Raw genomic sequence first — 57,671 nt, 5'->3', positions numbered from 1 at the left:
CAGGCACCGAGCAACATGTTTTCCCGTGCCGCCAGGTTGGTGCCGTCCTGGCAGGCCTGGAACAGGTTGGCCGACAGCAGCCGCAGCGCCTCACGCGCCAGGCAATCGGAAATCGGGTTCTTCAGGTGTCTGGTGGTATAGGCCTCGATGGCGTGCACCATGGCATCGATCCCGGTCGCCGCGGTGACATGAGCCGGCAGGCCCAGGGTCAGCTCGGCATCCAGCACGGCCACGTCGGGCAGCAGCAGTGGCGAGATGACCACATTCTTCTCACCGGAACCCGTGGTCACGACCGAGACCGCCGTCACTTCCGAGCCGGTCCCCGCCGTCGTCGATACCAGAATCAGCGGCAAGCGCGGGCCCTTGGCCTGATGGGTGCCGTAGACCTCCGCCAGGGACTCGCCACTGCGCGCCAACAGCGCCGCAAGCTTGGCGGCATCCAGGGAACTACCGCCGCCCAGCCCCACCACGCAATCGGCGCCACAGGCTTTGGCGACATAGGCCGCGGCCATGATCACGGACTCTGGCGGGTCAGCCTGTACCTGGGAAAACACAGTAACGGCTATCCCGGCTTCCTCAAGTCCGGTGAGTACCGCATCCAGTAGCCGAGCGGCAATAACTCCGGGATCGGTCACCAGCAAAACCGATGCACAGCCCATGGCTTTGACGTGGACGGCCAGCCGGGTTGAAGCGCCAGGTTCGATGACCATCGATGGGGTGGTCTGAAATACCATTTTCAGCATGAAAGCCTCACGAATAGTTGTGTTGCGCTGACTTTTCTTGGCAATTGCACAGCACAGGCGCCAACCGCAAACCGCTCGGAAAATGGCGTTGGCCGGCAGTGCTCTCCCCTCTGAAATCGAGCGAGGGAGCCCGAGTATATGTCCGCAAAACCACCGCAATGGTCTCAAATCGGGGCTCCGGCCGCGGATCCGGAAAGTCCGCCAAACCGCCCTCGTCCAACTGATATTTTTCGTTATTTTTCAGCTATTTAGCGATCACGACGCTTCACTCCAATCCGGAAGATATTCCGAGATCGCATCCCCATACTCGAAAAACACCTGTCCCCGGCCCTCGCCGGTTTCCACTAGTCGAGTAGCGAGCCAGAAAATGCCCACTGCACAACTGTCGATAGAACAAAAAACCCAGCAGCTGCTGAACAACCCGGCAGAATTGGCCAATTATTCCCAACAGGCCTGGGACCTGCTGCCCCGCGCCGAAATCGACGCGCTACAGCTATGCGCCCTGAAGCAGCGTTTCGCAGAACTTCGCGAGCGGATACCGGTGCTCAAAAAGCTCGCCGACGGCGAAGGCGTGGCGTGCGTCGAGCACGTTGAAGACGTGGTGCCTCTGCTGTTCGAACACACCGTGTACAAGTCCTACCCACCCTCGTTGCTGGAAAAGCGCAGCTTCGGCCAGATCAACAAATGGCTGGGCAAACTGGTGACGCCGGAGGTTGCCGAAGCCATCGCGGCAGCCAACGTCAGCGATTGCCAAGGCCTGGACGACTGGTTCGAGACCATGGACGAGGCCGTACCACAGCTACGCATCAGTCACACCTCGGGCACTTCCGGAACCCTGTCATTCCTGCCCCAGGCCGTACGTGAATGGGAAAAATTCGCTCAACTGCGCAAGATGATGGTATGGAACATGGAGGGGCCGGACACCCCACAGCCCGACTTGCACACGATTTACCCGTACTACCGCAAGGGCTACCTGAGCCATGTGCGCGTCCACGCCGCCATGATTCCAGCGCTGTTGCCGGACGAATCGCATTTCCATGCGGCCTACCCGACCACGCTCAGCACCGACGTGCTCCATCTGGGCGCCAAGCTGCGCGCGGCACAGTCCAAGGGCACCCTCGATCGCCTGGAGATCAGCCCGGAACTGCTGGCCAAGAAGAAGGCTTTCGACCAGTTGCAGGCCGACATGCCGCAGCACCTGGCGGCTTTCTTCGATCATATGTCCACCGAGCTCAAGGGCAAGCGCGTGTACATCGGCGCGACCTGGAACCTCCTGCACAGCATGGCCAAGGCTGGCCTGGAGCGCGGTCTGGAAGGTGTTTTCCACCCTGACTCGTACATCCACACCGCCGGTGGCGGCAAGGGTGTCGTACAGCCCGAGGGCTGGCGCGACGACGTGCTGCGCTTCACCGGTGCCCGGACCCTTCACGAGTCCTACGCCATGTCCGAAATCGTCGGCGGCGCCCATGCGCGCTGCGAACAGGGCCATTTCCACTTCGCCCCCACCGTCATCCCCTACCTGCTCGATCCAGAAACCAGCAAGCCGCTACCGCGCGAAGGCCGTGTGACCGGCCGCGCAGCCTTCTTCGACCTGGGTGCGGAAATCCGTTGGGGCGGCTTTATCACCGGCGATGAAATCACCGTCGAGTGGGACAAGCCTTGCGCCTGCGGCCGTCCCAGCCGCTACGTGGTCGGGCCGATCCAGCGTTACAGCGAACTGAATGGCGGCGACGACAAGATCACCTGTGCGGCAACAGAAGACTCCCATCGCCAGGCGATGGATTTCCTGAACACATTAGAGGGCTAACCCCATGAGCAAACCTATTGCGCCAATGATCATTCGCGGCAACGTCATCACCGACAACCTGATCGACGTAGGCGGCCGTGGCGGCGATCTGGTCTTCCAGACCCCGGATGCGCACAAATACATCGACCAGCTGCCGCTGGGTAACCCGGCCAGGCTGGCCGACCTGTATACGCTCACCTTCAATGACATCCTCGACTACGCCGAAGCCCTCGGTGAACGCCTGGAATTCAACAGCAACCCCTACCTGCAGGAAGCCTGCGAGCTGTCCTACCTGACTGCGCCGGTCACCCCGACCATGGTCAAGGGCAGCTACATGGGATTGCGCCAGATGCTCACCCGTGAGTCCGTCACCGAACAGGTGGAGAATTCAGTGGGCGTCAAGTACCTGGAAGGCTGGGTCAGGCAACGCTTGATCGACGGCACCGAACTGGATGTGCGCTGCTTCGGCGCGCGCACCCTGCATATCGTCGCCGGCAACGCGACCGGTCTGTCCCTGCTGACCATCCTGCGCAACATGGTGCTGCGCAGCGATGCAATCATCAAGGCGCCGTCCAACGACCCGTTCACGGCCCTGGCCATCGCCCGCACCATGGTCGACATGGCACCGGACCACCCGCTCACCAAGCACCTCAGCGTCGCCTACTGGAAAGGCGGCGACCAGGCCTTCGAAGAACGCCTGTACCAGCCGCAGAACCTTGAGAAGATCGTGGCATGGGGCGGATTCGCTTCGATGAAGCATGTCACCCGCTACATCCAGCCGGGTCTGGAGCTGATCTCCCTGGACCCGAAACGCAGCGCCAGCATCATCGGCAAGGGCACCTTCGCCAGTGAAGCGACCATGCGCGAGGCCGCTGTGCGCCTGGCCAGCGACATCGGCGCGCTGAACCAGAAGGCCTGCGTCTGCGCCCGGGTGGTCTACGTGCAGAGCGGCACCGACGAAGCCGGCCTGGCGCAGTTGAACACCCTGGGCCGTTATGTCTACGACGCCATGCAGACCCTGCCCAACACCCTCAGTACCGTGCCCAAACGCTACGACCAGACCCTGAAGGCCGAAGTCGACGCGCTGCGCCTGGATGATGAATGGTACAAGGTGATTGGCGGCAAGGACGGCGAAGGCGCAGTCATCTGCTCGCAGATTCCGGAGTCGGTGTCCTTTGCCACCCGGCTCGACGACCGCACCGCCAACCTGGTGCCGGTCGATGACCTGACCGAGATGATGGATGCGGTGGATGCCTACACCCAGACCGTCGGCGTCTACCCGGAAAGCGTGAAGGACGAACTCAAGGACATCCTGCCCCTTTATGGCGCCCAGCGAATCGTCTCGCTGGGCTATGCGGCAGGGCTTAAATGGGCGGGTCCGCAGGACTCCATCGAGCCGCTGCGTCGCATGGGCAAGTGGATCGTCAACCAGATCGCCTCGCCGGAAACGACCCCGGCGCCCTGGCTGCGTCCGTCGATCTAACCCTCTGCACCCGGTACCCCGGAACCTGTCGGGGTACTTGTAGTCCATCATCAGGATTTTATACCCATGACCACTTGCCTGGGATTTGCCGCACACGAGGCCCACGCCGCCCTCACCCCGATTCGTTTCGAACGCCGGGCCTTGCGCGCCGACGACGTCGCCATCGATATCGCCTATTGCGGTGTCTGCCATTCGGACGCCCATCAGGTAAACAACGACTGGAACAACACTGTCTACCCCATCGTGCCCGGCCACGAGATCGTCGGGCATGTCACTGCCGTCGGCAGTGATGTCACCCGTTTCAAGGTTGGCGACCGGGTCGCCGTCGGTTGCCAGGTCGATAGCTGCCTGCAGTGCGCACCCTGCTCGGAGCATCAGGAGCAGTTGTGCATCCATGGCCCGACGACCACCTACAACGGCAAGGATCGTCAGACCGGCGAGATCACCTATGGCGGATATTCCGAGCATATTGTGGTCCGCGAACAGTTCGTTCTGCGCATGCCCGTAAACCTCGACCCGCGTTACGCCGCACCTTTGCTCTGCGCCGGCATCACCGTATGGAACCCGATGCGCCGTTACGGCGTGGGCAAGGGATCGAAAGTCGCGGTGGTCGGCCTGGGCGGACTCGGCCATATGGCCGTAAAACTCGCCACCGCCCTTGGCGCCGAAGTCACGGTCATAACCACCTCACCGGGCAAGGCTGACGACGCCCGCACCCTTGGCGCCAACCACGTGCTGCTGTCCAACGATTCGGCGGCAATGCAGGCGGCGGCCAACGCGTTCGAATTCATCATCGATACCATTCCCAGCCGGCACAACGTCAACCCTTACCTGATGCTGCTGGGACGCGAGGGCGTGCTGGTGCTGGTCGGTGCCATCGAACCGCTGGAGCCCATCCATGGTGGCTTGCTGATACGCAATAACCGCACCCTGGCCGGCTCGCTCGTGGGTGGCATTCAGGCGATCCAGGAGCTGCTGGATTTCTGCGCCGAACACCAGGTACTGCCCAGTTGCGAAATGATTGATATCAAGGACATCAACACCGCCTTTGAGCGCCTGCAGCGTAATGACGTGAAGTACCGCTTCGTCATCGACATGACCACCTTGCGTGACGTAGCGCTGTTGTAGGAGCGAGCTTGCTCGCGATGGCACTTTCCAAAACGCAATCGCGAGCAGCCGTGATCAACAATCAATTCAAAGCGAGCTGCACAAATGCCCCGCATCCACGACGATCTCACTGCCCGTCATGCCGCGACTGGCATCGGAGGCGAGCAGAAGCAACGCACCGTCGAGATCGGCAGGTGTGCAGAAACGTCGGGTGGGAATTCGGGCGCGCAACTTTTCGCCCGCCTCACTGGCCAGGAAGTCGCTATTGAGCTCAGTCATCACATAGCCGGGCGCAATGGCGTTGACCCTGATCTGGTGACGCGCCAATTCCAGGGCCAGGGAGCGGGTCAACTGGCTCAGACCTGCCTTGGCCGCCACATAGGGCGTCAGGGTGCCTGCAACGCGACTGGCCAGAATGGATGTCACATTGATCAAGCTACCGCCACGCTGCGCCTCGACCATCCGCCGGGCGACTTCTTGCGCAACGATCCAGGCACCCTTGAGATTGGTATCGAGGACTCGATCCCAATCATCATCGGCGTACTCCAGCACGTTGCGACTGTCGCTGACGCCCGCGTTGTTCACCAGGATATCCAGGGGGCCAAACGCCTCGGCCATCCGCGCCAGGCAGTTGTTGACCGATGCCCGGTCGGTCACGTCCAGGGCAAAGGCATGGGCGCGCCCGCCCTCGCCTTGGATTTCTTCGACCAGGGTCTGCAGCTGTTCGACACGTCGCGCCGCAACCGCCACCTCGGCGCCCGCCGCCGCCAGCGTGCGGGCGAAATGGCGGCCAAGCCCACTGGAGGCACCGGTGACCAGGGCACGACGGCCACCAAGATCGAAAAGCTGAGTGATAGCAGGTTTCATCGGGAAATTTCCTTGTGTCCGTCGAGGATCTTTTTCGCCAGGCTCATGCGATGCACCTCGCTTGGGCCGTCGTAAATGCGGAATGGGCGGATGTCGCGGAAGATGCGCTCGACCACGGTTTCCCCTGTCACACCGCGTCCACCCAGGATCTGTACGCAGCGATCGACCACGTGCCACAAGGCTTCGGCACTCAGTACCTTGGTCATGCTCGACTCGACATTGCCCCGACCGCCTTCGTCCAGTACCCAAGCGCAATGCCAGATGGCCAGACGGGTGCTGTGCAGCGCCATCTGGTTGTCCGCCAGCATGAAGCCAACGCCCTGGTGGTCACCCAGTCGTTTGCCAAACGAATCACGGGTTCGCGCATAGTCGCAGGCGATATCGTGGGCACGGCGGGCAGCGCCCAGCCAACGCATGCAGTGGGTCAGTCTCGCGGGCGCCAGGCGTACTTGCGCGTAGCGCATGCCCTTGCCGATCTCGCCCAGTACATCGGTGGCCGGAATCCGCAGGTTTTCGAAACGCAGTATTGAATGGCCGCCGGCAAAGCAGCTGTCCAGGGTGTCGAGTTGCCGCTCGTGGATAATCCCGGGCGTGTTCATGTCCGCCAGGAACATGGTCGCCGAGCCGTCTTCCATGCGCGCCATAATGATCGCGAACCCGGCACCGTCGGCCCCGGTGATCAGCCATTTACGGCCATTGATGACATAGTGGTCGCCGTCACGCACGGCGACGGTCTTCAGCATCGACGGGTCGGAGCCCGCACCCGGCGCAGGCTCGGTCATGGCAAAGCAGGAGCGGATCTGGCCATTGACCAGAGGACGCAGCCAGCGATCTTTCTGGGCATCGCTGGCCACTTCGTCCATCAAGTGAATATTGCCCTCGTCCGGGGCATGGATGTTCAGCGCAATCGGGCCCAGCGGTGAATAGCCGGCCTCCTCGAAGACGATGGCCTTGGCGAAGTGGCTGAGGCCCGCGCCCCCCATTTCGCAACTGGCGTGCGGGCACAACAGACCGGCCCGCCGGGCTTTGTCCTGCAACGCTTGACGCAAGCCTTCGCTGGGGCCGTGCGACGTGAGCCCTCCAGCGGTTTCCATGGGGATCACCTGCTCGGCGATAAACGCGCGAGTCTTGTCGCGCAGGTCCAGCAATGGTTGGGGAATCGTGAAGTTCATGGCGTTCCTTGATTCTGTTCGACTAGGTTCGTTGCTCGCAAACAGGCGCGAGCTGTGCGTGTATGCGTTCCATCACGGTCTGTCGCTGGCCGACCTTGGCGAGGTCATAAGGCGTCAGGTTCACGGCCCGGACGAAGCGCCGCAGGATGCGTCCCGCCTGCATGTCGACATCGATGATGTTCAGGCAGGCGTTGTCCTGCTCCAGGTTGGCGGCGCAACCCCGCGCGCCTCCCAGGGCCCAGCCCAGCAACAGGCGATTGACCGCGTCATGACTGACCAACAGCAGGCTCTGCCAGTCGGGCTCGGCAAGGAGCGCCTCGAAGCGCGCCATGATCCGGCTGTCGAAATCGCTCCAGCGCTCCCCGCCCATGAAGCTGCCGGCGTGATGGCCGAAGCTGTCATAGGCGTAGCAGACCCGCTGTTCCAGTTCGTCGGGCGGAATCTCACGCAGACGCCCGGCGCGGACTTCGCGCAACTGCGCACTGGTTTCCAGCTCGACACTGTGATCACCCAGCAACAACTCGGCGGTCTGCCGGGCTCGCGGATAATCGGAGCACAGCGCACGATCGAAACCGACTGACGCCAGTACCTCGGCCAACTGCCGAACCTGATCTTCGCCCTGGACGGAAAGCGGCACAGTGCGCGGATCCAGGGGCTGGCCAGTGGCCGAGAAATAATCCACATGACCATGTCGTACCAGGTAGCAACGACGACGATAGACTGGCGGCAACACCGCTTGCCTGGTCATTGGGCCAGCACCTTCGGGTTGCTGATGGACAGCCACGCCCGGGTAATGGTCGAGAGTGCCGAGAACAGACGCTCCTGGTCGCTCCCGGCACTATCGAAGCAGCCTTGGCGAATAGCGCTGCAAAGGGCCTGACGGGCGTCAGTCAGTGCTGGCCCGGCCTCTCCTCGCAACGACTCGAGTACAAGCGCTTCGATTGCATCCGCACGCTCGCCGTCACGGCACTCACGACCGGCAATGGCCATGGCATTGGCGACCATCAGCGCCTGGTAGCGCAGGCTGTCGGGTAGCTGCGGCAGCAATTCGTCGAGCAGGGTCTGACGAGCGATCTCCAGCAATTCACTTGCATCGGGACGGATATTCATCGACGCAATCCTCCGGTCAAACGCAGTATGTCCAGCTCCAGTTCAGGGATCAGCCTTCCCGTCAGTGCCAGTTCCAGCGAAGGCTCCTCTCCGGACAAGTGACGCTGGGCTTGCTGCAGGGCAATGACCGCCCAACGCAAGGTGGCCATGACCTGCCAGAAGGTCAGTTCGTCGCGCTCGATACTGAGCGGTGAAACCGCTGTGTAGCCGCCCATGAAGTGTTCCAGCGTACCGATACCGCCGGCCTCCAGGTCAGGCCGGGCGAAGCGCCAGCAACGGGCGGTGAACCAGCCGATGTCTTCACGCGGATCGCCCCAGCCGGTGAACTCCCAATCCAGTACCGCCTGCAGCCTGCCGGACTCGGCCAGGTAATTGCCGGTGCGGAAGTCACCATGGAGCAAACTCGGCGCTGCACGCTTCGGCGCGTTTGACTCACACCAGCGCAACCCCCACTCCAACACTGGCTGATGCACCCCGAGACGGTCGATCACGGCGCGGTGGGCGTCGATCGAGGCTTGTACCGATGCCTGTTGCGGGTCGCCAAGGAAATCCAGCCGGGCCTGGGCAGGCAGGATGCGGTGAATTCGCGCCAGGTTGGCGCCCAGGTCGGCCACCAACTGCGGATCGCCTTCAGCCCCCAGCTGGCTGGTGAGCCTGTGACCCGCGGTGATACCCGCCACCCACTCCATGATGAAAAACGCTCGCCCGTGAACCGAGGTGTCTTCGCACAACCAGAGTGGCCGCGGCACCCTGACGCCGGCCTGGTGAACCCTGGTCAGTACTGCGAACTCCTGTGCGCGGCTCAGGCTCTCCTGGACTGCCGATTGCGCGTCGCTGCGCAGGACCCAGCGCTGGCGGCCAGCATGCGGGCCGCCTTCCACGCACACGTCCAGCAACCAGTTTTCCTGGATGGCACCGCCAGACAGCAGCTTCTGATGTTCGACGGTGACCCGCTGCGCGCCAGCCTGGACGCAAAGAAAATCTTCGAGCCTGGTATTTTTCAACTGCCTTTCGGCCGGCGGCACGGTCACCGCGGCCATGTTCGAACCACTCATTATTCAATGCACCTCTCACTTTCCCGGATCAATTTCTTGTTGATCTTTCCGACACTGGTTTTAGGGATCTCGGCGACGAACCTGAACTGCTTGGGGATGGCCCATTTGTTGATCCGGCCAAGCTCCACAAACTGTTGCAGGTGGGCTTCCAGCATCTGTGTATCGACGTGTTTGCCCGGCTCGCACACCACCAGGGCCATGGGCCGTTCACCCCATTGCTCATCCGCAATGCCGACCACCGCGACGGACGTGACCAATGAGTGCTCGCTGATCAGGTTCTCCAGATCCAGCGAGCTGATCCACTCCCCGCCCGTCTTGATCACATCCTTGATCCGATCCTTGATTTCCACCCTGCCCTGGGGGTCGATGGAAGCCAGGTCTCCGGTGTGCAGCCAACCGCTGTGCCAGAGCTCAGCGCCCTTTTCAGGCTCCTTCAAATAACCTTGGGTCAACCAGGGGGCCCGCACGACGATCTCGCCCAGTGACTCACCATCGTGAGCAACGCTATTGCCGCTGGCATCCATGATTTTCAGATCGACCATCGGCACGGGCATGCCGGTCTTGATTCGATTGACCAACTGCGCTTGTGTGGTCTGTTCGAGCTCCTCCCCACGCAGGTAAGACGAGCAAAGCATCGGGCAGGATTCGGACATGCCGTACCCGCTGTGCACGCGAATGCCTCTGGCGCTCGCCTGGCTGGCGAAACCCAGGGTCAGGGCGCTGCCCCCCAGGAGCATTTTCCAGCCATCGAAGCGGGTCTGCGCGGCTTCGTCGCAGCCCAGGATCATTTGCAGAATGGTGGGCACGCAATGGGAAAACGTGACCTTCTCTTCACGAAAAAGCCTGACCAGGCGATTGGGCTCGTAACGACCGGGGTACACCTGCTTGATGCCCATCAGGGTCGCGACATAGGGCACGCCCCAGGCATGCACGTGGAACATCGGGGTGATCGGCATGTACACGTCGTCGGAACGTAACAGCGGCAAGCTTTGATAGACGCCCATGGCACCCACGGCGTTCAAGGTATGCAGCACCAACTGACGATGAGTGAAGTACACCCCTTTAGGGTTCCCGGTGGTCCCGGTGGTGTAGAAAATCGTCGCCACCGAGTTCTCGTCGAAGTCCGGGAAGTCGAACTGGCATGGCGCCTGCGCCAGCAGGCTTTCATATTCGCCCAGCACCGGCAGCCCGGTCGGTTTCGCGTCGTCGTCGCTGAGCTGGATGAAGCCTTTGACGGACGTCAGCTCACCCTGGATCTGCTCGAGCAAGGGTAGAAAATCATCATGCACCAGCACCAGGTCATCCTCGGCGTGGTTCATGGTGTAGAGCACCTGCTCCGGGGACAGCCTGATATTGACCGTGTGCAACACCGCGCCAATCATCGGCACTGCAAAGAAGCACTCCAGGTAACGGTGGCTGTCCCAGTCGAGCATCGCCACCGTATCCCCAGCCTTGACGCCGGCCGCCGCCAGGGCATTGGCCAGCCTGTGGATCCGCTCGATCAGGGTCTTGTAGCTGTAACGCAACTTGTCGGCATAGACGATCTCCTGTCCGGGCTGGTATCGCACCCCCGACAGCAGCAAGCTCTTGATCAACAGTGGGTAGGTGTATGCGCCTTGCGCCGGTGGAATTATTTTTGTCTTCACCATGGTTGCAGTTCCTGAAGCTGAAATTTGAGACAAGAGTTGGCTATTCGGTCGTGGTGAGGGCATGGCGCCTGTCGGCCGCACTGACTGGCACCGGCGGTGCCTGTACCACCGGCTCATCGAACGCCCCACGACGGGTCAGCGAGGTACGGGGCAGGAGGAAATACGACAGCGCCGGAATCAGGATCAGGGCGCCGAGCATGTTCCACAGGAACATGAAGGTCAGCAGGATGCCCATGTCGGCCTGGAACTTGATCGGCGACCACACCCAGCACACCACGCCAGCCGCCAGGGTAATGCCCACCAGACCGACCACCCGGCCGGTAAAGGCCACCGCCTTGCGGTAGGCATCGGCCAGCGACAGGCCCTGGCGCTGGTGATGCAACTGCACGCTGAGCAGGTACAGCGCATAATCCACACCAATGCCCACGCCCAGGGCGATCACCGGCAGCGTCGCGACCTTTACGCCGATACCCATGGCCACCATCAACGCCTCGCAGAGGATTGAGGTCAGCACCAGCGGCAGCAAGGCCACCAGCGTGGCGCGCCAGCTACGGAAGGTGATCAGGCAGAACAACGTCACCGCCGCGTAGACGTACAGCAGCATGGTGCGATTGGCTTCGCGCACGACGATGTTGGTCGCTGCCTCGATGCCGGCAGTACCGGCGGCCAGCAGGAACTGGCGATCGGCTGTGCTGTTGTCCCTGGCAAACTTGTCGGCAATGGCCACCACGGCGTCCAGGGTCTCGGCCTTGTGGTCCTTGAGGTAGGCGATCACCGGCATCACCGAGCAGTCGTTGTTGAACAGCTCCGGGGAGTTGACCGAGGCTTGCTGGGCGGCATAGTTCAGCACGTCCTGGTTGCGCTGGATGCTGTTGAGCTTGGGGTTGCCTTCGAAGGAGCCGGCGGTGATCTGGCGTACCGCGTTGACCAACGACGACGTTGCCTGCACGCCCGGGTACTGCTGCAGCTCCCAGGCCAGGCGGTCGGCCAGGATCAGTGTCTGGTAATTCAGGCAACCTTCGGCCGGGGTCTTGATCATCACCGCGAACAGGTCGCTGGACAGCGCGTAGTGGCTGGTGATGTAGGCGTTATCGCGGTTGTAGCGCGAGTCGGCGCGCAGCTCCGGAGCCCCGCTGTCGAGGTCGCCGATTTTCAGTTGCAGGCTGACCACAAAGCCGCCAATACCCATCAGCGTCGCCACCAGTACCGCGCCGGTTGCCCACTTGCCGGTGGTGAAGCGATCGAGCAGGTCCCACAGCTTGCCGAAACCGCGGTGCTCGGCGGCCCGGGTGTCGATCTTCAAGGCACGCTCGGCAGCCTTGGCACCGACGCCGATATAGGACAGCGCCACTGGCATCAGCAGCAGCGAGGTGAAAATCAACACGGCCACACCGATACTGGCGGTAATGGCCAGGTCCTGGATCACCGGGATGTCGATCAGCATCAGTACCGCGAAGCCGACGGCATCGGCCAGCAGCGCGGTGACACCGGCGATAAACAGGCGGCGGAAGGTGTAGCGCGCGGCGATCAGCTTGTGCGTGCCACGGGCTATGTCCTGCATGATGCCGTTCATCTTTTGCGCCGCATGGGACACACCGATGGCGAAGATCAGGAACGGTACCAGGATCGAGTACGGGTCCAGGGCATAGCCAAGCCAGGCGACGATGCCCAGTTGCCAGATCACCGCAATCAGCGAACAGCCCACCACCAGCAGGGTGCTGCGCACACAGCGGGTGTAGAGGTAGATGATGACCAGCGAGGTAGCCACAGCCAGGCCGAAGAACATCATCACCTGGATCAGGCCGTCGATGAGGTCGCCCATCAACTTGGCAAAGCCGATCACGCGCACCTTGTACTTTCCCGTGCCCTCCTCTCCCGCCTGGCGCGCCGCGCTATCGCCGGCGAACTCGATCTTGTCGCGCAGCTGCTCTTCGAGTACCCGCGAGAACTGGTGGTAGTTGATGCCAAGGCCCGTGGCCGAGGCCTTGTCCAGCAGCGGCACGATCAACATGGTCGATTTGAAATCGCTGGCCACCAGGTTGCCGACAATCCCGGCGCGGTTGATGTTCTGGCGCAGCTGTTCGATGTCCTTCGGCGAGCCCTGATAGGTATCGGGCATTACCGGGCCACCCTGAAAGCCCTCCTCGGTGACTTCGGTCCAGCGCACTGCCGGGCTCCACAGGGATTTCATCCAGGCACGGTCAACGCCCTCGACCAGAAACAGTTGGTCGTTGACCTGCTTGAGTACCTCCAGGTAACCGGGGTCAAAAATATCGCCCTGGGTGTTCTCGACCACCACCCGCACCGAATTGCCCAGGCCGCGCAGCGACTTGCGATTCTCCAGGAAATTCTGGATGTAGGGCTGGCTCTGCGGAATCATCTTCTCGAAGCTGGGGCGCAGTTCCAGGCGGGTCGCAGCCATATAGCCCAGCACCAGGGTGGCCAGCGTCATGAGCAGCATGAACAGCGGACGCTGGTTGAACACCCATCGCTCCAGGCGGTTGCCGGAGCATCGATCGAAGTCACGCAGGTCGCGGATCACCGGCATGGTGTCTTGTTTGATATTGCCCATGGCAGGGGTTACTCGCTCTGATTTTTATTCAATGGACAATGTGTGGACGCCACGGCTGCCAACCACCACCAGCGAGCCGTCGGCAGCCAGCGCGGCGCCGACGGCAGGTGCGGGATTGTGTTGCGCCAGTAACTTCAGGCTTGCCCCACCTTCCTGGCTGACCAGCCGGTGTCCGGCCTGGGAGAACAGGCGGTAACGGCCGTGGCCATCGACGACCGCAGCCGTGATGTTGACCTGCAGACCGGTTTGCAGCGGGCTCCAGCGGGAGCCGCCATCGGTGCTGCGCAATACATGCCCGCGCAGGCCGTAGGCCAGGACTTCGCCCGGCTTGCCCACCACGCCGAAGTAGCTGCCGTGGTAAGGCGTCTGCACGGCACTGAAACGTTCCAGAGTGGTGTCCCACTTGAGCAGCAGGCCCTGTTCGCCAGCGATGTACAGCGCATCACCGGTCGAGGCGATGGCATTGAGGTGGAAGCCTTGCGGGTTGTCGGTGCGATCCTGAAATGGCGTCCAGCTCTGTCCACCATCCTCGGTACGCAGGATCAGGTTGAACACGCCGACCACATAGCCAAGCCTGTCGTTGGCGAACCACACATCGAGCAAAGGCTTGTCGGCGCCCTGCTCGACCAGACGCTGACCTTCGGCAACCAGCAGTGGCCATTGCTCGTTGGCCGGCTCGGCCCTGGCCAGATCCCCATAGTGCTTGACCAGCAAGGCACCGATCTGGCGACCGTCGAGCTGTTTGTGCCAAGTCACGCCGGCATCGCTGCTGTGCAGCACGACACCGTCGTTGCCAACCGCCCAGCCCTGCCTGGCGGAAGGAAAAAACACCGCATTCAGGTCACTGCTGAGCGGAACATTGGCCTGCAACCAGTGCTTGCCAGCGTCATCGGAATACAGAATATGGCCACGCTGGCCGACAGCGACCAGGCGCTCACCCACACGAGCGATGCCGAGCAACGGGCTACGCACGGCCAATGCACTCGGCTTGGCCGGCAGGTCCAGCACATCAACGAAATCTGCCGCCTGAGCGAAACCCTGCAGCAGCGCCAGCATCGAGCACAACAGCGCCAGCACCAACTTTTTCAACGAACCCATACCGCACCTTCCAGGAAAACGACGCCGCCAGGCACACGAGGTACAGCACGGCGTCGGAGTCGGTAACCCAGGACGAACGACGCTCAGGCCGCTCATCCTCCAGTCACTCTGCCGGGGCACCACAACCGATCGCCCCGGACCTTGGTCGCCTGCTGTCTAGCGGATACCGGATCCCGCCAGGGCATCCGGTGCCCACTGCGCCTTCGACAGTGGCTCGCCGTACTTGATGCCGCCGTACGGGCCGGTGATGCCATTGATGTTGTAGGAGCCGCCCACCAGGTCGTAGATCATGAACGCCGAGGTGTCGGGGATCTTTTTGTCATAGCTCTGGCTGAGGAAGGCGAAGGAGCCACGATAGAGGTTACCGGCCGAGTCATATTGGTCAGAGGCCAGAGCGACCCAGCTGTCTTCATCCAGATAGAAGCGACGCTTCTGGTAGATGTGCCGCGCACCGGGTTTGACAGTGCCCTCCACCACCCAGACGCGGTGCTTCTCCCAGCGCACATAGTCGGAGGCGAGGTGATTGGGCGTGGTCAGCGGCTTGGTGTCCCGGGCGTAGGTCAGCTTGTAGGTGTTGTAGGGCACGATCATTTCCTGCTTGCCCACCAGCTTCCAGTCGAAGCGGTCCAGCGCGCCATTGAAGACGAATACATCATCGTAAGTACCGGCGCCGGCGGTACCTGGGTTAGGCGTGTCGTAGGCCAGGTCCGGCGCCAGCTTCACTCGACGCTGGCCTGGCAGGTACTGCCAGCTGCGGCGTGGCTGTGCCAATGGGTTGGCCGTATCCTTGAGCATGATCGCCTCGCCCGCACGGCGCGCGGGAGCGGTGTAATACACCTTCAACTGAAAGAACACGTCAGTGCTGTTGAACGGCTTTGACATGTCGTCGTAGAACGGATAACTCGCGAACGACTGAGCCGTGGTAGACAGCGCCGGCACACCCGCCGCATCGACGTTCCAGGAGTCATACTTGACGGTGCGATTGGTCCCCAGGTAGCGCAGCAGATGGTTCCACATGGCCTCGCTGCCGGAAGTCGGGATCGGAAACGGCACGCCGGGCAGCGCATTCTCGATGGCCACGCCACCGTCGAGCGACCTGGCACCGGTGGCATTCTTCACGCTGTTGTCCAGCACGGCCTGAGGCACGATCACCGTCCGGTGGGTCGGATAAACATTGACGTGGTAACTGGGGTAACGCCTGACCAACTCTGCTGTGGTAGCCGTCAACAGGCCCTTGTACTGGTCGAGGTTCTTGCCATCGATGACCAACAGCGGCTTCTCGTCGGCAAAGGGGTCCGGACGGATGCCGTCGCCTTCCTTGAAACTGGCTGGCGGCGTTGTCAGCCCGCCGTTGTAGGGCGGAATCGAACCATCGGCATTGCCCGCCATCTCGGCGCCCACACGGGTCAGGCTGGTGCCCAGCTTTGCGGCTTCCTGGGCCGATACGGCCGCCTGGGCCGGTCCGACAATGGCAACCGCGAGGGAGGCTGCCAGCACGCTTTTCAGGAATCTCATCTGAATTCTCTCCACTTGTTTTTGTAATCCGAGCGTCAATCAGAAGGTGGTTTTGAACGAAGCCGTGACCATCCCGCGATCCTTCAGCAGAGGCGACAGGCCTCCCTGGGAAGTGATCTGGCCAGGGATGCAGCGGTACTGCCCACTGCTACCGGGGGTGTTGTTGTCAAAACCGGTATCACAGGTATCGAACGGCCCGAAGGCATCTACGTACTTCAGGTCGATCTTGTATTTCTGATAGATGTCCGCAGAGATGCCCACGGAGTAGCTACCGGCGTTCTCGCTGCCACCCAGCTGGACCGCCGAGTTGCCCTTGAGGCCGACGTTGTAGGCCATGGGCATGGACATATCGACACCCGGGAACACCTGGAACCAGGTCGGGGTGAAGTTGGCAGCGAGGGTGTAGGCATTGGTGTCGACCTTGTCGACCCCCCTGTAGCTGGAGTCGCCCTTGAAACTCTGCTGGCCCTTGTCGACACTGACCAGATGCGTCATGGCAGCTTCCATGGCCAGCGCGGAGGAATCCCACAACGGGGTATTGCCAAAGCTCACCAGGCCATTGAGTACCACGTGAAAAGTCTTGCCGCGGGCCGTTCCGGTTTCACCATGGCCCGGCAGGGCACTGATCAGGTTGGCGCCGTTGACCAGACCCTGGTCGGCCTGCGCACTCAACGTCGGATTGATGGTGGTGAAATTGCTCAGCAGCGGCATGTTCTCGCGATAGTTCAAATCGAGACCGACGCTGACCGGCCCCACACTTTTCGACAGGCTGATGCCATAGATGTCGATGTCATCGGCGTAGGCGGCCAGGTACTCAGTGCCCGTGAGGCCCGCGAGGCCTGGCTGGTGCAGGTTGGGTGCATTGATCAGCACCACCGGCATGGTGTCCGAGGTGTTGCGGTAGTAGAAGCCCAGGGTGCCGTCCAGCCATTGCGGGCTCCACTTGACCATCAGCCCGAAGTCACCGGCGTTGTGCGGTTTGCTGTCGTGCCCGCGCGGCGCGCCGTAGAAAGCGCCGGCACCACCGAGCAGCGTCGGCACCGGCAGCCAGAACAGATCTGCGCCCTCGCCGAGCATGTCGTAGCCACCCATATAGGTGCCACCCTCCGGCAGTCGCGAGTTCTGAAACTCCAGAAAGTACTGCGCGCCCAGGGTCAGTTCCGGATTGACGGTGAACGACATGGAAACCTGGTTACGCGGCAGAAACAGTTCCTTGGTCTCGGTGCCGGGCACGTTGTACAGCTTGGCAAGGTCCAGGGCAGCCTGGCCGTAGTTGATGCCGTTGGCGGCGTTGAACAGCGTCTCGCCCCAGTACATGTTGTGCTTGCCGAGCTTGGCGCTGAGCATCGACTCCTCGCCGATCTCGGTGCTGTAGAACACAAAGGCATCGAGGATTTCGCCGGAAGGGCCGTTGTAGTAACGATCGGTATAATTGCTGAGCCCATGCTTATGGGCGACATTGCCGTTGAGCGAATCACCCGGCTGAATGCTGCCTGCAGGACGGGCTGCAATCAGGTTGCCAGCATTGCCCGCCTGCCCTGGAAAAGGGTTGGAGTTGGAGCCGACATCGTCATAGGCATGGTCGTACCAACTGGCCGCGCTGACACGAAAGCCCATTTTTCTCTGGTAGATCACATCGAACTCGGTCAGCAGATCGACCCGCTGGGTCACTGCACTGCCGACACTGAAATTCTTGTCGCCATCGTTGTAGTTGGCGGCGTTGGCGATCTTCGCGTTCTGGCCTTCCACCCGTTGGCCGTAGCTGGTCTTGAAGGTGTTATCAAAGCGTGCGGTCCAGTCTTCACTGCCATTGTTGAATTCAAAGGCGTGGACAGCCGGCATGACGGCGAACGAAACAGCCGTGGCCAGCACGCTGCGCAGCAAGGGGCTGTGACCTGTAGTGGTCTGCATTACGTTGTCTCCGTTTCTTGTTTTTCTTGTTTTGGGTGCGAACAACGGCCCACATCCAGCCCGGGCGGGATGCGAGTGTCTTGCGGTCGGTTTGATTCCGGTGTTTGCGCCCTGGCTTCCAGGGCGGCGTGCGCCTAGCGATCCAATGTGCGGATAAAGGCTTCAGCCTGGGGCCATTCGCCGTAACCGGCGGCCGGGTTGAGGTGGCCTACGGCGCCCAGATTGACCAGCTCGCTGCCCCAGTTGCGGGCCATTCGGGTAACGGCTTCGAGGCTTGCAAGGTGGTCGTTGCTGCTGGCAGCGACGATCGAGGGGAACGGCAGAGGCGTCCCGGGCAGCGGGTCCCAGCCGTTGGCCTGCAGACTCTGCGGGGTCGGATAGCCTGCCGGCCAGCTGGCTTCAAGGTCCGGTGGTGCGGCCAGCAAGGCGCCTTTGATCGGGCGGTCATGTCGAGCAGCCCAGTGCACCACCATCAGCACACCGGCACTGTGCGCCACCAGGATCACCGGACCGGAGATGCTCTCCAGCTCGCGCTGGATCGCGTCGACCCGCGCCGCCAGGCTGAGTTTGTTCTCCTCCAGAGGAGGCACCGAGCGGACGTTATCCAGTTTGGCCTGGAGCAGCGTTTGCCAATGATCGGGTACGTGATCACGCAAGCCCGGAACAATCAGAATCGTGGTTTCACTCATCGCCATTCCCACTTTCGAATAATCAATCCAACGGTTCGCCAGTTCTTCGAACCCCTCGCCGTACAGTAGGTTTCGCCCATTGGCAGTGCTTCACATTTTGTGTCAGCCGCTTCACGTTTGATGACAGCGCTTCAGGATCGGGTCAGTGAATACCCGGGGATTGGTCAAGTGAATGTGCCGCCAGGTGCTTTCCATTTCCCGACCAAGGCTCTATAAGGGGCAGGCAGCTGCGACAGCGAGATCTCATTTTTCACCGAATGGAAGAATTGCCCGCCATGACCTGTCTTTCCCGATCCGCCGTACTGACCAATTACCTGGAAGTGGCTGGCCATCTGCGGTTGAACGCGAACGCCCTGCTGGCCGAGGAAGGCTTGAACCTTTCGCTCCTGAGCGATCCCAAACAGCGCATCCCGGCCAGCGCCGCCGCCAACCTGCTGGAGAAGTCGGCGTACTTGAGTGGTTGTGAAACCCTCGGCCTGCGCATGGCCGAGCTGCGCGAGCTGGCGGACTTCGGTGAAGTGAGTCTGCTGCTCACTCACCAGAAAAATCTGCGCGACGCCCTGCAAGTGATCGTGCAATACCGTCACCTGCTCAACGATTCACTGTCGATTTACATTGAGGAAACCGGCAAGACGGTCATCATCCGCGAGGAGCTGCTTTCCGAGCCGGCCACGCAAAACCGCCAGTCCATCGAACTGGCCGTCGCGATCATGCACCGCTTCTGCGCAGCACTGCTCGGCGCACACTGGCAGCCGATCAATGTCTGTTTCACCCATGAGGCGCCGAAGGACCTCGCCGTGCATCGGCGGATCTTCGGCTGCAAGGTGGAATTCGGCTGCGAGTTCAACGGCATCGTTTGCCCCGCCGCCAACCTCGACACTGCCAACCCACTGGCCAACGCCGCCATGGCCCGACACGCACAGCGCTACCTGGATTCGCTGCAAGGCAAACACGACCGTTCCCTGGCGTTCGAAGTGCGCAAATCCATTTACCTGCTGCTACCGATGGGCCGTGCCAGCATCAAGCAGATTGCCCAAAGCCAGGGCCTGAACGTACGCACCCTGCAACGTCGCCTGGACGAGGAAGGCGCCAATTTCAGTGATCTGATCAATGACGTGCGCCGCGACCTGGTGGTGCGCTACCTGGAGAACCCCGACTACACGCTGGGACGGATCACCGACATGCTCGGCTACTCCATGCCAGGCTCGTTCACCCGCTGGTTCGTTTCCCAGTTCGACATACCGCCAGCGGCCTGGCGCAGTGAACGCAAGATCGTGCCACGCCGGGACAACTGATCACAGCTGGTTGGCCTGCTACCCAAAAAAAACGGCCGCCTGTTGCAACAGACGGCCGTAAAAAGCAAATCTGGGGGGGGGGTTACAACCCCCAGCGCATCAGTACCAGCACCAGCGCCACGAGGAAGACCGTCTCCCCCACCATCAGCAGGATGGGCTTGATGCCCACCGCGGCAAGCTCCTTGAGCTGGGTTTTCATACCCAGGGCGCTAATGGCGATCACCAGACACCAGCGCGACAGTTCATTGGTGAATCCCTGCACTGCCGGGACAACCCAGCCAGTACTGTTGATGCACGCCAGTATCAGAAAACCCACCGCGAACCAGGGCAGTAACGGCGGTCGCTTGCCGGCCGGATCAGCGCCCTGCATGCGGGCCATCATCGCCGCGCAAACGATCACGGGCAGCAACATCGCCACCCGCATCAACTTGACCACAGTCGCCGTATCGCCGGTCTCGGTAGACATGCTGTAGCCGGCACCCACCACCTGGGCCACGTCATGGATGGTTGCACCGAGGAACACCCCGGCTTGCTGGGGCGACATCGCGAGCCAATTGGCGATCATCGGGTAGACGATCATGGCCAGGGTCGACAGTGCCGACACGCCAATCACGGTGAACAGCGTCGCGCGCTCCTTCTGTGGATGGCTGGGCAAGGCCGCCGCCAGCGCCAGGGCTGCCGAGGCACCGCATATCGCCGTAGCACCGCCGGTGAGCATGCCAAACACACGCTGGAAGCCCATGGCCTTGGCCGCCACCATCGAGACGAGGATGGTCACCACCACCAGGCTCACCACCAGCGCCACCGGTTTCCAGCCCAGTGCGGCGATCTGCTCCAGGGTGATACGCATCCCCAACAGCGCCACACCGATACGCAATACAGTGCGCGCAGTGAACTCGATGCCGACCTTGCACGTGCTGTCGCCAGCGAGAAAGTTCAGCGCCATGCCGAGCAGCAGCGCGAACAGCATCACCGGCGCGCCATAGTGCTCGGCGAGGAAACTCGCCGCGGCGGCGACAATCAGGCTGACGAGAAAGCCGGGGACCCGTTCTCGCGCACGGCTGTGAACATGCGCCAGGGCAATGGCACTCACGGCCTCACCTCCAGCGCGGCCTTGGGAGGCGTTTGATCAACCGCCTCGCCCTGCGGACGAGCAATGTCGTCGAGATAGTGACAGCGGATATAGAAGAACACCGCCGCTGCCGCGATGCTCATCAGCGGCACCAGCTGAAAGGCCCCGTGCAGGCCGATAAGATCGGACACCCTGCCAGTGACGAAGGGCCCCGGGGCCAGGCCGATAATGTTATTGACCAGGGTCAGGGTGGCGAAAGCGGTGCCATGCACTTTGTAGTGGGTCAGGTTCGCGATCGTGGCGATGATCGGGCCGTTGATACCCGTCACGAACAGCATGGCCAGGCCGATCAGCCCCAACTGGACAGGGCCGACCGCCTGAACCAACGCCAGCGACATCAACAGGCAACTACCCAGGCAGAAAACAATGGAAATCTCGATCTTGCGCAGCGGAGATTGACGGCACAAGCGATCGCTGAGCATGCCGCAGAGAATCGCCCCGGCGCCGCAGCACAGCACCATGACGCCGGCCATAACGCCGGCCTTGCCCTCGCCCATCGCGTAATAGCGGTTGAAATAGCTCGGCATCCACACAATCATGCTACCGGCAACGAATGTCTGCAGGCCGCTGGCGACATAAGCGGCTATAACCGAACGCGTGCCGTACAAGGTGCGCAGCGGACGCTCGACCGCAGCCTTGGTCTTGCTGCCGATCGCGGCGAGACGCTGCGGGGCAATACGGGCTTCCTTGACGATGATCGGGTAAAGCGCTGCCAGCATCAGACCAAACAGCGCCATACTGGCGAACGACCAGCGCCAGCCCAACTTCACGGCAATCGCCCCGCCCAGGGAGATGCCCAACACCGAGCCAAACATGGCGCCGGCCATGAAGGCACTGGCGAGAGTTGCACGCATGCTCTTGGGAAACACCGACACCACCACGGCGACGCCGACGCTCCCGTAGGCAGCCTCACCGACGCCCACCATGAAGCGCGCAATCAACATCTCCTGGTAGTTCTCTGCCAGGGCGCAGCCCAGGGTGGCAAGGCTCCACAGCAAGGCCATCAGCGTCAGACTCCTGACCCGGCCAAAGCGGTCGGCCAGCATCGACAAGGGGACCGTCAGCAGGCCTACCATCAAGGCGACAATGCCGCTGAGCAGGCCGAGCTGACCGTCACTCAGTGTCCATTCGCTCTTGAGAATCGGGAACACGGCATTGAGCACCTGCCGTGACATGTAATCGGAAATCAATAGGCCAAAGGTCAGTGCGAACACAATCCACGCGTACCTGCGTGGAATACCGACCGAAGTATCCTCTTCATCAGCCACTTTACTGTGGTGATAGGCCATGCTGCCTCCTCGGTGTCTTGCACCTGTTTTGTTATTGTTTTTGGTCTGCTCAACGCGTTTCAGGTTGGCCGGGGCAGGATACCAGTGGCGTCCTGCCCCGCAACCTCTATCACCCGCGCTGTGGTACGCCCTTCTGACCCGGCTTGCGGTTCGGCGCCATGCCGTTGGCCAACAGGGTTTCTTCAACACTCTGGTACTGCACACCGATACGGTAGATGTCGCGCGCCTCTTTGCCGGTGGCGATATCACGTCCCAACTCGTGGGCAATACGCACCGTCTGCTTGATCTGCTCCACGGAAGAGAAGCGATTGCCGTGTTGATCGATAATGGTGTCTTCGTTACCGAGCCGTGGATGCAAGCCCATGGCCAGGGCGATGGTGTTCAGTGGCAGCACATTCTTGAGCAGCGACTCGGCCGTCAAGGTGCAACCATCCGGAACGCGATTGATGAAGTTGATCATGTTCATCGGGTTCGGGCCGTCGAAGCCGCCGCCAATGCCGATCCAGGTCAGGTTCAACGGGCCCTTGTAGATGCCCTTGCGCACCAGTCGCTCGAGGGTCTCGTAGGCGTGGATGCCGGTCAGCTGGAAGTGCGGCTGAATGTTGCTGGCCTGTAGGCGCTTGAGGTGCTCCTCGACCCAGGCAGGACCTGCCGGTACAGTCATTTCGCTATAGGCGGCATTGGTGGCTGGTTCAAGCAGGGAGGTGCCTTCAATGCCATCCGGATACAGCAGCTCCGCGATATTCATCTGAATGGTGTTGATGGCGATGGTGACCTGATCCGGCTTGGGCGACAGCTCCGCGAGCATGTGCCGGGTATCGTCGGAGAGCCACAGGGCTTCGGCGCCCTCGCCTTCAGGAGCAAAGGAAATCGAGCCGCCGACCTGGATGATCATGTCCGGCACGGCTTCACGTACCCCGGCGATCAACTCGTTGAACTTGGACAGACGCTTGGACCCTTTGCCGTCCAGTTCGCGCACATGCAAGTGCAGCACGGTGGCGCCTGCTTCATAGCAGTCGACAGCCTTCTGTACATGCTCGTCCATGGTCAGCGGAATGTCTTGCGGGAAGTCTTCCGGCATCCACTGAGGGGCGTAAGGGGCGACGGTAATCACCACCTTTTCCATGTTTTCCGGGTGCAGCGAATCGTCGAAAAACTGCATTTTCGTCTCCTGTTGTTATTGTTGCCCGCCCGACGGGCTGTACGGAGCGGGCGTTTGCGTGAGTGCAGGTGAGGTTGCTCAGTAAGGCTTGTCGCCAATGATCCCGGCGCGATCCATCTTGCGATGGCAGGCCGGGTAATCCATCACGGCGTAGTGCTGTGTGCTGCGGTTGTCCCAGATGGCGAAGCTGTTGGGCCTCCAGCGCCAGCGCACCTGATACTCCGGGATGCTGGCCTGGCTGATCAGGTAGCGCAGCAACTCGGACGAACCCTGGGTGAAATCCTGGCCGTAACGCACCCGTTCGGCAGTGTGAAAGTTGCTGAAGTGCGTCGTGAACGCATTGACGAACAGTATCTTCTCGCCAGTCTCTGGATGAGTGCGCACCACGGGGTGCTCCGCGTCCGGGTACTGGGCCTTGAGCGCCAGGCGCTTTTCGATCGGCATCGCCGCGCCGAACGTCGCCTCGATGCTGTGACGGGCACGCAGGCCTTCGATCTTCGCTTTCACGTCGTTCGGCAGTCGCGCATAGGCCTCGACCATGTTGGCCCACATGGTGTCACCCCCGACAGGCGGGCACTCCACGCAGCGCAGCACGCCCCCCAGCGACGGTGTTTCGCGCCAGGTGCCGTCGGAGTGCCAGGAATTCTCGTAACGGTCGAGGGGACTGTCCGGGCGCTTGTAGATCTGCACCAGGCCCGGGTGGTCCGGGTCGCTGCCAGCCACCGGGTGATCTTCCAGCTCGCCGAAGCGTCGAGCGAAGGCAACGTGCTGGGCACGAGTGATGTCCTGGTCACGCAGGAACACCACACGATGCTTGACCATCTGGGCACGAATCTCGGCGAACAGACCGTCGTCATGGATGGCATCGGCCAGGTTGACGCCAATCAGCTCTGCGCCAATGCTGCAGGTAAGTTGTTCGACTCGCATGGCGGCAGACCTCCTTAGATGACGAAGATCGATGAGCCCGTGGTCTTGCGCGACTCCAGGTCACGGTGGGCCTGTACGGCATCCTGCAAGTCGTACTGCTGGTTGATCTCGATCTTGATCCGACCGCTGCCGACATGGTCGAACAACTCGCCGGCCAGGTCGGCCTTCTCGGCCGGGTCGGCGATGTAGTCGGCCAGTGCCGGACGCGTCACGAACAGCGAGCCCTTCATCGCCAGCTGCGCCGGCTCGAATGCCGGAATCGGCCCGGAGGCGGTACCGACGCAGACCAACAGGCCCCGGCGCTTGAGCGAGTCCAGAGAATCCATGAACGTCGTTTTGCCGACACTGTCGAACACCACGTTGACGCCAACGCCATCGGTGAGTTCGCGAACGCGCTGGGCGAAATTTTCATGGCTGTAGTTGATGATGTGGTCGCAGCCATGAGCCTTGGCGAGTTCGCCCTTGGCTTCGGTGGACACGGTGCCGATGACCGTCAGGCCCAGCAGCTTGGCCCACTGCGAGACAATCAGGCCCACGCCACCGGCGGCGGCATGCAGCAGAACGGTGTCGCCTGCCTTGAAATCGTAGATGCGGCGCATCAGGTAGGACGAGGTCAGGCCACGCATGGTCATGGCGGCGGCGGTCTCGAAACTGATGGATTCGGGCAGTTTGATCAGCGGCGCGGCCGGGATCAGGCGCTCGGTACTGTAGGCACCCAGGGTATTGATGAAGCCGGTGTAGGTAACGCGATCACCAACGGCGACGTTGGTAACACCCTCGCCGACGGCCTGCACGATACCGGATGCCTCGACCCCCATGCCGTTGGCCAGCGGGATCGGGTAGGTGCCATTGCGAAAGTAGGTGTCGGCATAGTTCAAGCCGACCGCTACATGACGAAGACGGACTTGACCAGGACCTGGATCGCCAACCTCGACGTCTTCATAGCGAAGGACTTCGGGGCCCCCTGTTTCGTAGAAGCGTACGGCTTTGGCCATGCTTGTATCTCTCCAATCTGCGTTTTTATTGTGTGTGTAAACAGGCGCTGATTGGAATGTAATCAGCAGACGGGATGAGTGCTTCACATCTAATGTCAGCGCTTTCACACTTGGTGACAACAGCGTCTTGCTGCAGCGCTTGCTCACTGCTATTCAACGGCCCGTAACAGCCACATATGCACCTGTCATCCGGGCAGCTCGTCGCTCTCGTCCAAAGGTGATGATTGACGCGCGCACTCTCTCAGCCAGTTCATGAAAACCAGTAATCGCTTCGGGACAGTGCCGAGCGGCGGGTGAACCAGATAGTAATCGTAGTGGCCTGATCGGCTGAATCCGCCGAGGGGAAGCACAAGTTCGCCACGATCCACACGCGTCTGCACCAGTTGCTGGCGACCGATCGCGATGCCGGCGTGGTTGATGGCTGCCGTCACGCTCAGGTCAGAGCGATCGAAGGTCAAACTGCGCTTGGGAAGTGCCGCGAACAGGTTGTGTTGTTCGGCCCAGAGCGACCATTCTGCATCGTAGGCCGCATGGTCCCAGGCCAAGGAGTCATGCAGGATTGTGCAGTGCTGCAAATTCTCCGGGTTCTCTTCCAGACGATGACGTCGCGCATAGTCGGGACTGCACACAGGGGCCAGCCGTTCACGCATCAACCGCTGGCTCGTCAGCCCGGGAAACTCGCCATTGGCGTAGTACAAGGCCAGGTCGATCTTGCGCGTTCGAAAGTCGACATTGTCGTTGCCTACCCGCAGGTCCAATGACACCAACGGGTAACGCTCGACGAAATCCGCCAGCCTGGGGACCAGCCAGCATTGGGCGATTGAAGGCCTGACATACAGCGCAATGGACCCGGCAACTTCTGCCCGGGACGATTGCTCCAGTGCTTCGGACAATTCGCCCATCGCAGTCTGCAGTATCTCGAAGATACGCTCGCCCTCATCCGTCAGGCTGACCTGCCTGGTCAGGCGCTTGAACAGCTTCATGGACAACGCGGTTTCCAGCCGGCTTATGCGGTGACTGACAGCGCTGGCGGTCAAGCACAGCTCCTCCGCTGCACGGGCAAAGCTCAGATGTCGAGCGGCCACCAGAAAGGTGTGAAGGTTCGCGAACTGGCTACTGTTGAGCCTGGAGCTGATACGAGGAGGAAGGTTGAGCACGACGGTTTACCCGCTTTTTAATCTGACATTGCTTTAGCAAGTGTACCGGGTGTGGCAAGACAATCACCTTGCCACTCCCCGGTCTTTACTCTTGCTTCGGCAAGCAGGTGGCCTGATCAGCCTTTGGCAAGCAATTGACGACCCTTGGCCAGATAAGCATCCATCTCGTCGGACGGCACCATGTTACCGCCGGTGGCCCAGACCAGGTGGGTCGCTTGCGCCATGGCCTGGCTGCTCAGGCCGGCACGCGCCAGGTAGCCTTGCTGCTCACCCAGAACTCTGGCAATGCCTGGCACACCAGCCAGCGCCGACGGTTCCAGGCGAGTGCCTTCGCTGCTCTCCATCAGCGCCAACAAGCTGTACATCTCCTCATCGCTGACGGTGTAGAAACCGTCGAGCAAGCGCTGCATGGCCTTTCCGACAAAGCCCGAAGCGCGCCCCACGGCCAGTCCATCAGCCGCCGTCACATTATCGATGCCAAAGTCTTGCACAGACACTTCGTCGTGCAGCCCGGTATAGACACCCAACAACATGCACGGCGAGTGCGTGGGCTCGGCGAAGATGCAGTGGACAGCGTCACCGAAGGCCAGCTTCAAACCGAAGGCGACGCCACCCGGCGCACCACCCACGCCACAAGGCAGATACACGAACAAGGGATGTTGCGCATCCACTGCAATATTGGCGGCGGCCAATTGCTTTTTCAGTCGTTCGGCGGCGACCGAGTAGCCCAGGAACAAGTTGACCGAGTTTTCATCGTCCACGAAATGACAGGCCGGATCGGACTCCGCTTGTTTGCGCCCTTGCGCAACCGCCACGCTGTAATCCGATGAATATTCGACCACCGTAACGCCGTGTGAGCGCAACTTGTCTTTCTTCCATTGCCGCGCATCCGCCGACATATGCACCGTCACCTGGAAGCCCAGCGCGGCCCCCATGATGCCGATGGACAGGCCGAGGTTGCCGGTTGAACCGACGGCAATCTTGTACTGGCCGAAAAAGGCTCGCGCTTTATCGCTGTGCAGCACGGCGTAGTCGTCGTCCAGTGTCAGCAATTTCCCCGCCAATGCCAGGTCTTCGGCATGCTTGAGGACTTCATAAATACCGCCGCGCGCCTTGATGGAACCGGAAATAGGCAGATGGCTGTCGCGCTTGAGCCACAGCGCCCCTGGCAGTGTCTGGCCGTAGCGCTCGCTCAGCAAATTTTGCAGTTGTGGCAGCGGCTGGATGTCCGACTCGATAATGCCACCGCTGCAATCGGTTTCCGGAAAGGCGAGCCTCAAGTAAGAAGCAAAGCGCGTCAGCCGGGCACTGGCGTCGGCGACGTCCGCGGCCGTCAACCCCACATCGCCAATCGATTCCGCGACCGGCGCCACAGCGGGATTGAACCAGGTGGTTTCTTGTAGCGCGACCAGATCGCGAATCAATGGATAGCTGGAATACCAGTTTTCAAGTGTTCTTCCCAAAATCATGACGGGGTCCCTCTAGACAATCAGACTGAAAATACGGGTTGAGTCAAACAACGTGCGACAGCAGCAGGGTCAAACCCAGCGCGATCAATGAAGCCAGTACGGTGGCCGAGGTGAACTTCTTCAAGGCTTCGGCCAATGAGACCCCCAGGTATTCCTTGACTACCCAGAATGCCGAGTCCGTCACATGGGTCCAGCCAATGGCGCCGGCACCGATGGCAACACAAATGATTTCCTTGCTCACCGTTGGATGAGCGCCCAGCATCGGCATCACCATGCCGGCGGCGCTGATCATTGCCACCGTCGCCGAGCCGACGGCGAAGTGCATCAATCCCGCCACTAGCCACGCCAGGACGATGGGGTTCATGTTCAACTGCGTCAACGAAGCGGCCAGCGCGTCACCCACACCGCTGTCGACCAGGATGCCGTTGAACGCGCCACCGGCACCGATGATCAGAAGAATGCTGGCCAGCGGAGGAAAGCTCTTCTGAGTGTGCGCGAGCAAGTCAGGCATCGATAGGCCACGGCGCAAGCCCAGCGCCCAGTAAGCAAACAGCACGGCAATGGACAGTGCGATCAGCGGCGTTCCCAGGAACGTAATAACGTTAAAGGCCATGGAGTCATGAGGCAGGCCGGTGGCGAAGGTTTTCCCTACCATCAGCAGAAGTGGCAACAGGATAGTCAGCAGCGTCACGCCCAGGCCCGGCAAATTTCGGCTAGTGCTGTCGTCGCAGTGTTCCTCGAGAAAGGCTTCTTGATCGGTAGGCGCTTCACTCTTGCACACCAGCTTGATCCACAGCGGCCCGGCAATAATGGCGGTGGGCAGTGCGACCATGAGACCGTACACGATGACCTTGCCGACATCGGCGCCCAGCATCCCGGTGATTGCCATGGCGGCAGGATGAGGGGGCAACATGCAATGAACCGCCATCAATGACACGGCCAGGGGCACGCCCAGGTACAGGAGGTTGATCCTGGTCTCTTTCGCGACGACGTAGATCAGCGGAATGAGCAGAACGAATCCAACCTCGAAGAACACCGGTATACCCGCAATAAAGCCTACGAGCATCATGGCCCATGAAGCACGTTCTTTTCCCAGGGCGTTCAACAGCGTCTGGGCAATGCGCTCCGCGCCACCGGACTCTTCCAGCATCTTGCCGAGTATGCCACCCAGGCCAATGATCGCCGCCAGGAACCCGAGTGTTCCGCCGACACCCTTTTCAAAGGCAGAGGCAATTTGCACCAGTGGCATGCCTGAACCAATACCCACCACAAAACACGCGGCGGTCAATGCCAGGAAAGCATGGACGCGAACTTTGACGATTAGAAAAACGATCAGAATGATGGCGCAAAACAGCACCAGCAATAGAGTGGGACCACTGTGCATGGTGTCTCCTGGAAGAGCTTTTATTATTGAAATAGTGATAGGGATCACTCACCTTCGCGGCATTAGAGGCCACAACACAGGGGCTGACAAAGGATGGATTTTCAGGGGATAGATGACGTGGGGTCATCTATGAAAGCGCAAGGCCCTGGGTCAGGAAATAAAGATTTGCCAGAGCCCTGGCCTCAAACGCCAGAAACGAAAAAGCCCTGAGGAGTCAGGGCTTTTACCGCTGGTTGTGAACAACTACGCCCTAAACGATCAGATCAGTAGTATCCAACGTGGTAATCCCCGTCAGTTGAACTGTGAACTCTGCGGCGGCATCACTATCGGTATTCCCGTACAGTACGCCTGCAGAGAATTTCAATTGCCCTGCCGCCGTAAATGCGGCCGTACTGGCTATGAATGTAGTAAACGAGTTATCTGCATTCGTTGCTGTGTTGGCGTCCAGCACGGATAAATCGATTTTGTCGATGCCGCGGACAAAGTCGGTGATCACGTCTCTGGTCGAACTGGTGACACCTGTTTCCGACAGTGTGGTGAATTTAAATACATCAGCCCCCGCGCCTCCGGTCAGAATGTCCTTGCCCAGACCGCCGATGAGAATGTCATTGCCATCTCCCCCCGATAGCTGATCATTGCCGCGCCCGCCGTCCAGCAAATTATCGCCACTACTGCCCGTGAGTTTATCGGCGGAATTCGAGCCAATCAGGTTCTCGATGCCTACGACCACGTCAGCCCCGGAGATGCCGCTGGCAGTGGCCGCCCCTGAATCATTCAACGTCAAGGTCACACCGCTTTGGCCTCTGGGCGTTGCGAAGGTATAGGCAAGGGTATCGACGCCAGCACCGCCATTGATGATATTGACGCCGTTCCCGGCATAGATCAGGTTATCCAGCTCATTGCCGGTGATATTGGATGCGCCCGTCGCAAAAATACGCGCATTTTCGACATTATCGCCCAAGGTGACAGTGCCGTTTTCCAGATAGCTGTAAACGGTATCCAGCCCCCCTGTACTGCGGCTGGCGTTGGTTTCCAGCACGCTGTCATTGGCGTTATCCACGTAATAAATATCGTCGCCCTCCCCGCCAATCATGGAGTCGGCGCCTGTGCCGCCATTCAGGGTGTCATTGCCGACACCACCCTCCAATATGTCGTTGCCGGCGCCCCCATTCAGCAGGTTGTCCAGTCCGTTCCCGGTGATCACGTTGTTCAGTCCGTTGCCCGTTCCTGAAATGGCCGGACCGACAAGCACGAGGTTTTCGACATTATTGCCAAGGGTGTAATCAGCAGCAGAAGACTGAACGGTATCCGTACCCTGCCCACTCAACTCAGTCACGATGTCACGACTGTCGTCGATCAAATAGCGGTCATCACCCTGACCGCCAACCAGGGTGTCACGCCCGGCACCACCGTCCAGCGTGTCATTGCCGGCACCGCCGGTCAGAATGTTTCTGCCACTGTTGCCGGTCAACAGATTGTCGAGGTCATTGCCGGTACCGTTGAGGCTGGACGTGCCTTTCAAAAGCAGGTCTTCGAGATTGGCCCCCAGGATGTAGTTGATGCTGGCCTCCACCAGGTCTCGGCCGCCGTCAGGATTTTCGATGACCACATCCCCCGCAGCATTGACCACATAGCGGTCATTACCTGCACCGCCGTACATCCGGTCATTACCGATACCGCCGTCCAGGGTGTCGTTCCCTGCTCCACCCACCAGTTGATCGTTCCCCGCCCCGCCATTGAGCAGGTCATCGCCATCAAAACCGTAGAGCACATCGTTACCGGTGGTTCCGGTTACGGTATCAGGGCTGTTGCTACCCACCTGGCTACCTGAGACCGGGGTGATGCCGAGCAGGAACTCATCGCTGACTGTCAGGCCGGCCGGATCGCTGACGGTGACCCGAATGTTGAAGCTCCCGACATCAGGAATGGCCGGATTACCGGAAAGCGTTCTGGTGCTCACGTCGAATTGCAACCAGGCGGGCAAGGGAGCACCGTCGGTCAACGTCGCCGCATAGCTCAGAACATCGCCATCCCGGTCAGTAAAGGTGCCTGCCGGGAGGGTGAATGTGAACGCAGCGCCGGACGCAAAAACCCTGTCTGCCAAGGGCGTGCTCACGATGGGCGCAGTATTGATGTCGGCGGCCGCCACAGCGACCGTCACGTTAGCGCTATTGCTGTTGGCCTGCCCGTCGCTGGTGGTGTAACTGAAGCTCGCCGCTCCGACGAAGTCCGTGGCAGGTGTGAAGCTGACGTTGCCATCGGCGTCGAGCAGCACTGTGCCGCCGCTGCCGCTGGAGACCGAAACAATGACCAGGGGGGCGCCTTCAACATCGCTATCGTTGCCCAGCAACTGCGCAGCGGTGTAGGTCACCGGCGTGTTTTCAGTTGCAGTCAGGGTGTCGGGATTGGCCTGCGGAGCATCGTTGACCGGTGTCAGGTCCAGCGTTGCGCTGCCTGCAATGTTCAGGCTGCCGTCGCTGAGGGTATAGCTGAAGGTGACGGCGCTGTCGTCGTTGAGGGCGGGCGTATAGCTCCAGCTTCCGTCCAGGTTGTCGATCAGGCTGCCGCTGCCCGAGGCAATGGCCAGGGCACTGGCCGTCAGGGCATCGCCATCGATGTCGCTGGCGTTGGCCAGCAGCTCGGCCTGGGTGATCAGGCGCGGGACGCTGTCCTCGGCGATGGCAGTCAGGGTGATCGGCGTGGTGGTCGGGACATCGTTGACCGCTGCGAGGTTATAGCGCTGCACCGCGTTCGCGCTGCCGCCCTTGCCGTCGACGACGACATAGCTCAACGCCACCGGACCGTTGTAATCGGCCGTAGGTGTGATGGTCCAGGTGCCATCGCCATTGTTGGCAACCGCGCCGTGGTCGGATACCAGGTTGGCGACAGAAAGCGCATCGCCATCCACATCGGTGAACCCGGTCAGCAGTGCTGCGATGCTGACGATGTAAGCCGTATCCTCGCTGCCGTCTGGCAATACGGCGCTGGCGGTCCCGGTCGGTGCAGTATTGGCATTGCCCGATACATGCACGAGGAGATCTGCTTGTGCAGGCACCGCTTCGGTATTGCCCGTATGGTCACTGGCGACAGAGTAGAACGCATAGGAATGCCCCGCCTGCCCGACATACGTGGCGCTGGTCAGCGTCGTGTTTTCAAGCCAGGGGGTGTACGCACCATTATTGTCGGAAACGTAAACCGTGTAGCCCGCCAGGCCTGACCCCGTGTCATCGCCACTCCAGCTCACGTCGAATTCGGTGCTCTGGACGGTTCGTTCCGCCGGGCTGCCAGTGGCGGCGGCAGTGTCCATCTGACTGGAGGGCAGCAAGGCATCGATGGTGTTGAAAATGGCCGGCGTGTCGATGGGCTCGTTGGTGTCGAAAATGATGGTTGCCTTGGCATCAATAACCGCGCCCGTTGCGGCACCCGCGGCCGGCTTGACGATGAAATTCACATAACCTTCGCCGATGCCGTCGGCATTATTTGGCGGCAGAAAGCCGACGGTGGGGTTGTCGGGTTGTTCGCCTGTGTTCGGGTCGATTGCCGTCAGCGTCCAGAAGGCCTGATGGCTTTGAACGTCGATCCCGGCCACGACGTCGACCAGGAAACCCTTGGTGGCGGTCAGGTCGATACGGTTGACGTAGAAGGCGACGCCTTCGGGGACCTGAATGTCGATGTCGCCCCAGCCAAAGTCGCCGAGGCGGAAGCTGTTGACGCCTATGTCGGCATCCAGTGCGAGCGTGATGGTGACTTGCCGGGCCGGCGCAGTTGCGGTTGGCTGGTTCTCGAAACGGATGGTGTAGGGTAAGGCGTCGTTGCTGTTGACCCAGTGCTGGTCGCCGTAGCCGTCCGGGCCGATGATGTCGTTGGGGTCGGAGGGGGCGATGATTCTCGTAGAACCATTGACCTGAATATTCCAATGCTCGAATGTTTCTCCGATTGATTGCCCAAAATATATATCATCCGCAACAAGGATCGCATTTATTTCTGCATCATTCCAAAGTGTTTTTACATGGCGAAAATCTTTATCAATTATCGCCCAGCCAATTTTTGCGAGTGGATAAAGCAAACGTGGCGGAATCCCTGTCTCCTTCGAGTACGCTGTTAATGTCAATGCCCAATCTAAATCAACGCCACCATAATCACTGGTGATTCCACCCAAACCTGATACAGGATCATCTTTTTCGTCAAAATTTACCAGATACCAAGAGTTAGCTCCTCTCGTCGCACCTCTCAGACCAAACTCAGAAATTGGGGCTGGATTATATGTATTTGCAGCACTAGCGGTCCCGTTCAGGGACTCAAAGTTAAGTAATTCCTGCAGCCTTTCCGCTCTCTCATCCGGAGATAAATTAGCATTTTGCCTACTTTCTAAACCAAGTGGATCATTAAGGAGAACGGGGTTGTTCATGGCGTAATTTGTTAGATTTAATAATGACCCGTAAATATCTAGAGGATCATTGGAAATAAACTTAGAGGTGTCAGACGAGTAAAATCTAGCTCGCATAAAATCTAGCCCATTGCCCTCATCCATTACCCCCCACTGGCCAACATACTCAAACGGATTGGCAACGGTTTCACTGGTGCTCAGACTCTCGCCAAACGGCATATAACGATACTGATTGACATAAGCGCCATTGGTATTAGTTAAGCCCATCGTCGAGCCAATCGCATCGAAGTCGTAATAACTGACACCGTTCGCGGCACTAATCAGGCTTTCCAGCCCCACCCCATAGCTATAAACGGCCAGCTGGTTGCCCGCTACATCGTATTCGGCCGCCACATTCACCATGCCGATCGGGTCGAGCTGGTAGTCGGTGCGTATACCGCTGTGGATGCTGGCAATACGATTGCCGAGTGCATCGTACTCATACGCCCAGCTATCTCCCGGCATGGCGACACTTATCAGGCGGTTCTCAGCGTCGTAGCCGTAGGTGGTGGTGATGCCGTTTGCGGTCTTGCTTTGCAGGTTGCCGTCAGCATCGTAGGCGAAAGTCGCGTTGCCGGACTGGGTGTATTGGTTGAGGTTGTTGGTGACGTAATTGTCGGTACTGCCATTGTCACTGACCGAGAGTCGGTTACCGGCGGCATCGTAGCGGTACTCGATGTGTCGGCCGTCCGGTAGAGAGACGCCGGTCAGTTGGCCGATGGCGTCGTAGTCGTAATGAGTGTTGCCGTCCAGTGTAGAAACATCGGTGCGGCGCCCCATCACATCGTAGCTGTAGTCGAAGCGCGAGTTGACCGTGCCATCGGCCTTGAAGTTGACCAAGTGGGTGAGTTGACCGGCGGCGTCGTACTGGTAGCTGGTATAGGTGCCATTGCCGTTGTCGCCCCGGGCCAGGTGGCCGGTGTTGTCGTAGCTGTAGCGGGCGATCAGGTTGCCGGCGCCGTCGGTCAGCTCGGCCAGTTGGCCGTCGGCGTTGTAGCTGTAGTGAGTGACGTGGCCAGCCTGGTCGACCATTTGGGTGCGGTGGCCGGCCGTATCATAGCTGTAGCTCAGGAAACGACCGGCCGCGTCGGTGACCTTGATCAGGCGGTCGGCCGCGTCGTACTGGTAGGCGGTATGGCTGTCGGCGTCGGTGGCGCTGGTCAGGTTGCCGCGGGCGTCCCAGGTGTAGCTGGCGCTGCTGCCATCGGCATAGGTCTTGGTGATGAGCTGCCCGCGAGCGTCGTAGCTGTAGCTGATACCGTCGCCGCTGCGATTGAGCGAGCCGGTGAGATGGCCCTGAGCGTCGTAGCTGTAGGTTTTGCTGCTGCCGTCGGCATAAGCGATCTTGTTCAAGTTGCCGTGATCATCGTAGCCATAGCCGATGGCGTTGCCACGCTGGTCAGTGACGTTGGCCAGCTTGCCGAAACCGCTTTCGTAGCTGAATTTGACCTGGCCACCCAGGGCGTCCTGGACCGAGACAGGGCTACCGTCGGCATCGTATACGAGGCTGCTAGCGGTACCATCGGGATTGACGATGCCGGTCAGGTTGCCGTCGGCGTCGTACCGCAACTGGCTGACATGGCCCTGGGCGTCTTCGATCTGCGCTACCTGGCCTCGGTCATTGAAGAGCACATGGGTGACCGCGCCGCTGGCATCGGTGATGGTGATGCCATTGGCGCTGTCATAGGCGTAGCTGTACACAACCGCACCGGTGCTGTAGTGGCTCAGGCGCCCCTGGATGTCGTATGCAAAATGCTGCACCAGGCCATCGGCCTGGGTAATGGCGCTGACCATGCCAAAGGAGGCACCTGGTGCCGTTACATAGTCGTAATGGGTAGTGCCGTTGGCTGTGGTGATATCGGTCAGCAAGGTATTGCTGGGGTCGTAAGTGTAGGTAACGGCGTGGCCTGCTTGATCGGTCATACCGGTCAGGCGGCCGGCAGCGTTGTAGGTGAAACTCAAGCTATCGCCGTTGCTGGCAACAACCTGGCTCAGATGCCCATTGTTGTAGGAGGCAAGGAGTTGGTTGCCATTGCTGTCGGTGATGCTGTTGAAGCTGCCGTCCGGGTTGAAGGCAGTCTCGGTACCATCCTGCTGGTGCAGGAAGAAGGCACTGCCAATTTGGATGAGTTGCGCAGTACCGGCGCCAAGAAAGCTACCATCGGCCTGATGGGCAAAATTGACCTGAACACTACCCTGTCGGATGACGACATCGCCGTTGGCTTGCTGGGTAGCGGTGATGTCCCAATTGAAGGTATGGCCGCTGCCGAGAACACCCGGCAGGGCGGGACGCAGCAAGGCGCCATTGGCGGTGGCTTGGGCGTACTCCATGCCGAACAGGGCGCCGACATTGTTGCTAACCCCTTCAATTTGATCCAGGCGAGTGGCATTCTCGGCCAGGGCGTTCTGGTAGTCGGTGGTGGTGGCCCCCAGTTGCTCGATGAGGTTGATCTTGAGCTGGGCCCAGGAAGCCTCATCGATGCCAGCCGGTCTTACGGCCTCCAATTGAGCATTCCAGTCGATGGCCTCGTCCGGCGTCATGCTGGAGACGCCGATGTTGACCGCACCTCGGCCGACGAAATTCGGCCGGAAGTACAGCTGGATGCTGCCTTCGGCCCCGGGGCTGAAGATACCCGCCGGCCCCTCCTCGTTGATCGCCAGGAACTGCAGGCTGGTACCACCGAACTCCGCATCTTCCGGCAGCTTCAGCAACGCATTACCGGAAACGTTGAGCAGCGGTGCAGTGGCGTCCGTCTCGCCGACGTTCTTGTAAACGATGCGCACGACTCCGCTACGCCCAACCAACAGCGCCGAAGGCATCTCGACGCCATACTCGACGTGGCCGAGGGCGCCGGTGTTGACGGTAAAGCCATCGTTCAACAGCGCGGTCCGGGCACCGTCCGATAGCTTGAGGTCGTAGGCTTCGGTGGCCAGGCCGGTCAGATCAAAGGTCGCCCATAGCTCGGTACTGTCCTTCCAGAGTATCTGGCTGGCAGTGTGCGCCACCCCGTCACTGCCCACCAGTTGGGCTGTGGTCTGTTCGGTGAATTTGGCGCCGTCGATGCGCAGGGTGACTTTGCCCTTGTTGCTGCCGGCGTGGGTGCCAATGTCGGTAATCGAAAACTGCATGATGTCGGCCGCCAGGGTGTAGGGGGCCGGTGAGTAGGTCTTCACTTCGTTCAGCGGATTGATCCGCTCGACCATATTCGCATCCGGGCTATAGGCCATGATGTAGTAGGTGCCGGCGTGGGTGTTGGCGACCACCAGGCTCTGGTCAGGCGAGTCGGCCAGCGTAAAGGCAAAGTCGAACGCGGACCGGGTCGGCATATGGCCATAGCTGACATACAACTCGGTGTGGCCGCTGGCTGCCAGGCTGTCATAGGCAAATTTCAGCGTCTCGCCTGCTGCCACATCGACCCGGTAGAAGGCTTGGCCCGCTTGTGGTTTGGCGTATACGCCCTCCTCCAGCAAGGTGTCGGTGACCGGGTTGCCCGGGGTCAGCGTCGGTACATCGACATGAACCGTTTCGGTGGAAACGAACTGGTTGTTGCCCTCATTGGTTTCGGTTTGTTGATTGCGGATATCGCTGCGGACAATGACGTAGTAGTCGCCCGGCAGCAGGCCGGGCATTTCGCCGGTGGCGGTTTGTGAATAGTGGCTGCCACCATCGACTGGCCCGCTGCCATCGATCCGGGCAAACAAGGCGTCGTTGACGTCCCAGACTTTATCTTTGGACAGATACACCGCATCACGCCAAGTCCCGGTTGCGGTGTTGCCGCTCAGGTTGGCAACGGTATAGGTGATGCTGGCAAGGCTGCCGGCGACGCCGAGCGTTGGCACCGCAATGGCCGTAGGGGCAAAGTCCACTGGCGGCGGCAAGGCGATCTGCAGAGGTTGGCTGCCAGGCGTGACGTTATTGGCCTCGGCGTTGCGCTCGTATATGTCATTCCTGCTGTCGACCATGCCAAACAGGTAGTACTGACCAGCTACGCCTTTGGGTATCTGGAAACTCTGGCCGAACGACACCGTGCCGTTTGCTGCCAGCAAGGATTGATAATCGGTATAGCCCAGGAAAATGTCGCTACTGCGATCGAACACCGGATCCAGTGACAGATAGAAGGATTGTCGCCACCCGGCTTGCGTCGCCACACTGCTCTGATTCTCGACGTCCCAGTTAACCGTAATGTTCTGGCCACTGATGGTATTGCCGGTTACATGCAGATTCTGCATGACGAGATCCGGTGTGGGGCTCAGGGCAATGGTGGTGAGCGTGGCGCTGATCGCCGAATTGTTCGCAAGTTGGCCCCCTTCGGGGATAGCCCCTTGGGTGTCGGTCCGTACGAACGTCCAGTAATCGCCTTGCAGGTCGATGGGCAGATCAATACTGACCGAACGATGCTCCTGTTGCTGGGCACCCAGTACACCGACGTGCTGGGCCGCAAAGAAGCTCAGGTCATCAGCGTTACCCAGTATGGTGTCCTTCGATAGCACAACCTGATCGAACCATGGAATTCCCGCCACGAAGTTGGTCGGCCCAGGCCCCTGATTGCTGACCGTATAATTGACGATGAAGCGCTGCCCGGAATTGGCGGCCGCGGCAGTGGTGACTGCGGAAACCTGCAGATCGGCGGGCCAGGGTTGGACCTCAACCGTGGCAGGGGTGCCGTTATTGTTTTCGCCGGCACCTTCGTAAACGACATTCGGAAGATCGCCATTGTCAGTCACGACAAATAGCTTCGAATCCCCCGTCCATTCGGCCGGCAGGGTGACGATAGTGCTTGCGGAATAGCTTTCGCCTGCATCCAGCAGGCCTGCATGCTGAATCTGGGCCAGCGTGCGATCGTCCTCATTGCCCAGTACCGAATCCCTGGACAGAACGATCCTGTCACCCCAGGTATTGACGATGCTGTCGCCCAACCCCTGATTGGTCACCGTCCAATTGACCCTCAGCCCCCCGCCCTGGAGAACGGTAGCAGGAACACTGACGGCGCTGACGACCAGATCGGCCGGCATGGAAACGACCGCAATCGGGGCGGAGGCCAGGACGTTGTTTGCATTGTCCAGTTCAAAGACGCTGTTGCGACTGTCGGCACTGGCGATCAGGTAATAGCTACCGGAAATGCCGTTAGGCAAGGTGGCTGTGAAATTCTGGACATACTGGTCGCCGATACTGAGGGTGCCGGTACGATGCAAGTCGGTCGGACTCAGCTTGATATCGTTGGCGTCAAGGGTCGTGTCACTGGACAGGTAGACGGTGTCGTACCAGCCGCTGACCGCCGGGGCACTCAGGCCGTTATTGACCACGGCGAAACTGATGTTGAGGCTATGGCCAGCAACAGCCGGTCCGGACGCGCTGATGGATAGCGGCTGCAAGTCCGGTGGCGGAGTCAGGCGTACCAGGGTCGGTTCACTGTCAAACGCCTTGTCATTCGATTGCAGGGGATTGCTGACGCCCGGTGCCGGCGTGAGCCGGACGAAGAAATAGGCGTCGCCTGAATAACCGCTCGGCAACACCACATTCATGCTGGTTGCAAACAGGCTTTGGTGGTTGGGAGCCGGCAATGAAGAGATCGGTGAGCTCGCGGAGCTTATCGCGTCGTTCGATACGCTTCCCGTGCCAGCCGGCGTCGCGCTGATTGTGCCAAACGATACGATCCGGCCCCCGCCCCCACTCGACGCACTGCCCTGCCCGGTCTGGCTAGTAAGAAGGAGCGCGTTCGGGTCATAAAACGATTGCACGACGGTATGCAACAGTATGTCGCTGTTATCCAGCACGTTGTCCGTCGAGAAGAACACCTGGGCCGCCCAAGTCCCGGACTTCGGATTCCATGAAATAGGGGTCTCGCCAACATTGCTGACGGAGTACCTGATGTTCACCACCTGGTCCGAAAATGCCTGGGCAGGTGCACTCACCAGTTCAACTTGCAGATCGGACTGTTGCGCCAGGGGTATTGGCTGGATGTCGATCACTGGGCTAGCCAGTAGATTGTCGGTTTCGTGGCCTATTTCCAGCAGGTTTTGGCGGGAATCGGCCTGTACCAGGATATGGAAGTTGCCCTGCAGATTACTCGGGACTGTAAAGGTCGCCTGGTTGACGTAGGACTCGCCAATGCCCAGGTAGCTGGGGTTCTGCACATGCCCCAGTAACAGGTCGGTATTGAATGCCCCGGTATCCAGCTTGTCATCGGTCGACAGCCAGATAGCATCGGTCCAGGTCGGTGATGTGGTCGGGCTGGTACCGGTATTCTTGACCACCCATTCGACGGTAATCGTATTGCCCTGAAGAACGGATGTCGGGGCTGTGATGCGGTCGACGATCAGATTGGGGCTGGGTGGCAGGCTGAAATGGATCAGTGAGCTCGACGCTGTGACGTTATTGGCTTCACCGATCCCACCTTCCGGCACTGTATTAGCCGCATCTGTGACAACGACGAAACGGTAGTCACCCACAGCATCGAGCGGTACCTGGACTGACTGTATGCGTTGAAGTGAAGCGTTCGGATCCAGCGTGCCAGTAAAGCTGAACTCACCCAGGAGACGGTCAAACTCTGGGGTATTGGGATCATCCAGATAGACCAGGTCGCGCCAGGTACCGTCGAGCGGGGCCTCGCCGTGATTGGTGACTGTCCAGACAAGCTCAATCGGCATTCCGGTATTTGCCGAACTGGTCGGGTAACGGGACGAGACCTGGCTGACGACCAGATCGCCGTCGACATTTCTAACTGTGACGGTCAAATCCTGATCTACGCTCAGGCCCCCTTGATCGGTCGAACGAACCCTTATGGCATGGGTCGGATTGGTTTCGAAGTCGATGAGACTGGCGTTGGCTACCAGAATCTCGCTCCCACGCAGCGAGAAACGGCCACCGGCGTCATCGAGCAGCAGATAACTGAATTGTGTGTCGTGATCGGGGTCTGCCGTACTCAGGCTGCCCACCAATTCGCCATCGACACCTGATTCGTAGATACCAGCAGACGTTAGCGAGACGGCCGAAGGTTGCTCGTTGACGTTGTTGATGCCAATGGTCAGGGTTTTATCGAAACTCAGTCCCGTGCTGTCGGTGGCACGGACCTGAATGTTGTGAGCAACTGCGCTTTCGTGATCCAGAAGGCTGCCATTGCCGACCTGCAATTGATTATTGACCAGCACAAAGCGGCCATTGGCATCGTCAAGTAGTTGGAATGTCTGCTCGTCACCATTGTCAGGATCGGTGGCCGAAAGCGTTCCAATCACCGTTCCAGAGGCAGCGTTTTCGTCGACGGACGCCACATCCAGCAGAATATCGGCTGGTGCTTCAGGCAGGTTGACAACGATCAGGGCAAAATCGCTGCTGGCCTGAGCGCCGGCATTGTCCGTCGCAACCACTCTGACATTGATAGTGCCGATGTCGGGATCATCAGGCGTACCGGTGAATGTTCGTGTAGCTGCATCGAAATGCAGCCAGGCCGGAAGGGCCGAACCCGCAGCAAGGATCGCGGTGTAGCCGAGCGTGTCTGCTGCGTCCTGATCGACGAAGGTGGTCGCAGGTACGGTAAAGCTGAAAGGCTGGCTGTCGGTTGCCGTTTGGGCGGCAATGGGCTGAGCCGCTATCGGTGCGTGATTGAGGGTGCCAATTGTCAGGGTGAACGTATCTGCGACACTGGCACCAGCTGCGTCGGTTGCGGTTACGTTCAGGTCGAGCGAGCCGGCATCTCCAGCGCCGGGAGTGCCGGAAAACTTACGGGTAGTCGGATCGAAGTTCAACCAGGTCGGTAGAGGTGCGCCGTCCGCCAGCGTTGCGACGTAACTCAATGAATCGCCAACATCGACATCAAGGAAGGTGTTCGCTGGAACCGTGTAACTGAAAGGCTGGCCTTCCGATGCCGTCTGATTGGGAATGGCAATCTGTACGACAGGCGCGTCATTGACGTTGGCCACGGTCAGGGTGAACGTGGCCGCGACGCTGGCGCCAAGGTTATCGATAGCATTGATTCGAATACTGAGCGTGGCCACATCGGCATTCGCCGGGGTGCCGCTTAGCGTACGAGTCGCGTCGTCGAAATGTAGCCAGACGGGAAGCGCCGAACCATCGGCCATGTTTGCCGTGTAACGCAGGATGTCGCCGGCATCCGCGTCAGTGAAGGTGGTGACGGGGAAAACCAGACTGAATGCCTGATCCTCTACGGCAGACTGATCGGCAATCGGTTGTGCCACCGTAGGCGTGTGATTGTTGCCAATTGAGGCTGCGGTCCATACCGTGCCGTCGGCGAATTCGATGCGCTCGATCTGATATTGCGAGTTGTTTTGGGAAGGGGGCTGAAGAAACCAGTTCTGCACCGTGACCCGGTCCACCCCGTTGCTGTGGGCCAGCACGAGGTCCGTGCCGTTCTTGCTGACCAGGATGTCGCTCGGCGCAATGCCGGGGCCGAACTTCAGCACATCGGTGATCGAGTTGAAGACAAAACCTTCCTGGATCAGGTCCTGGCCGTCGCCCAGGTTGAACTCGTAGAGGTCGGCACCGCCCGTGCCGCGCAAGGTATCGTTGCCGGCGCCGCCCCGGTAGATGTTGCCTATCGAAGTAGAGAAGTCAGCCGATGAGTTCGGGCCGCCCCCGAGTACGTCATCGCCCAGTCCGCCGATCAGCGTGTCCTGGCCTGAGCCGCCATCGAGGGTGTCATTGCCATCGCCACCATCGAGGGTGTCATTGCCACCGCCGCCATCCAGCGAGTCCGCCCCCTGCCCGCCGAGCAGCGTGTCCTGACCTTCACCACCGGCAAGGGTGTCGTTGCCGTCGCCGCCATCGAGGGTGTCATTGCCGGCATCGCCGTTCAGCTTATCGGCCCCCAGCCCGCCGATCAGCAGGTCATCTCCGCCCAGGCCATTCAGCTCGTCGTCGCCATCCAGGCCGCTGAGGGTATCGGCGTAACCCGCAAGACCGGTCAGGGTGTCGGCACCCGCGGTGCCGGTCTGGGTCTGGAACGGCGCGGTGATCTGCGCGGAGGTCAACACCGTGCCATCAGCGAACTCGATGCGCTCGACCTGATACTGCGAGTTGTCTTGAAAAGGCGGCTGAAGAAACCAGTTCTGCACCGTGACCTGGTCCACCCCGTTGCTATGGGCCAGCACCAGGTCCATGCCGTTCTTGCTGATGACGATGTCGCTTGGCGCAATGCCGGGGCCGAACTTCAGCACATCGATAATCGAGCTGAAGATCATGTTTTCCTGGATCAGGTCCTGGCCGTCACCCAGATTGAACTCGTAGATGTCGGTACCGCCCGTGCCGCGCAAGGTATCGTTGCCGACACCGCCCCGGTAGATGTTGCCTATCGAGGTAGCAAAGTCAGACGAGGTGCCTCCGAGAACGTCATCGCCCAGTCCGCCGATCAGCGTGTCCTGGCCTGAGCCGCCATCGAGGGTGTCATTGCCATCGCCACCATCGAGGGTGTCATTGCCACCGCCGCCATCCAGCGAGTCCGCCCCCTGCCCGCCGAGCAGCGTGTCCTGACCTTCACCACCGGCAAGGGTGTCGTTGCCGTCGCCGCCATCGAGGGTGTCATTGCCGGCATCGCCGTTCAGCTTATCGGCCCCCAGCCCGCCGATCAGCAGGTCATCTCCGCCCAGGCCATTCAGCTCGTCGTCGCCGTCCAGGCCGCTGAGGGTATCGGCGTAACCCGCAAGACCGGTCAGGGTGTCGGCACCCGCGGTGCCGGTCTGGGTCTGGTACGGTGCGGTAATCTGCGCGGAGGTCAACACCGTGCCATCAGCGAACTCGATGCGCTCGACCTGATACTGCGAGTTGTCTTGAAAAGGCGTCTGAAGAAACCAGTTCTGCACCGTGACCTGGTCCACCCCGTTGCTATGGGCCAGCACCAGGTCCATGCCGTTCTTGCTGATGACGATGTCGCTTGGCGCAATGCCGGGGCCGAACTTCAGCACATCGATAATCGAGCTGAAGATCATGTTTTCCTGGATCAGGTCCTGGCCGTCACCCAGATTGAACTCGTAGATGTCGGTACCGCCTGTGCCGCGCAAGGTATCGTTGCCGACACCGCCCCGGTAGATGTTGCCTATCGAGGTAGCAAAGTCAGACGAGGTGCCTCCGAGAACGTCATCGCCCAGTCCGCCGATCAGCGTGTCCTGGCCTGAACCGCCATCGAGGGTGTCATTGCCATCGCCACCATCGAGGGTGTCATTGCCACCGCCGCCATCCAGCGAGTCCGCCCCCTGCCCGCCGAGCAGCGTGTCCTGACCTTCACCACCGGCAAGGGTGTCGTTGCCGTCGCCGCCATCGAGGGTGTCATTGCCGGCATCGCCGTTCAGCTTATCGGCCCCCAGCCCGCCGATCAGCAGGTCATCTCCGCCCAGGCCATTCAGCACGTCGTCGCCATCCAGGCCGCTGAGGGTATCGGCGTAACCCGCAAGACCGGTCAGGGTGTCGGCACCCGCGGTGCCGGTCTGGGTCTGGAACGGCGCGGTGATCTGCGCGGAGGTCCATACCGTGCCATCAGCGAACTCGATGCGCTCGACCTGATACTGCGAGTTGTCTTGAAAAGGCGGCTGAAGAAACCAGTTCTGCACCGTGACCTGGTCCACCCCATTGCTATGGGCCAGCACCAGGTCCATGCCGTTCTTGCTGATGACGATGTCGCTTGGCGCAATGCCGGGGCCGAACTTCAGCACATCGATAATCGCGCTGAAGATCATGTTTTCCTGGATCAGGTCCTGGCCGTCACCCAGATTGAACTCGTAGATGTCGGTACCGCCTGTGCCGCGCAAGGTATCGTTGCCGACACCGCCCCGGTAGATGTTGCCTATCGAGGTAGCAAAGTCAGACGAGGTGCCTCCGAGAACGTCATCGCCCAGTCCGCCGATCAGCGTGTCCAGGCCTGAGCCGCCATCCAGGGTGTCATCGCCATCGCCACCATCGAGGGTGTCATTGCCACCGCCGCCATCCAGCGAGTCCGCCCCCTGCCCGCCGAGCAGCGTGTCCTGACCTTCACCTCCGGCAAGGGTGTCGTTGCCGTCGCCGCCATCGAGGGTGTCATTGCCGGCATCGCCGTTCAGCGTATCGGCCCCCAGCCCGCCGATCAGCAGGTCGTCTCCGCCCAGGCCATTCAGCACGTCGTCGCCATCCAGGCCGCTGAGGGTATCGGCGTAACCCGCAAGACCGGTCAGGGTGTCGGCACCCGCGGTGCCGGTCTGGGTCTGGAACGGCGCGGTGATCTGCGCGGAGGTCCATACCGTGCCGTCAGCGAACTCGATGCGCTCGACCTGATACTGCGAGTTGTCTTGAAAAGGCGTCTGAAGAAACCAGTTCTGCACCGTGACCTGGTCCAACCCGTTGCTATGGGCCAGCACCAGGTCCATGCCGTTCTTGCTGATGACGATGTCGCTTGGCGCAATGCCGGGGCCGAACTTCAGCACATCGATAATCGCGCTGAAGATCATGTTTTCCTGGATCAGGTCCTGACCGTCACCCAGATTGAACTCGTAAATGTCGGCACCGCCCGTGCCGCGCAAGGTATCGTTGCCGGCGCCGCCCCGGTAGATGTTACCTATCGAAGTAGAGAAGTCAGCTGATGAGTTCGGGGCGCCCCCGAGTACGTCATCACCCAGTCCGCCAATCAGCGTGTCCTGGCCTGCGCCTCCATCGAGGGTGTCATTGCCGGCGCCACCATCCAGGGTGTCATTGCCATTGCCGCCATCCAGTGAGTCCGCACCCAAGCCACCGATCAGCGTATCCTGACCCTCGTCACCCTTAAGGGTATCGTTACCATCGCCGCCATCGAGGGTGTCATTGCCGGCACCGCCGTCCAGCACATCTGCACCCTGCCCGCCGTCCAGTAGGTCGTCTCCACCCAGGCCATTCAGCACATCGTCGCCATCCAGGCCGTTGAGGGTATCGGCGTAACCCGCAAGACCGGTCAGGGTGTCGGCACCCGCGGTGCCGGTCTGGGTCTGGAACGGCGCGGTGATCTGCGCGGAGGTCCACACCGTGCCGTCAGCGAACTCGATGCGCTCGACCTGATACTGCGAGTTGTCTTGAAAAGGGGTCTGAAGAAACCAGTTCTGCACCGTGACACGGTCCACCCCGTTGCTGTGGGCCAGTACCAGGTCCATGCCGTTCTTGCTGATGACGATGTCGCTTGGCGCAATGCCGGGGCCGAACTTCAGCACATCGATAATCGAGCTGAAGATCATGTTTTCCTGGATCAGGTCCTGACCGTCACCCAGATTGAACTCGTAGATGTCGGCACCGCCCGTGCCGCGCAAGGTATCGTTGCCGGCGCCGCCCCGGTAGATGTTGCCTATCGAAGTAGAGAAGTCAGCCGATGAGTTCGGGGCGCCCCCAAGTACGTCATCACCCAGTCCGCCAATCAGCGTGTCCTGGCCTGCGCCTCCATCGAGGGTGTCATTGCCGGCGCCACCATCCAGGGTGTCATTGCCGTCGCCGCCAAACAAAAGGTCGTTGCCACCACGACCTGTAAGCGTATCACTACCTCCATTTCCATTAATTTCGTAGTCTGCATCGTCCGGCGCGATCAGGTTGTCAGAAGAGGGAGTACCATCAATTCTGGTTGCCATTTCCTGTTTCCTCGCTTTTTCGATGGTCTTACTGAAGCCAGACTCCTTCTTCCTTCCTGAAAATATCGATCCGTCGGTTGATGCGATGAAGTCAGCGTCAATAACGACTTTATGGTGAGGTAGCCGAATCCGTGACTTCGGGATCCGTGATCCGAGCCTTTTCTGACGCCCAGGCGTCAAGGATTTCGATTGGGCAATCGAGCACAGCAGCTATTTTGGGGATAGCAGAGTTTGCACCTGCCATGACCAGGCCGATCTCAACGGAGTGGGGGGAAGGGACGTCGGTGAAATCGACACGAACGCCTTCATGCACATTGGCCATGCTGAACTTCCTCGCTGTACCTGACGAAATGGTCCACTGTTGTGTGGAGCATTCGGCACCCAGGCATTGCATCTGCACATAGCCGTACCTGGCAGAGGCGCACAACTAAGATTCAACAAAGCGCTAGCAGAGGGGCAATCTGACTAACCGGGAGTAGTCAAGGATTGGACACATACCTGATAAATTTAGCTTCTGGTAAGAAATTGCGCCAGGCAATCAGCGAATTTTATAGAGAATGTACTGCAGCTATCCGAATGAATGTTCAAGATCACCAGGCCATGGCTCGCTGCAGCTTCAGGGATGTGCGAAGTTCCGGCTGGCACTGCCCGGACTCAACCAGGCATTGACACTTTCAACACTCTCGGCAGGCGGATTTCCCGCCCAGCGATTGAGCGTGAATACATGCGTGACGAAGTCGTACTGTGTCTTGAGCAGATCGCGACGAGCCCGGAACTCGTTGCGGACACTGGTCAGTACATCCACGGCACTGACCATTCCGTAGGTGAGCGCTTTCTCTGCCGCCACGGTGGATAGCTGCGCCGAAGCCAGGGCATTGCGGCTCGCACTGATTTTTTCCCCACTCGAGTTGGCGGTCAGATATGCGCTGGTGATCTCCTTGACCACCCGGCGCCGATTCAATTCCAGCTGCTGCTCGGCCACGATCTGATCCTGATAGAGCCCGCGTACTCGCGCTGAAGTAGAACCGCCGCTGTACAGCGGAACTTCCAGGTCAACGCCTGCGACATAACTGTCGGTGCGCGGCGTCAGGGAATTGTTGTAGCCTTCGTTGCTCTGCTGCGCGCTCAATGCCAGGCTCAGGGTCGGATAGTGCCCGCCTTCGCCGCTGCGCAATGCCGCACCGGCCGCTTCGACAGCACTTTGGTTGGCCTTGATCACAGGATTTTGCACGATGCCCTGGCGCACCCACGTCTCAAGGCTCTGCGCCGAAACCCCCAGGTGCACGTCGTCACGAATGCGGCTGAGTTTCTCCTTGACAGGCCGACCTACGATCTCCGCCAGCGCCTCCCGACTGACGCTGACCTGGTTCTGCGCGTCGAGCTCCTGGGCGGCCAGCCCATCGACCCTTGCCTTGAGGTCGAGCTGATCGGTGATAGGTGCCAGCTGCTTTTCGTAGAGCGCATTGACTCTATCCAGACTCTTTTGCGTGGTCCGGCGCTCGGCCCGCACCAGCTCCAGTTCATCTTCCGCGGCCAACGCAGTGAAGTAACGCTGCGCCAACTCCACCGTAGCTTCGGCCTGGGCCTCCAAGGCTTCGGATTCAGACTGTCTGGCAAGACTTTTGAATTTTTGGTAGTTCTCCCAGGAAGCCTTGTTGTAGAGGTACTGACGTAGTACCAGGCTGTACCTTTCGCTATCAAAACTCTGCCGTACCAGGTCATTTTCCTGGTTGATCCGATTCGAACCTGCATTTAATGAGACCTGTGGCAACAGCGCCCCCATGGCCTCCCGCTGATGCTCCTGCCCCGCCTGCGCTTGCGCAAACGAGGCCAATACCCGCGGGTCCTCCAGCCGGGCTTCGCGATACAGCTGCATCAAGTCGCTGGAAAATGCGGAAACACTGACCCCTGTAGACGTCGGCGCAGGGGCTTGCGCCAGGACAGCGTCGGTGCCAGGTGCAAGCATCAACAGGCCACTGAGCAGAACTGTCGGCGCTCTCATGATCATCGCTCGATCATCGATTGAGAGAGAGCATTTCGAGCTGGTTGCATCAGATACTGCAACAGCGTGCGCTGCCCCGTGATAATCAACACATCCGCGGGCATCCCGGGCAATAATTTTCGCTCACCCAAGGCGTGCACACCGGCTTCGGTTACTCGAACCCTGGACAGGTAATAAGGCGCTCCGGTTTTTTCATTGACCAACCGATCCGCGGATACGGAACTGACCTCACCTTCAATCACCGGTGTGGTCGAGCTGTCGAATGCACCGAAACGGATATCAGCACGCTTGCCGATGGCGATGCGGTCGATATCGACCGGCGCCACCTGAGCCTCTATGACCAGTTCGGATACCGACGGGACAATGTCCAGCAATGGTGTCGCCGGACGAACGACGCCCCCAATCGTATGCACAATCATGCCGATCACCATACCGGCGTCCGGGGCGCGAATGACGATATGGCTGAGCCGGTCTTCCAGGGACGCAGTTTTCTCTTGCAGGTCGTAGATCCGGGTCTGAACCTCGGCCAGTTGCTTGACTACATCGGCGCTGAAATCCTTGTCGATCTGCAGCATCCGCAGCTGGGTTTCATTGATCTCCAGGCGGGTCCGGGTGATGGTCGAGCGATGGTCGACCATTTCGGACCTGAGTATTCCAAGCTTGCGTTCCTGTTCGACCAGACGTTGCTTGTCAACGAACCCCTGAGACAGCAGGTCGGTCAGTTCGTCGATTTCACCGCTGTAGGATTTCTCCAACCTGCGTTTGGCATCGATCATTGCCTCCATACCCTTGATCTGCTGATTCAGCTGACCAATGCGCTCCTGCAGCACAGCGATCTGGCCCAGTCGCGCCCCCCTCCTGGCACTGAATACCTGGGTTTCACCCTGGCGCGCTTCCACGCCTCGAAGGTTTTCGGAATCGTCCGCAATGCCAAAGTCGATCGCCGCCAGATTGTCCCGTTCTGCCCTTAGTCTTGCCTCCATGGCTTTCGCGGCAACGAGTTGACTGCGGGTCATCCCGCATTCGAATCGCAGCTGGGCGTCGTCAAGAATAATCAGCGGGTCATCACGATTGACGATGTCACCGTCATGGGCCAATACGGCTTTGACGATGCCGCCTTCAAGGTGTTGTACCGTCTTTCGGTAAGCTTGTACGGTGACCACGCCAGGCGCATAGGCTGCGCCATCGAGCGGTGCAAACGCCGCCCAGGTGCCGAACAGGCCGAAGGTAACGAACAAAATGCCAAAGCCCAGGCGCCGTATATTGCGGTCCGATGTCGGCAGTTCGGCAAAGTTATCCATTTGACGACTGGGGATCGTACGGTTCATCGACATCTTCCTTGCAGGCATCAGCCGAAGTCACGCTGGCGCCAACTTGCGCGGCTTTTTTTTGCGCTGCCTGCTGCTGCGCGTTGAGCTCGGCCAGCACCTGTTCACGTGGCCCGTAGAGACTGATCCCTCCGCCATTCATGACCATTAGCCGATCTAGGTGGGTCACGATGTTCGCTCGGTGCGTAATCACAAAAAGGGTCGCACCTCTCAGCTTGAGTTGCTGGATGGCTGCTGCCAGGGCGCGGTCACCCACTTCATCGAGATTGGAGTTTGGCTCGTCGAGGATGATCAGCCGTGGGTTGCCATACAGCGCCCGGGCCAGTCCGATGCGCTGGCGCTGACCACCCGAAAGCATGACGCCATCGCCGCCTATGAGGGTGTCGTAGCCATCGGGCAGCAGCAGAATCATTTCGTGAACGCCAGCAATCATGGCCGCCTGAATGACTTTCTCGGAATCGACCTCGGCGAAGCGGGCAATGTTCTCGCCGATACTGCCTTCGAACAATTCAATGTCTTGGGGCAAATAGCCTATATGTGGCCCAAGCTCTTTTTTTTCCCACGCATTGATGTCGGCACCGTCGAGCCGAACCACGCCATGCTGCGGCATCCATACTCCTATCATCGCCCTGCCTAGCGTGGACTTGCCCGCCGCACTTGGACCGATGATTCCCACTGCACAACCCGCGGGTACGGCAAAGCTGATATTTTTTATGATCGGCGTTTTCGAGCCAGGCGCAGCGACGATCAGATTTTCTACCTGCACATGCCCTTGAGGCGCGGGCAACGACATACGCTCGGGCTGAGCCTGTTGCTTGTCGAGAACTTCATTCAGACGAGTGTATTGCGAGCGGGCGACGATAAAACCCTTCCAGCTCCCAATGATCAGATCGATAGGAGCCAACGCGCGCCCCAGCAGCACAGACCCGGCAAACACCATACCTGCACCGATCTGATGGTCCACCGCCAGGTACGCCCCCAATCCCAGGACCAACGATTGCACCAGCAGTCGAAAGGATTTTGAAAGCGTGCTGATTATCGAGGCTCTATCGCTCGCCAGGGACTGGAGCAGCAGAACGGTTTTTTGCCGTCGCCCCCAACGCTCCATGAGGGTATCGAGCATGCCCATGGACTCGATGACTTCGGCGTTGCGCAGGTTTTTCGTGGTGTGGAGCGTTGCGGCCAAATGCTCCTTGCTGGCCTGGGCGAGTGTCGCCCCTGTCAGCTTTTCATTGAAAAATGCCAGCAACAGCAACAACAGTGCACTGCCCACCGCGACCCAGCCATACCAGGGGTGAAACAGGAACATCACGGCTATATAGATTGGCAACCAAGGCGCATCGAAAAAAGCGAACAAACCGTTACCGGTGAGAAACTGTCGCAAGCCGCTCAAGTCATTCAGTGACTGGGCCGACGCATCCAGGCCGCCGCTTTCCAGTGCGCGCTTGAAACTTGCGCGATACACCTGGTGACTCAGCAGCACATCCAGCCTGGTACTCACACGCACCATGATGCGTGAACGTATCCACTCCAAAGCGCCGAGCGTGATCACCAGCACCGTCATGATCAGCGTCAGCATCGCCAAGGTCGATAGGCTTCCGCTGACCATTGCTCGCCCATACACCTGCAGCATGTAAAAGGTCGGAACGAGCATTAGCGCGTTAACGAACAAGCTAAAAAAGCCAACGCAGATGAAACTGCTTCTACAGGCTTTCAATGCATCTTGCAGGCCGTATTCAGGGGGGCTTCGCATGATCTGGGGTGCCTGGAGGTCGGATAAAAACGCGAGCGCGTGTCACCCACACAAAAGACACTGAATGAACGCGCCATCGATCCAGCAATGCGGCTTGCATTCTTCGAGGCCCGCACAGTCACTTCCCCCGCAGGTAGAACCATCGCCATGTTGGAATCACTGCACAAAACCATCCCATGTAGAGATTAGATCATGCCGAATGTCTGTGTGTAGCAAATGGCCATATCCCGTCTCGGCAGTGCTGCTGTGCAGGGGGTGGCTGGTGTGGTTCGCCATGGAGTAAGCGAGGGGTTGGCAATTACCTGCCGAAATTGGCCTTCCAGCCCTCCCTACCCTGATCAAATGTCCAGTTTTTCAAGGTAGCCCTTTGGTGATAGGGTTCGGCCTCTTCAGGGGCATCAGGCCCTGTACACGGCATGGATGCCATGCCTTATTGGAGTAATGAAATGGACGGCATCAGCAAAAATCATGCGGCAGCGGCCAGTATCAAGGAAAGCATCAGCTCACTTCGCAAATACGGCGATCAGCTCCAGGCGCACGGACACGTCAACGAGGCCCAGGACATTCATGGAGCACTCGACCGCCTTCAAAAATCGCTGAAGCGCATTCGGGTTGACGAGGATGGGAAGCTGAAGGCAGTACACTGAGAAACGTGCGGTCCGAACCTTATCATCGCCCGTGTAGAAACTCGCAGGACTGCTCGCACGCCAGGATGCCCCCGGGAGAAGTCAGTCAAATGTCGCGAACCTTCGTGTGGCTCCTGGCAATTGTTGGAGTCTTGTATCTCGCACTTTGCGCCGCCTTGTTCGTGTTTCAGCGCGCGCTGATCTACTTTCCGCAACCGCGCACCCAGAGTATCGACGCAACCATTTTCAAGTTGCCTGTAGCCGACGCCCAAGTGCTGGTTTCAGCGAGGCCCCACGAGGGTCCAGATGCGTTTATCTACTTCGGCGGCAATGCCGAGGATGTAACGCTCAACTTGCCCGCCTTTTCCCAAGCCTTCCCGAACCAGGCGATCTACCTGCTTAACTACAGAGGTTTCGGCGGGAGCTCCGGATCCCCCTCCGAGGAGGCGCTGCAGCGCGATGCCCTTGCCCTGTTCGACATGGTTCACGCAAAACACCCCAATACAGTGATCGTGGGACGTAGTCTGGGTACGGGCGTTGCCATTCACCTGGCAAGCCAGCGGCCGGCTTCTCGCCTGATTCTGATCACGCCGTACAGCAGCCTGGAGGATCTCGCCGCGATAAAAATGCCCTTGTTTCCAGTGCGATGGCTGCTCAAGGACAAATTTGAATCATGGAAGGATGCCGCTCGAATCACGGTCCCTACGCTTTTGATCGCGGCCGAACACGACGAAATCATTCCGCGTGCAAATACCGAGAAACTCTTCCGGCATTTTCCTGCCGGCATCGCTTCGCTTGAGGTCATTCCGAACACCGATCACAACTCGATATCGGAAAGCCCTCAGTACTTGAAACTGCTCGCACGCGGGATGTAATCCAAGGGCGGTAACCGTGAAAACCGCCTTCAGGACTTAACCATCAATTTGTGACGCCATGCATAAAGGCAAACCATTTCCATTGCTATTGTTGCACCTGCTAGGGCTGTAATCTCTGCATGATCATAGGGTGGTGAAACCTCAACAATGTCCATGCCAACAATATTGATGCCTCTTAATGCACGCAGAATCTCCAGAGCCTGGAAAGTCGTTAATCCTCCCGCAACGGGCGTGCCTGTCCCTGGGGCAAATGCCGGATCCAGACAGTCAATATCAAAAGTGAGATAGACGGGGTTATCGCCTACTCGCGCCAAAATACGCTCTGCGATTTCCGATGGCTGCAGTGTATTGGCCTTCCTTGCGTCCAGAACCTCAAACCCCATTGGGTCATCATTGGTGGTTCGCATACCAATCTGGATGGAGCGACTGGGGATGACCAATTCTTCCCTGGCCGCATGGAAAAACATTGTCCCATGCTCAATACGCTTCACTTCGTGATCCGGCCATGTGTCAGTGTGCGCATCGAAGTGAACGAGTGAAAGTGGGCCATGTACCTTGGCGTGCGCCTTGAGCAGTGGATAACTGATGAAGTGGTCACCGCCCAAGGTCAACATGCCGCAACCGCCCTCGAGGATCTTCGACGCATGCGCTTCGATGGCCGCAGGCACAGACTCAGGGATCCCCGAGTCGAATTGACAATCACCATAGTCCACTGCGGCCAGAAGATCGAAGGGATCGAACTCCCATGGCCAATGACGTGCCCATGCAATTCCAGTTGAGGCCGTTCGCAAGCCACGGGGTCCAAAACGTGTTCCCGGGCGATGTGTGGTGGCGGTGTCGAATGGGACACCAGTGATTGCGAGATCCACGCCACGCAGATCGCGGCTGTAGCGTCGGCGCATGAAGCTCGTTGCCCCGGCAAATGAGGATTCCGCCTGGGTGCCGTAGAGGCTTCCACGGTTGAAAGCGAGGTCGTTGCTGCTCATTCTGTCTCAAATCCTGTCGAAATGGCGGGTTAGCGTGGGACTTACTTCAAGTTGCCGCATTTTCATCAAGAACCCTCTGCATTCAGTTAAAGGACAAACACCCAACGGCCGATTCATCGCTGAACCAACCGCTCGGCAGCGGTATTACAGAATATTGAACGGAATGGTGGTCACGAGACGGAACTCGTTGACGCTGCCATCTATCTGGTTCTCACTGGCGCGGTGCGCGCTGTAGTTCGCGCGAATAGCGGTGTCCTTGAGTGGGCCGCTCTGCACGGCGTAGGTCGCGCCGATGCCGTATTCGTCGTGGAATTCGCCGTCCTGGGCCTGGATGCCGTCGTAACCTTTGCCTGCCACGCCGCCGTTGCCGGTGTAGTGAGTGCCGTCGATGCCCCAGCCGCGAACCTGGTAGATGATGAACTTCAGGCCCGGTACGCCGTATGCGACCATGTTCAGGCCGTAGGCCACCTTGAACGATTTCTCGTTCGGGCCGTTGAAGTCCGACAGCATGGAGTTGGCCAGGTAGATGCCGTTGGTTTCGTGCAGGTAGTCGAAGTACTCGTTACCGTTAATTTCCTGGTACGAAAAGGTCAGGGTGTGGGCCTGATGGGTCAAATCGAACGACAGGGAGTAGGCTTGGTTGTCGATGTCGCCGATCAGGGCCTTACCGGTTTGCTTGGTTTTGTAGTAGTTCAGGCCGGTGGCCAGGCTCAGTACCTGGCTATCGCCCAATACGTGGGAGGCGCCGAAGTAGTACTGGTTCCAGATGTCTTCAGCCTGGGTCGCCCAGATGCTGGTGGTCAGGCTGGCAAGCGGGTTGTAGGTGATGCCGCCGGTGTTGACCTGGTCGGTTTCGACAATGCCGTTGGCGTATTCGGTGCGGAACTTACGCACGCTTTCTTCGGTTCGCGGTGAGTTGCGATCGAAGGTGCCCAGGTCGAATGCCAGGTTGTTCAGCTCTTCGCTGTGAACCGCGACCCCTTGGAAGCTCGATGGCAGTGCACGACTACTGATCACATCCACTTGCGGGCTGCTGAAGTTCATGCGGCCGGCAGTCAGGGTGGTGTTGGAGAAGCGAGCCTTGACGTTAGCCAGCCCCAGCTTGCTCCACTGACCTTGCGCCTCGCCACCTTCTTTGGTCAGGGTACGGTTGTTGCCCGCGCCTGGACGAGTGCCCGGTGCGCCACCGTTGTTGGACGCCAGGGCCTTGCGATCCCGTTCCAGCGCGACTGCGTTGTAGGCCGCCACTTCAGTGCTCAAGCCTACGGCGCCTTCAGTGAAGCCGGAGTTGTATTTGACGATGGTGCCTTGATCCCAGTTGATGCGACGATCAGTGGGGGTGGGTACACCGTCTTTGAGGTAAGTGAATTTGTTGCCGCGATGCAGTTGTTCGTTGGCGTACCAGTTACGTGTGGTGCCGGAAATCGACTGGCCTTCGACGAAGCCGGTAGCGTCGGCTTGTGCACTTTTGGTATTGACCGTAACCGGTGTGAACGCCTGACTTTGGGTCTCGGCGTAAGCCGTGGCGGTGATGCTGCTGATGGCCATGGCCAATAACGCACCGCTGCTCAGTTTCATGGGTAAAGCTCCTTACTTTCTTGTTGTATGCCAAATCGGCTATCGGGTTTAGAACTCATACAAAGCTTCGCGAACGTTTGCTGAACGCCTGATTGGCGAATTACGGCAATACGCTTGCGTGAGGGCGCATAGCGCCCTCTGCGGTCTGGCTAATGGGTTATTGGTCGAAACTGACTCTCGAGAACACGTTGCGGCCGAAGGGGCTGACTTTTAACCCTTCAACGTTTGCGCTCTAAGGTTGGGACTTACTTCAAGTTGCCACTGAGAAACTGCTGCAGGCGTTCGCTCTTGGGATTACCCAATACGTCCTCGGGCGCGCCTTGCTCTTCCACCCGCCCCTGGTGCAGGAACAGCACCTGGTTCGACACTTTGCGCGCAAAGCTCATTTCGTGGGTGACCATGATCATGGTGCGGCCTTCTTCGGCCAGCCCCTGGATCACCTTGAGTACTTCGCCCACCAGTTCCGGGTCCAGGGCCGAAGTCGGCTCGTCGAACAGCATGATCTCCGGCTCCATGCTCAGGGCACGGGCAATGGCGACACGTTGCTGCTGACCACCCGAGAGAAACGCCGGGTACTGATCGGCAACCCGCGACGGCAGACCGACCTTGTCCAGATAGCGGCGGGCGCGCTCTTCGGCGTCTTTCTTGCTGACCCCCAGCACCCGGCGCGGCGCCATGGTGATGTTGTCGAGCACGGTCATGTGGCTCCACAGGTTGAAGTGCTGGAACACCATCGCCAGACGTATACGCAGGCGCTGCAGTTCATCGGCGTCGGCCACGCGCATGCCGTGGCGGTCATGGACCATGCGGATCGTCTGGTTGTCCAGGCTCATGGCGCCGTCGTTGGGCGTTTCCAGGAAGTTGATGCAACGCAGCAAAGTGCTTTTGCCCGAGCCACTGGCGCCGATCAGGCTGATCACATCACCGGTTTTGGCGTTCAGCGAAACACCCTTGAGGACTTCGTGGTTACCGTAGCTTTTGTGCAGGTTTTCAACAGTCAGTTTGTACATGTGCAGGCTTCCTGAATTAATGAGCCGGGCCGAGGAAAGACAGCCAGCGGCGTTCGGCCACGCGGAACAAACCGACCAGTGAGAAGGTGACTGTCAGATAGATCACAGCGGCGATGCCGAACGACTGGAAGGTCATGAAGGTCGCCGAATTGGCGTCCCGGGCAACCTTGAGAAGGTCCGGCACGGTAGCGGTAAAGGCGATAGTGGTCGCGTGCAACATCAGGATCACTTCGTTGCTGTAGTTCGGCAGCGAGCGGCGCAGGGCCGACGGCATAATGATGCAGGCATACAGTTTCCAGCCGCGCAGGCCATAGGCCTTGGCCGCCTCGACCTCACCGTGGTTCATGCTGCGGATAGCACCGGCGAAGATCTCGGTGGTGTAGGCGCAGGTGCTCAGGGAGAAGGCCAGGATGGTGCAGTTCAATGCATCGCGGAAAAATGCGTCGAGCACCGGCTGGGCACGCACGGCGGCGAAGCTGTAGATGCCGGTGTAACAAATCAGCAGCTGGATATACAGCGGCGTGCCACGGAACAGGTAGGTGTAGAACTGCACCGGCCAACGCACCCAGACATTCGTTGAGACCCGGGCAATCGACAGTGGAATCGACATCACGAAGCCGAAAAAGAGCGAGGCGCTGAGCAGCCAGAGCGTCATGGCCAGCCCGGTGATGTGATTGCCGTCGCGAAACAGGAAAGGTTGCCAGTATTCCTGCAGAAGTTCGATCATCGTACGGCCTCCCGGGTGCCAGCGGCGTAGAAGACTTCCAGCCGGCGCAAGATGTAGTTCGAAGCAGTGGTAATCACCAGATAGATCAGGGCGGCCAGTACCAGGAAGAAGAACAGCTGGTAGGAGCTCTTGCCCGCATCCTGGGCCACCTTGACCAGATCGGCCAGGCCGATGATCGAGACCAGCGCCGTGGCCTTGAGGATCACCATCCAGTTATTGCCGATACCCG

The 57,671-nt window shown here is 59.8% G+C and carries 35 protein-coding genes and 1 pseudogene (1 of these 36 running past the window's edge); 6 read left to right on the top strand and 30 right to left on the bottom strand.

All coding sequences use genetic code 11. From position 1 onward, the window contains the following. On the bottom strand, window positions 1-743 hold the 5' portion of the coding sequence (locus F2S13_RS15055; protein WP_166362130.1) for an iron-containing alcohol dehydrogenase. Its footprint begins 409 nt before the window's first position; only the first 743 of its 1,152 coding nucleotides appear in the window; the start codon lies at window positions 741-743; its stop codon lies beyond the left edge, outside the window. A gap of 367 nt (window positions 744-1,110) precedes the next feature. On the opposite strand from F2S13_RS15055, the gene F2S13_RS15050 reads away from it, so the two are divergent. From F2S13_RS15050 to F2S13_RS15040, 3 genes are all read left to right on the top strand, one after another. Then, a complete protein-coding gene (locus F2S13_RS15050) occupies window positions 1,111-2,550 on the top strand; it encodes a phenylacetate--CoA ligase family protein (RefSeq protein ID WP_166362128.1) in 1,440 nt (479 codons plus the stop codon). A gap of 4 nt (window positions 2,551-2,554) precedes the next feature. Next, window positions 2,555-4,012, top strand: a complete 1,458-nt coding sequence (locus F2S13_RS15045) for an acyl-CoA reductase (protein ID WP_166362126.1) — start codon at window positions 2,555-2,557, stop codon at window positions 4,010-4,012. Window positions 4,013-4,078: 66 nt separating this feature from the next. After that, window positions 4,079-5,140, top strand: a complete 1,062-nt coding sequence (locus F2S13_RS15040) for an NAD(P)-dependent alcohol dehydrogenase (RefSeq protein WP_166362124.1) — start codon at window positions 4,079-4,081, stop codon at window positions 5,138-5,140. 66 nt (window positions 5,141-5,206) lie between these two features. On the opposite strand, the gene F2S13_RS15035 is transcribed toward F2S13_RS15040, so the two are convergent. From F2S13_RS15035 to F2S13_RS14985, 11 genes are all read right to left on the bottom strand, one after another. Next, window positions 5,207-5,986, bottom strand: coding sequence for an SDR family NAD(P)-dependent oxidoreductase (locus F2S13_RS15035; RefSeq protein ID WP_166362122.1), 780 nt, complete (start codon window positions 5,984-5,986; stop codon window positions 5,207-5,209). Continuing rightward, window positions 5,983-7,158, bottom strand: coding sequence for an acyl-CoA dehydrogenase family protein (locus tag F2S13_RS15030; RefSeq protein ID WP_166362120.1), 1,176 nt, complete (start codon window positions 7,156-7,158; stop codon window positions 5,983-5,985). The genes F2S13_RS15035 and F2S13_RS15030 overlap by 4 nt, the downstream gene beginning before the upstream one ends. Window positions 7,159-7,180: 22 nt before the next feature. After that, window positions 7,181-7,906 carry a histidine phosphatase family protein gene (locus F2S13_RS15025; RefSeq protein ID WP_166362118.1) on the bottom strand — a complete coding sequence of 242 codons (726 nt, stop codon included), beginning with the start codon at window positions 7,904-7,906 and terminating at the stop codon, window positions 7,181-7,183. Continuing rightward, the gene (locus F2S13_RS15020) at window positions 7,903-8,268 is read right to left on the bottom strand and encodes a DUF6285 domain-containing protein (protein ID WP_166362116.1); all 366 of its coding nucleotides are present in this window, start codon (window positions 8,266-8,268) and stop codon (window positions 7,903-7,905) included. The genes F2S13_RS15025 and F2S13_RS15020 overlap by 4 nt, the downstream gene beginning before the upstream one ends. Continuing rightward, window positions 8,265-9,308: a phosphotransferase family protein gene (locus F2S13_RS15015; protein ID WP_178119018.1), complete on the bottom strand. Its 1,044-nt coding sequence runs from the start codon at window positions 9,306-9,308 to the stop codon at window positions 8,265-8,267. Before F2S13_RS15015 ends, F2S13_RS15020 begins: the two co-directional genes overlap by 4 nt. A gap of 14 nt (window positions 9,309-9,322) precedes the next feature. Further along, entirely contained in the window at window positions 9,323-10,972 is a 1,650-nt protein-coding gene (locus F2S13_RS15010) for a fatty acid--CoA ligase (RefSeq protein ID WP_166362112.1), read from the bottom strand. Window positions 10,973-11,012: 40 nt separating this feature from the next. Further along, entirely contained in the window at window positions 11,013-13,544 is a 2,532-nt protein-coding gene (locus tag F2S13_RS15005) for an efflux RND transporter permease subunit (RefSeq protein WP_246237902.1), read from the bottom strand. 24 nt (window positions 13,545-13,568) lie between these two features. Beyond that, window positions 13,569-14,642 carry a WD40/YVTN/BNR-like repeat-containing protein gene (locus F2S13_RS15000; RefSeq protein WP_166362110.1) on the bottom strand — a complete coding sequence of 358 codons (1,074 nt, stop codon included), beginning with the start codon at window positions 14,640-14,642 and terminating at the stop codon, window positions 13,569-13,571. 156 nt (window positions 14,643-14,798) lie between these two features. Further along, a complete protein-coding gene (locus F2S13_RS14995; RefSeq protein WP_166362108.1) occupies window positions 14,799-16,157 on the bottom strand; it encodes a DUF1329 domain-containing protein in 1,359 nt (452 codons plus the stop codon). Window positions 16,158-16,196: 39 nt separating this feature from the next. Beyond that, window positions 16,197-18,068: a DUF1302 domain-containing protein gene (locus F2S13_RS14990; protein WP_166362106.1), complete on the bottom strand. Its 1,872-nt coding sequence runs from the start codon at window positions 18,066-18,068 to the stop codon at window positions 16,197-16,199. A gap of 134 nt (window positions 18,069-18,202) precedes the next feature. After that, window positions 18,203-18,757, bottom strand: a complete 555-nt coding sequence (locus F2S13_RS14985) for an RBBP9/YdeN family alpha/beta hydrolase (protein ID WP_166362104.1) — start codon at window positions 18,755-18,757, stop codon at window positions 18,203-18,205. Between the two features lie 275 nt (window positions 18,758-19,032). Between F2S13_RS14985 and F2S13_RS14980 the strand changes: the two genes are divergently transcribed. Further along, entirely contained in the window at window positions 19,033-20,052 is a 1,020-nt protein-coding gene (locus F2S13_RS14980; protein ID WP_166362102.1) for an AraC family transcriptional regulator, read from the top strand. 82 nt (window positions 20,053-20,134) lie between these two features. Here F2S13_RS14980 and F2S13_RS14975 read toward each other — a convergent pair whose 3' ends face one another. The 13 genes from F2S13_RS14975 to F2S13_RS14915 all read right to left on the bottom strand — a co-directional run bounded on the left by F2S13_RS14975 (window position 20,135) and on the right by F2S13_RS14915 (window position 51,640). Continuing rightward, entirely contained in the window at window positions 20,135-21,145 is a 1,011-nt protein-coding gene (locus F2S13_RS14975) for a putative sulfate exporter family transporter (protein WP_166362100.1), read from the bottom strand. Further along, on the bottom strand, window positions 21,142-22,473 hold the full coding sequence (locus tag F2S13_RS14970; protein WP_166362098.1) for an MFS transporter: 1,332 nt from the start codon (window positions 22,471-22,473) through the stop codon (window positions 21,142-21,144). Before F2S13_RS14970 ends, F2S13_RS14975 begins: the two co-directional genes overlap by 4 nt. Before the next feature lie 109 nt (window positions 22,474-22,582). Then, on the bottom strand, window positions 22,583-23,635 hold the full coding sequence (locus F2S13_RS14965; protein WP_166362096.1) for a beta-keto acid cleavage family enzyme: 1,053 nt from the start codon (window positions 23,633-23,635) through the stop codon (window positions 22,583-22,585). 78 nt (window positions 23,636-23,713) lie between these two features. Then, a complete protein-coding gene (locus F2S13_RS14960) occupies window positions 23,714-24,562 on the bottom strand; it encodes a TauD/TfdA dioxygenase family protein (protein ID WP_166362094.1) in 849 nt (282 codons plus the stop codon). Window positions 24,563-24,576: 14 nt separating this feature from the next. Further along, entirely contained in the window at window positions 24,577-25,557 is a 981-nt protein-coding gene (locus tag F2S13_RS14955; protein WP_166362092.1) for a quinone oxidoreductase family protein, read from the bottom strand. A gap of 185 nt (window positions 25,558-25,742) precedes the next feature. Then, window positions 25,743-26,714 carry a DNA-binding transcriptional regulator DsdC gene (gene dsdC / locus F2S13_RS14950; RefSeq protein WP_166362090.1) on the bottom strand — a complete coding sequence of 324 codons (972 nt, stop codon included), beginning with the start codon at window positions 26,712-26,714 and terminating at the stop codon, window positions 25,743-25,745. 116 nt (window positions 26,715-26,830) lie between these two features. Beyond that, window positions 26,831-28,183, bottom strand: a complete 1,353-nt coding sequence (gene dsdA, locus F2S13_RS14945) for a D-serine ammonia-lyase (RefSeq protein WP_166362088.1) — start codon at window positions 28,181-28,183, stop codon at window positions 26,831-26,833. A gap of 43 nt (window positions 28,184-28,226) precedes the next feature. Next, the gene (locus F2S13_RS14940) at window positions 28,227-29,567 is read right to left on the bottom strand and encodes a GntT/GntP/DsdX family permease (protein ID WP_166362086.1); all 1,341 of its coding nucleotides are present in this window, start codon (window positions 29,565-29,567) and stop codon (window positions 28,227-28,229) included. A gap of 250 nt (window positions 29,568-29,817) precedes the next feature. Beyond that, a complete protein-coding gene (locus tag F2S13_RS29430) occupies window positions 29,818-46,557 on the bottom strand; it encodes a calcium-binding protein (RefSeq protein WP_166362084.1) in 16,740 nt (5,579 codons plus the stop codon). Between the two features lie 109 nt (window positions 46,558-46,666). Further along, window positions 46,667-46,879: a hypothetical protein gene (locus tag F2S13_RS14930; RefSeq protein WP_166362082.1), complete on the bottom strand. Its 213-nt coding sequence runs from the start codon at window positions 46,877-46,879 to the stop codon at window positions 46,667-46,669. A gap of 294 nt (window positions 46,880-47,173) precedes the next feature. Then, a complete protein-coding gene (locus F2S13_RS14925; protein ID WP_166362081.1) occupies window positions 47,174-48,559 on the bottom strand; it encodes a TolC family outer membrane protein in 1,386 nt (461 codons plus the stop codon). Window positions 48,560-48,561: 2 nt separating this feature from the next. Beyond that, on the bottom strand, window positions 48,562-49,887 hold the full coding sequence (locus tag F2S13_RS14920) for an HlyD family type I secretion periplasmic adaptor subunit (RefSeq protein WP_178119017.1): 1,326 nt from the start codon (window positions 49,885-49,887) through the stop codon (window positions 48,562-48,564). After that, window positions 49,853-51,640 (bottom strand): type I secretion system permease/ATPase, encoded by a 1,788-nt coding sequence (locus F2S13_RS14915; protein ID WP_166362079.1) that lies wholly within the window; start codon window positions 51,638-51,640, stop codon window positions 49,853-49,855. Before F2S13_RS14915 ends, F2S13_RS14920 begins: the two co-directional genes overlap by 35 nt. A 446-nt stretch (window positions 51,641-52,086) precedes the next feature. Here F2S13_RS14915 and F2S13_RS14910 point away from each other — a divergent pair, with 446 nt between their 5' ends. Both F2S13_RS14910 and F2S13_RS14905 read left to right on the top strand, forming a co-directional pair. Next, window positions 52,087-52,287: a hypothetical protein gene (locus F2S13_RS14910; RefSeq protein ID WP_166362077.1), complete on the top strand. Its 201-nt coding sequence runs from the start codon at window positions 52,087-52,089 to the stop codon at window positions 52,285-52,287. Window positions 52,288-52,352: 65 nt separating this feature from the next. Further along, window positions 52,353-53,141: an alpha/beta fold hydrolase gene (locus tag F2S13_RS14905; RefSeq protein ID WP_166362075.1), complete on the top strand. Its 789-nt coding sequence runs from the start codon at window positions 52,353-52,355 to the stop codon at window positions 53,139-53,141. A gap of 29 nt (window positions 53,142-53,170) precedes the next feature. On the opposite strand, the gene speB is transcribed toward F2S13_RS14905, so the two are convergent. The 5 genes and pseudogenes from speB to F2S13_RS14880 all read right to left on the bottom strand — a co-directional run. Further along, window positions 53,171-54,127 carry an agmatinase gene (speB, locus tag F2S13_RS14900; protein WP_166362073.1) on the bottom strand — a complete coding sequence of 319 codons (957 nt, stop codon included), beginning with the start codon at window positions 54,125-54,127 and terminating at the stop codon, window positions 53,171-53,173. A gap of 144 nt (window positions 54,128-54,271) precedes the next feature. Then, the gene (locus F2S13_RS14895) at window positions 54,272-55,705 is read right to left on the bottom strand and encodes an OprD family outer membrane porin (RefSeq protein ID WP_166362071.1); all 1,434 of its coding nucleotides are present in this window, start codon (window positions 55,703-55,705) and stop codon (window positions 54,272-54,274) included. A 245-nt stretch (window positions 55,706-55,950) separates the two neighbouring features. Then, window positions 55,951-56,715, bottom strand: coding sequence for an ABC transporter ATP-binding protein (locus tag F2S13_RS14890; RefSeq protein ID WP_166362069.1), 765 nt, complete (start codon window positions 56,713-56,715; stop codon window positions 55,951-55,953). Between the two features lie 16 nt (window positions 56,716-56,731). After that, a complete protein-coding gene (locus F2S13_RS14885; RefSeq protein ID WP_166362067.1) occupies window positions 56,732-57,442 on the bottom strand; it encodes an ABC transporter permease in 711 nt (236 codons plus the stop codon). Next, window positions 57,439-57,671: pseudogene (locus F2S13_RS14880) on the bottom strand (amino acid ABC transporter permease); the annotation flags it as partial. The gene F2S13_RS14885 and the pseudogene F2S13_RS14880, both read right to left, overlap by 4 nt.

This window comes from Pseudomonas akapageensis (assembly GCF_011355085.1).
Taxonomy (GTDB): Bacteria; Pseudomonadota; Gammaproteobacteria; order Pseudomonadales; family Pseudomonadaceae; genus Aquipseudomonas; species Aquipseudomonas akapageensis.
Note: the sequence above shows the minus strand (reverse complement) of the source record. Positions and strands in the feature narration are given on the sequence as shown.

Bases quoted from the DNA above. Each gene is read 5' to 3' on its own strand.
- F2S13_RS15050 (WP_166362128.1), top strand. From the start codon at position 1,111: ATGCCCACTGCACAACTGTCGATAGAACAAAAAACCCAGCAGCTGCTG.
- F2S13_RS15045 (WP_166362126.1), top strand. From the start codon at position 2,555: ATGAGCAAACCTATTGCGCCAATGATCATTCGCGGCAACGTCATCACC.
- F2S13_RS15040 (WP_166362124.1), top strand. From the start codon at position 4,079: ATGACCACTTGCCTGGGATTTGCCGCACACGAGGCCCACGCCGCCCTC.
- F2S13_RS15035 (WP_166362122.1), bottom strand. From the start codon at position 5,986: ATGAAACCTGCTATCACTCAGCTTTTCGATCTTGGTGGCCGTCGTGCC.
- F2S13_RS15030 (WP_166362120.1), bottom strand. From the start codon at position 7,158: ATGAACTTCACGATTCCCCAACCATTGCTGGACCTGCGCGACAAGACT.
- F2S13_RS15025 (WP_166362118.1), bottom strand. From the start codon at position 7,906: ATGACCAGGCAAGCGGTGTTGCCGCCAGTCTATCGTCGTCGTTGCTAC.
- F2S13_RS15020 (WP_166362116.1), bottom strand. From the start codon at position 8,268: ATGAATATCCGTCCCGATGCAAGTGAATTGCTGGAGATCGCTCGTCAG.
- F2S13_RS15015 (WP_178119018.1), bottom strand. From the start codon at position 9,308: ATGGCCGCGGTGACCGTGCCGCCGGCCGAAAGGCAGTTGAAAAATACC.
- F2S13_RS15010 (WP_166362112.1), bottom strand. From the start codon at position 10,972: ATGGTGAAGACAAAAATAATTCCACCGGCGCAAGGCGCATACACCTAC.
- F2S13_RS15005 (WP_246237902.1), bottom strand. From the start codon at position 13,544: ATGGGCAATATCAAACAAGACACCATGCCGGTGATCCGCGACCTGCGT.
- F2S13_RS15000 (WP_166362110.1), bottom strand. From the start codon at position 14,642: ATGGGTTCGTTGAAAAAGTTGGTGCTGGCGCTGTTGTGCTCGATGCTG.
- F2S13_RS14995 (WP_166362108.1), bottom strand. From the start codon at position 16,157: ATGAGATTCCTGAAAAGCGTGCTGGCAGCCTCCCTCGCGGTTGCCATT.
- F2S13_RS14990 (WP_166362106.1), bottom strand. From the start codon at position 18,068: ATGCAGACCACTACAGGTCACAGCCCCTTGCTGCGCAGCGTGCTGGCC.
- F2S13_RS14985 (WP_166362104.1), bottom strand. From the start codon at position 18,757: ATGAGTGAAACCACGATTCTGATTGTTCCGGGCTTGCGTGATCACGTA.
- F2S13_RS14980 (WP_166362102.1), top strand. From the start codon at position 19,033: ATGACCTGTCTTTCCCGATCCGCCGTACTGACCAATTACCTGGAAGTG.
- F2S13_RS14970 (WP_166362098.1), bottom strand. From the start codon at position 22,473: ATGGCCTATCACCACAGTAAAGTGGCTGATGAAGAGGATACTTCGGTC.
- F2S13_RS14965 (WP_166362096.1), bottom strand. From the start codon at position 23,635: ATGCAGTTTTTCGACGATTCGCTGCACCCGGAAAACATGGAAAAGGTG.
- F2S13_RS14960 (WP_166362094.1), bottom strand. From the start codon at position 24,562: ATGCGAGTCGAACAACTTACCTGCAGCATTGGCGCAGAGCTGATTGGC.
- F2S13_RS14955 (WP_166362092.1), bottom strand. From the start codon at position 25,557: ATGGCCAAAGCCGTACGCTTCTACGAAACAGGGGGCCCCGAAGTCCTT.
- dsdA (WP_166362088.1), bottom strand. From the start codon at position 28,183: ATGATTTTGGGAAGAACACTTGAAAACTGGTATTCCAGCTATCCATTG.
- F2S13_RS14940 (WP_166362086.1), bottom strand. From the start codon at position 29,567: ATGCACAGTGGTCCCACTCTATTGCTGGTGCTGTTTTGCGCCATCATT.
- F2S13_RS29430 (WP_166362084.1), bottom strand. From the start codon at position 46,557: ATGGCAACCAGAATTGATGGTACTCCCTCTTCTGACAACCTGATCGCG.
- F2S13_RS14930 (WP_166362082.1), bottom strand. From the start codon at position 46,879: ATGGCCAATGTGCATGAAGGCGTTCGTGTCGATTTCACCGACGTCCCT.
- F2S13_RS14925 (WP_166362081.1), bottom strand. From the start codon at position 48,559: ATGAGAGCGCCGACAGTTCTGCTCAGTGGCCTGTTGATGCTTGCACCT.
- F2S13_RS14920 (WP_178119017.1), bottom strand. From the start codon at position 49,887: ATGAACCGTACGATCCCCAGTCGTCAAATGGATAACTTTGCCGAACTG.
- F2S13_RS14915 (WP_166362079.1), bottom strand. From the start codon at position 51,640: ATGCGAAGCCCCCCTGAATACGGCCTGCAAGATGCATTGAAAGCCTGT.
- F2S13_RS14910 (WP_166362077.1), top strand. From the start codon at position 52,087: ATGGACGGCATCAGCAAAAATCATGCGGCAGCGGCCAGTATCAAGGAA.
- F2S13_RS14905 (WP_166362075.1), top strand. From the start codon at position 52,353: ATGCCCCCGGGAGAAGTCAGTCAAATGTCGCGAACCTTCGTGTGGCTC.
- speB (WP_166362073.1), bottom strand. From the start codon at position 54,127: ATGAGCAGCAACGACCTCGCTTTCAACCGTGGAAGCCTCTACGGCACC.
- F2S13_RS14895 (WP_166362071.1), bottom strand. From the start codon at position 55,705: ATGAAACTGAGCAGCGGTGCGTTATTGGCCATGGCCATCAGCAGCATC.
- F2S13_RS14890 (WP_166362069.1), bottom strand. From the start codon at position 56,715: ATGTACAAACTGACTGTTGAAAACCTGCACAAAAGCTACGGTAACCAC.
- F2S13_RS14885 (WP_166362067.1), bottom strand. From the start codon at position 57,442: ATGATCGAACTTCTGCAGGAATACTGGCAACCTTTCCTGTTTCGCGAC.